The sequence below is a fragment of the Paenibacillus sp. EKM211P genome (assembly GCF_011066175.1).
GTDB lineage: Bacteria > Bacillota > Bacilli > Paenibacillales > Paenibacillaceae > Paenibacillus > Paenibacillus polymyxa.
Genome location: NZ_JAAMNS010000004.1, coordinates 403,701 through 461,371, shown reverse-complemented (window position 1 = coordinate 461,371; position 57,671 = coordinate 403,701). Strand labels below are relative to the sequence as shown.

Genomic DNA, 57,671 nt, shown 5'->3' with positions numbered 1-57,671 from the left:
TCACTTTGTGTAAGGTATCATAAGGTCGCCCTGTAATGTATAACAACTCATCCCCTGGACGCAGCACACCAAATAAAGCCGTAGCGATGGTATGCGTTCCCGAGGCAAAATGCGGACGCACCAACGCTACCTCCGCACCGAACACATCTGCATAGACCTCTTCCAGCACTTCACGCCCCCGGTCATTGTAAGCATATCCCGTTGAACCTGCAAAATGAAAATCGCTCACTTGCTTGCGCTGGAAGGCCTGAATGACCTTCCACTGATTTGCATCCACAATATGATCTATGTGCTGGATACGTTCTTGTATTTTAAGTTCTACTAATTCCTGAATTTGCTGAATTTCCGGACTAAAAACTACCATTTACCTTCTTGACCCTCTCTCTTCCGCAGCCTTAGGCTAATCATGTTATATTGTTATTCAATTCGAACGATGAGCATTATCATCTTATGGACCCAAAAACATCATTAGATGTTAACTTTCTGTGAACTCACTAAGCGCATGACCATACTTTTCGTATTCTCCTCTTTGAATTTCTACCTCATAAATGACATCATTGCCATCATACTCTGTCAGCAGTACATCTCCAATTCGATAAAGCACCGATGTTAAATCCCCACGTTCCGCAGGAATACGAAATCTCAGTGTGTCACCGCTCAGATGCTCCTGAACCAGTTCGCGAATGCGTAGCAAATCCGCTTCATCAAAAGCACTGATTTTCAAATAGCCTTCCCCAGAAGGGAGCATTTCCAATTGCTCAGGGGTGCAAGCATCTTTTTTGTTAAACAATACGGTCTGAGGCTTGTCCGCAGCCCCGAGCTGTTGCAGGATTGACTCTACAACTTTCATTTGTTCGTCACGCATGTCTGAGGAGGCGTCCACGACATGTAAAATGAGATGAGCCTCATTGGCCTCCTCCAAAGTGGCCCGGAAAGAGGCAACCAAATCATGAGGCAGATTTTGAATAAATCCTACTGTATCTGTGAGAATAATTTCTTTGCCACTCGGCAGTTCCATTGTTCTAGAGGTAGGATCAAGCGTCGCAAATAGTTGGTTCTCAATATATACATCGGCAGCTGTCAGTTGCTTCAACAGTGTTGATTTGCCGGCATTTGTATAGCCAACGAGTGCCACCTGGACGATGCCGGCCTTTTGTCTACGCTCCCTGTGTAAATACCGATGACGCGTCACTTCCTCAAGTTGGCGTTTCAGATCACTGATTCGGTCACGAATGTGACGACGGTCCGTCTCTAGCTTGCTTTCACCAGGACCACGTGTTCCGATTCCGCCACCGAGCCGCGAAAGATTTTTACCGTGTCCAGACAGTCGAGGGAGTAAGTATGACAACTGCGCCAGTTCAACCTGGATAATACCTTCCCGTGTCTTTGCACGCTGAGCAAAAATGTCCAGAATTAACTGTGTCCGGTCAATTATTTTGAGATCCAGGCTCTCTTCAAGATTTCGTACTTGAGCTCCCGATAGCTCCTGATCAAAAATAGCTGTATTCGCTCCCAATTCTTCAGCAACTGCACGCAATTCATCTACTTTTCCTTTGCCAATAAACCATTTTGAGTCCTTGGATTCCCTATTCTGTGTGAGGACGCTCAGCACTTCAACTCCCGCTGTTTCAGCCAGCTTCACCAGTTCTTCCAACGAATATTCCGTATTGATGCCAGATCGTTTGACTTCATCCGTAATTAGACTGACCAGAACCGCCTTATCCTGCATTTCGGTTTGTGTATCATGAGTGGAGTTCGCCATATTGTTTGCTCCTTTATTTTCATGTCAACTCTCGAACAGAAACCGACCTGATGTCAGGCCGGCCCTCGTTCGATGTCATACAATTCGATATGATTCAGATTCCTATTATCGCCTATCTTTTGTCCATTTTCAAATCCTCTGGTCGCAACGTCATCAATTCCTGCTTGCCGGGTTGCCCACTCCTGTACTGATTAAGCAGCCTGACGGCTTGGTGCCGAATCGCTTTTTCGATCACATTACGAACATAACGTGCATTACTAAATGCATGGAGACTGTCATTCCGCTCATTTAGCAAATGCTCCTTCATTTTGAGTATAGACTGAGGCATGAGAATATAATCCCGTTCCTTAGCCATCATCTCCGAAATTTGAATGAGTTGATCCACAGTGTAGTCAGGAAAATCCAGTTGGATTGGAAAACGAGAAGGAAGACCAGGATTTGTCCGTAAAAAAAAGTCCATTTCTCCCGAATACCCTGCGAGGATCAAAATAAATTGGTTTTTTTGGTCTTCCATGGCCTTTACCAGGGTATCAATCGCTTCTTTTCCGAAATCCTTTTCCCCTCCACGTGCTAAACTGTAAGCCTCATCAATGAACAACACGCCGCCAAGAGATTTCTTTACCAGGTCCCGCGTTTTTTGTGCGGTGTGGCCGATATACTCACCTACCAGATCAGCTCTCTCCACCTCAATCAGATGGCCCTTGCTCAGTACCCCCATTTTTTGCAACATTTTAGCGATAATGCGGGCTACTGTCGTTTTCCCCGTACCTGGATTTCCTTTAAAAATCATGTGATATACGTGTGCGTTGCTCAACAGACCCGCATCAGTGCGCATGTGGGCGATTTGCAAAAAGGCATATACCTCAAATACCAGTTCTTTGATGTTATCCAAGCCGACGAGATGATCGAGTTCTTTCTGAATTTCCTGATAAAGACTGAGATACTGCGGTAGCGCCTGCGACTTGGTCGAAGCCACTGCTTCCGTCTCGTCCACAGTCACCGAAGCGATCGGCTCCGGGCTACGCAGCACGACATTGATTTGTCTGGAAGGTCTCTCCTCCGACCGCTTGCCCGCGGCGATTCCCCGTCCGTTCATGCATCCATCACCTCAACATTTCTTCAGGCACAGCTTACCCTATTAATGTATTCGGTCCAGCATGTCCTTATTAGCATAAAAGCAACGAGAACGCGTACAAAGCCTTCCCTCAATTCAGGCAATCCAAATTTGAGCACTGATCCACCACCGTTGTAGCGTCCATTTAGCGTAAGCCAATACTTCTCTTGATTGGTGAATTGGCATATTCAGCACTTTGGATTCGGTCAGAGCCAGCTGGGGATGATCAAAATTCAAAAATTGAGCAATCTCCAACGCGCGAGGACCGTGATAGCTATGTGTGATGATTACGGTGGAGTTCCAGCCATATTCCTTCATGATACGCTGGCTGTAGAGCAAATTTTCGTAAGTACTGGTTGCCTGGTTTTCTAACACAATATGCTGTACAGGGACTCCTCTATCTACCAAGTAGCGTTGCATCCCCTCGGCCTCCGTATACGGAAAATCAGGTTGATCCAGTCCTCCACTTACAATTAGTCGCTGCACCATCCCGTTACGATATAACCGCAAGGCTTCTTCTAATCTTTCTTTTAAACCAGGACTGGGCTCAGCTCCCCACATAGAGGCACCTAGTACGATACCAATTTGTGCATGCTGAAGCGGAGTGGTAGAGGCAGCTGTATTCATATTCCATACTCGGATACCTGCCCATACCAATCCGACCAAAATGAAAATCATCAAACCAAGTATGAGACGCTTCGATACCATAAATATTTTCCCATTGCGACTTTGCCCGCTTTTTGGCTCATGGCGTTGGGGCCCAGTGCTTTTAATCCACTGCAAAAATTTCACCGTTCTCTCTTGAAATCGCCGTTATGAAACCATTCTGCCCGGTGTTTCAGCGACATTTTAAAATAGGGGAACATGTGAGCATCGATCTGATGTAGCAGGTCAGCCGCCGTTCGGTTAGCCAATTCTGCTTCTTGCGTAGAAATATGCCCCCGTTGTAGCGCCTCCTCCAGTTCATCCTCATCCACCAGAAAGATTTCACCGTTTTTAAGCACGACCACATCCAAATACAAATCATCAAACCAAGGAACTCCTTGATCGGTTACTCCTTGATTTCGGCAGGTATCAATGTACCATTCGACGATTTGCTCTCGATTGTCAAACATAGCAGTCACCACATAATGCTTACCTTTGGGATAATATTGCAACCAGGAATAACCTTTATCGGCTATGCAAAACGTATGACCACCATAACTTTTCCATAATGGCTCCTTGAGACTCAAAATAGTATACAGGGTCACATATCCTGTAAACGCATCACTTTCTACATACCGGCAAGCAAACTTGCGATTGGTGATTCTTCGCCAGTTGGCCCGGTCTCCGAATTTGCGCTTCATAAATGATGTTCCTCTCCAACATTGGTAAAACCAGCTTACCATATTTAAACTATACACTCAAAAATAACCCCTGTATTACAGCAAAAAAGGTATTTTCAGACTGTCAAAACAGTCCGAAAATACCTTTGATTTAAAGCCAATATCATCTTACATAAAACATATTTGCTAATCCCGGTTGTGACGTCCACGATTGGAGTTGGAATGACCGTTGGATTTGCCTTCCTGATTTCCATCCATTATAGCACCTGTGGTAGATGCATCTGTATTTTCTGGATTGGTCATAGTATTTTCATCAGTTATACCTGAATCCGGTGTAGTCGTCTGACCATTCCCCTGATTTGTATCGTTTCCGTTACCAAAATTGTCGTTACTGTTTCCTGTACCTCCAGTACCATTTCCATTGTTAACTCCAGGAGACGTTGGAGCTTGTTCAGAACCAGTACCGTTATCGGTTCCTCCAGGAAGTGTATTCCCCTGGTCTGTGCCATTCTGACCGTCTATATTCTCGCCATTATCCGGCACGGTTCCATCCTGATTAGGATCGTTTCCTGGTTGCGGATCTATCGGAGTAGTTTCTGCTGGAATTTCTACGCTAATCGTATTGGAAGCTGCGGATTCTTTACCATCCGCTCCATAGGCTACGACATAGTATTGATACGTCTTTCCAGCTACGGGCGACGTATCTTCACCACTCGTGCCTCTCATCGCCTCCATAATCGTCCGGAAACTTCCTTCGGAAGATTCTTTACGATACACACGGTATTGCACATTATCTCCCTCAGCCGCATTCCAAGACAACGATACAATTTGCGTATCCTGACTATACGACCCGCTCAGTCCGCTTGGAGCGGTGGCCTGAACTGGCTCTTCTGGCTTCTCCTCAACGGGTGGTTCATATCCCTTCGGCTCGCTAAATTGCGTCACTGGGTGTCCCTTGAGTGCTTCACCCATAACCCTTCCGAAGAAGGCTGCCGACTGGCCGCTGTAGTTTCTCAACATATGCTTGCTATCTGGCTTGTCATACCCCATCCATACCGCTCCGGTATATTCCGGCGTATAACCGACAAACCAAATGTCCCGGTTACCACTGTTGCCGCTGATTCCACTTTGGGTCGTACCCGTTTTACCAGCTACAGGCCAGTCAATACGTGCTTTGCGACCTGTACCGCTATTGACCACATTTTGCATCATTTTTGTCATTTCATAAGCCGTTTTCTCACTCATAACAGATTTAGATTCCTCATTATGAGTATAAACCACTTGATCATCACTATTGTTAATTTGCTTAATGGAGTAAGCTTTTTGGAATTGTCCTTTATTGGCAAAAGCGCTATAGGCCTGCGCCATTTCGAGGGTATTTGTTCCTTTGCTTAACCCCCCCAATGCGATAGCAAGCGAGTGATCATTTTTGTCCATCGGTATGCCTACGCTCTCGGCGAATTGAACCCCTTTTTCCACACCGATTTGGTTCAACAACCATACAGGTGGTATATTTTCAGACTTCGTAATGGCATCCATCATGCTGATGGTGGAAGAGTAACCATGCAAGTTTTTCGGACTGTATCCGTTAAAGCTCTGCCGTTCGTTACTCAAAGGAGTATCTATCGTAAATTTACCGGATTCAAGAGCTGGCGCATAAGCTACAATCGGCTTAAAGGCCGATCCTGGCTGTCTGCGGCTCTGCGTCGCACGATTAAAGGTCCCCTTTTTGTAATCCCGTCCGGGTGCCATCGCGGCAATACCACCTGTCTGGTTATTGATAATAACCATTGAGGCTTGGACAGGCTGATCGTCGGGACTTTTTTCGAACATATCATCATCCGCCATCGCTTGATCCAGCGCATTTTGAGCCTGAGCATCCATTGTCGTATGAATTTTATAACCGCCAATAATCAGATCATTGCCGCTGACTCCTGGCAAGGCATCCTCTGCCTCATCCATGACATATTCCATAAAATTTTGATACTTTTGTACTTTTTCCGGTTGTTTGTAATCGTAATTTATAGCTTTGGCTTCTTCCATTTCCTGCTTGCCAATCATTCCCTGCTCAAACATCAGCTGGAGAACCACAGCACGCCGGGCCTTTGAGTTTTCCGGGTTACTGATCGGGTTATACTTGGAGGGTCCTTTCGGAATAGCCGCCAGTGTAGCGACTTGCCACAACTTTAATTTATTTAAGTCTGACTCTCCAAAATAACCTTCCGACGCTGCCTTTATTCCAGAATATGAGCGTCCAAACCAAATCCGATTCAGATATAGCGTAATAATTTCATCTTTAGTCAAATTCCGCTCCAGCGCCATTGCGATGGATACCTCTGTCGCTTTACGGAAAAAGGTTTTGTCACGTGTCAAAAACAAGTTTTTGGCCAACTGCTGAGTCAGCGTACTACCGCCTTCCACCGCAGAACGAGCAACGATATCCTTCACTGCCGCCCGACCGATAGACCAAATATCAACTCCCTGATGCTCCATAAAACGCTTATCCTCGGTTGCGATAAAAGCTTTTTTGAGCAACGGTGGAATTTCTTCACTTTTCACAGGATCACTTTTTTGCACAGACAGCTCACCCATGAGCACACCGTTGCGGTCATAAACCTTTGATGTCTCGTTCACAGTAATTTTGTCCTTGTTGGCTTTGTAGATTTTTTCGCCATTAACCATGACAAATAAATAACCACCAAGTGCGCAAAATATGGCTAATGCTGCTGTAATAAACAGCGTCCACCCAACTCGCTTACCTGTTATTTTCTTTTTCTTGCCCTTCGGCTTCTCTTTAGATGTGTTTCTATTGCGATTGCCGGATCTGGACAATGAATCGTTTGGCATTCCCCTGACTCCCTTTCGCGAATAATCATAATGTCGCCGAGCGTAAGCTTAAAGCTAGCTGTCGGCAGCATGAAAGTAAACGGAATGAAAAGAACAACCCTGATCAGGTTGCTCCCGGTCACATTCCTATACAGTTAGACGAGACGGACGCCTGAAAAGTTTCATCACCCGGGCGGCCGTCCAGCCGTAATCAGTTATCGCTAGCGTTATCTTGTTGTACAAGCGATACGTTGCGTTGCGGTGTAAAGGTGGAGATAGCATGCTTGTAGATCAGCTGTTGCTTCCCATCCGAATCGATAACAATTGTAAAATTGTCAAATGCTTTAATCGTTCCTCGCACCTGGAATCCATTGATGAGGTATACCGTTACAGGTATAGAATCCTTGCGCAATTGGTTCAGAAACGTATCTTGGATATTAATAGACTTGTTCATTTTAGCCGTACCCCCAATAATCATTTGGATTGTTTTGAAGTATATTCAAGGTCTGTCCGGAACTTTCCTGCTATAATTTCGTGTATTCGGGCTGCATGAGCAGAAAAATTTTCGAAATCAGTGACATCTACCCACTGGATATCCTTCATATGGCGAAACCACGAGAGCTGTCGCTTCGCAAAATGACGCGTATCCCGTTTTAGCCAAGTCACCGCCTCCTCCAAAGACACCTCTCCCCGCAGGTAGGAGGATATCTCTTTATAGCCTAGACCTTGCATGGAGATGGCATCGCTTCGCACTCCCCGTTCCATTAAGGAGGTTACCTCAGCAACAAGCCCTTGATCGAGCATCCCGTCAATTCGGTCTTCAATACGTTTATATAGCATTTGCCTATCCATTGTCAAACCTACGATGCAGAGTTGGTAGGGAGATTCCTTTTTTTGACTGGCAAGTTGAGAGCTAAGTGTTGTTCCGCTAACATGGTAAATTTCCAGCGCTCTCACGACTCGACGACGATCATTTGGGTGCAGACGAAGTGCACTTTCGGGATCAACTGCCTGTAGTCGCGCATGAAGCGCGTCGGCTCCATACTGATCGGCATAGTCAAGCTGTTCCTGACGAAAAGCTTCATCTGCCCCTACCTCAGAAAACTGGTATTCATAGCAAACCGATTCTACATACAAACCTGTCCCGCCTACGATGAAAGGTAGCTTTCCTCTAGATTGAATATCAGGTATGAGACGACGACAGTCTTCCTGAAATTGGGCTACTGAATATGGGTATTCAGGCTCATGAATATCGATTAAATGGTGCTTGATTCCTTTCATTTCCTGTTCGGAAATTTTGGCAGTTCCAATGTCCATATGACGGTATACCTGCATGGAATCCCCGGAAATAATTTCCGCGTCAAATTGTCGAGCCATTTCGATGCTTAGTTTCGTCTTGCCAACCGCAGTCGGGCCAACAAGAACAAGTAGTTTAGGCTTAGATGCCACTGTCAATATCAATCACTCCGTACACTGTTTTCGTTGTGCCCCGTTGCTCCACACGGAAGCCGAGGCGGGCAAACTCTCCGCTACCCCTTTTTTCTTTCAATACAATTGTTTTTCTTGCAACCCTTTTCGCATGAGCAATACTTTCTTCATTCAATGCATCTGGATTGGCCAATCCTCTCAATGGACCGATTGCACTGGAATCAAGCAACGGATCACGGAACATCGGGTCAAAATAAATAATATCTACACTGCGGTTCGGCAAGCTACGCAAATAGTCCAGATGATGACCAAAACGAACGTCAATGTCGGAAAAGGCTCTATCTACTGCAGCATTACCGGAACGGTAATGTCTCATCCCATCCTTGATTAATGCATAGACAGGGAAGGAACTCTCCACAGCTGTGACTTGTCCAGAACTTCCCGTTCCAATGGAAAATAAAAGTGAATCCGTACCAAGCCCTGCCGTGCAATCCAGCACGGTATCACCCGGGGCAAGTCGGGCAGCCGTCAACATCGGGTCAGCCTCGCCCTTTAATACCCTTTTGGCTCGAATGAATCCCATGCTTGGATGAAAAACCATCGGTGGTTGTTCCGGACTAATCAGCCTCACCCCGCCCTGCACCAGCACCAGAGCCTGACGGACTCTGTGAGCAGCGATTAGCTTAGCTACGGATATGCCACGACGTGGGGCGTACAGCACCCCAAGCTCGGCTGCAAGCAGCTTCGCGCGCTCCACAACCTCGTCCGAGGGAGAATCTCCTGTCGTGACCAGTAATTCAGCTTGTTTCTCACGAAGCATCATCTGCTTTTCTTCTTCACGTTTTTCCCAATCCTGCAACATATTTATACTCCCTTACATTACTCTTTTAAACAGCTTCTCCAAATCATATGTGGAAAAGGAAACAACGATGGGGCGCCCATGGGGGCAGGTATAGGGTTGTTTGCAGGCTGCCAAACGCTCTAACAGCACGACAGCCTGTCGGTCAGTCAGCTTCTGATTTGCTTTAATCGAAGCCCGGCAGGAGCACATGATTGAGGCTGCTTCCCGCAGTTTAGCTAGATCAATGGCTTTTTCCTCCAGCACCCATCCAGCCATTTCCTCAATAACATCCGCTTCTTCTCCTTTGGGGAGCCAGTACGGATATGAGCTGACACGGAAGGTTTGCCCGCCAAAATGCTCCAAATACACCCCCGCCTGTTCAAACCAATGCAACCTTGTTTTCAATTTTTCCGTTTCGGAAGGCGTAAATTCCAATGTAATTGGCAGTAACAACTCCTGTGATACTGATTCAGGATTTCCAAATTTTTCGTAATAAAATTCGTAATTGACCCGTTCATGGGCGGCATGCTGATCAATTAAATACAAGCCCTGGTCGTTCTGTGCAATCAGATAGGTTCCATGGTGCTGACCGATTAAATTCAGCTCAGGAAAAGTAGGCACCTCAGGAGCTGCCCCCGACAACGCTGCCAATTGCTCTGTCTTCAGACGTTCCTGGTGCGTCTTCTGATCCGTGAATTTAGTAGTGTTGTCTGCATGGGGGGAAACAGAAGAACGGTAAGCGGCAGAAGCAGCCGTTTCCTGTATCCCTTCGCTGTACGAGGAAGAGACATCTGTTTCGGCATGATCTCCTGTGGATATCCATGTAGTCGTCCCATCAGAAAGCAACACGCCTCCTCTATCATCACTCCCGTTGTTTTCTTCCACAAAATCTGCATTCAGTTCGTCATCACTGATACTTTGACGAGCGAGAGTGTTTGCCTGTCCATTGACTAAATGGCTCCTCTCCCTACTCGGATGTTGCTCACGCTCCTGGCTAATCTTCTTCTTCTCTTCATTACTGGTCATGTGATTGGATTGTGTCGATTCCTGGACCTGCGGCGAAGCCATAGAAAGAGGTAGCGTTCGATTATGACCATTATCCGAAGAAGCATCTACTTCTGCACTATTTCCTTTCGAGAAATGAAACTGCTCCTGCACAAATGAGCCGCTATCCTTGCCGCCAATTTCGCGTTTGACTGCCTTTGGAATCAGCACCTGCTGCCCTAAAACAGCTTTTACCGAATCTTCAACCAGCTGAAACAGTTCAGCTTCTTTACTGAACCTCACCTCCAGCTTGGCTGGATGGACATTAACATCCACCAAAGAAGGATGCATGTCCAGTTGGATCACAGCCAGCGGATAACGATTAATCGGCAACAAAGTATGATACGCCTTGAGCAGTGCCTGATTGAGCCCATAGCTCCGCACAAATCGGCCATTCACTACTGTCGAGATTGCATTTCGATTCGATCTGGTCCACTCTGGGCGACTGACATAGCCGCTAATTCGGTAATCAAGGCTCTCTCCTTCCACCATCAACATTGATTTCGCCGCAGAAGTTCCGTAAATAGCAGCAATCACTTGGAGCAAATCACCATTGCCCAGCGTTTGCAACAATGTATTACCATTATGCCGCAATGTAAAGGCCACTTCTGGGTGCGAAAGCGCCATTCGATACAATACATCCGAAATGTGTCCCAATTCCGTCTGGATCGTTTTCATATATTTTAGCCGTGCAGGTGTATTATAAAACAGATCGCGTACGGTAAAATCCGTCCCCTGCCTTCCAGCAGCATCCTCGTGAAGCATCAGTTTACCGCCCTCAATCACCAATTTACGGGCACGGCCGTCATCTCCTGCTGCTGTGAGTAGCTCTACTTTTGAGACAGCCGCTATACTTGGCAATGCCTCTCCCCGGAAGCCGAGACTTGTGATCTGGAACAAGTCTCGGCCATGTCCGATTTTGCTTGTCGCATGTCGATAAAATGCCGTTTCCACGTCCTCAGGCTCTATCCCACTGCCATTATCCGTCACCCGAATACTTTGCAGGCCGCCCTCTTCTACCCATACATCCACTCGTGTACCGCCCGCATCAATCGCATTTTCCACCAGCTCCTTCACGACGGAGGCTGGACGTTCCACGACCTCACCGGCAGCAATCTGATTCGCAATATGCTCATCTAGCACTCGAATTTTAGACATCCTTTTAACCTCCTCCTGACTTCAAAGTGTGATGAAAAATAAGCAAAAAAATAATTTAGTATATTTTAATTACAGACCATTGGCCTTATTCTTTAATTCATTTAACAGTTGCATCGCCTGTAAGGGTGTCATATTCATGACATCAGCATTTTTCACCTTCCGCAAAATTTGGCGCACGATCGGATTAGCTTCTACCGTCTCTGAGTGTGGCTTGGAGGGAGCAAGGTCCTGCTCTCCGAAAATGGACAGCTGTACCACGTCAGAAGCTGCATGCTCCAACTCACCTGAATCTTCCACAATCTGTAGAGCATCTTCTTTTACCAGGGTAGCTTGCTGTGATCCAGACTGGACTGGTGGTGCAGTTTCTCCGTTTGCTCGCAATGTCTGGTCCGCATATTTTGCGGACATTGGAGAAATCTCTTCTGTCCCCGGCACTGTACGAAGATCAGTCCCTTCCTTCGCTCCTCTTGCTGTCTCGGTGCCTGCCGTTACTTGAGCTGCCGCCTGTTCAAAACCATACAGCAGACCATTTGCTCGCTCAATAATGTTATTAGGCAAACCTGCAAGTCGGGCACAATAAATACCATAGCTACTACTAGCCGCACCCGGTATGAGCTTGCGTAGGAAATTCACCTTATCGCCGCTTTCCTGCACGGCCATGGAATAATTTCGCAGCGAAGTCAGACCTTGCTCCAAATGGGCCAGCTCATGGAAGTGCGTAGATACCAGCGCCTTACAGCCAATCGTATCATGCACAAATTCGATGACCGCTTGTGCAATTGCCATCCCTTCGCTGGTGGACGTTCCTCGTCCCAGTTCATCAATTATAATCAGACTTCGTGGAGTTGCCTTGTCCGTCATGACTTGAATATCTGCCATTTCGACCATAAACGTACTCTGTCCGCCAATGAGATCATCCGCTGCGCCGATCCGTGTGAAAATGCGATCCAGCATCGGCACTTTAGCACGTGCAGCCGGGACAAAGCAGCCAATTTGAGCCATAATCGCAATGAGTGCAACCTGACGCATATACGTACTTTTCCCAGCCATATTCGGACCGGTGATGAGTAGAATATGCGCATCGGCTTCTTCCAACACTGTGTTGTTGGCGATAAAGCCGCCATCTTTCATGACGGCCTCCACAACGGGGTGCCGTCCCTGTTCCACCACAAAGTCATATCCTGTTGTCAGCTCAGGTTTTACAAACCCTCGTTCCGCGCTAACCGTCGCCAGCGACTGATACACGTCAATTTCAGCAACTTGCTCTGCCAGCTTTTGCAGGCGAGGAATTTCAGCGTTCAGTTTACTGCGAAGCTCTGAGAAAAGCGTGTACTCCAGATCCACCATTTTATCCTCAGCTTCCAGAATTAGCGATTCCTTTTCCTTCAATTCTGGTGTGATATACCGCTCAGCATTCGCCAACGTCTGTTTGCGTTCATATCGACCTTCCGGTAATGAAGCCAAATTGGATTTGGTCACCTCAATGTAGTAACCAAATACTTTGTTGTATCCGATTTTGAGTGACCGAATGCCGGTTGCTACTCGTTCTTTGGCCTCCAGCTCAGCAATCCAACGCTTACCGTTCACACTCGCCTCACGCAGTTCGTCTAGACGCTGATGGTAGCCTTCCTTTATAAGCCCTCCATCTCTTACAGAAATCGGGGGTTCATCTGCCACTGCTTCCTCAATCAACGTACACAGGTCTGCACAGCTGTCCAATGTTTGTGCAATCCGTCTCAGCGTATTCGACGGAGATTCAGCGCACAACTCGCGTAAAGACGGAATTTGGGCCAGAGACAGCTTGAGGGCGATCAAATCTCGTGCATTAGCACTACCAAAAGCGATCCGTCCTACCAAACGCTCCAGGTCGTAAATCTCTTTAAGCTGAGCACGTACATCCTCGCGGAAAATAAACTGGTGGTATAGCTTGTCTACCGCTTCTAACCGTTCCTCAATTAAATTGCTACTCAACAGCGGCTTGTCGATCCAACGACGCAACAAACGTGCGCCCATGGATGTCTCTGTGCGATCCAGCAACCACAGCAACGAGCCTTTCTTGGAGCGTTCACGCACCGTCTCCACCAGTTCCAGATTCCGGCGGGTAAATGGATCCAGAATCATAAAATGATTAGGCTCATAGACCGAGATTTGGGTCAGTTGACCTAACGATCTTTTTTGCGTTTCATTTAAATAGGAAATCAGGCGCGATACGCACCGTCTGCGTTCCTCCGTAAGCCTTGCCCACGTGGCTTCACCAAATTGATCCCGTACCAGATCATCCTTGGATTTGTCCCAAGCCGTATACACAACCCGCCTTCCAACAGGAGACATACGGGAGGTCACAAAATCAAGCAAATGACCATCTCCCAACATTTCGGACGGCTCATAAATGTTAATTTCATCTAATAGCCATTCTTTCGAATCAGGTACGGAAGTCACATAGAGTTCACCTGTCGACAAGTCGCATGCCGCCAGCGCCAGCATCCCGTCCGTCTCTGTGACACATACCATGTAGTTGTTGGATTTATCACCCAGCACCTTGCCCTCCATGACCGTACCCGGGGTCACAACACGGACAATATCCCGCCGTACCATTCCCTTGGTAGCTGAGGCTTCCTCCATTTGTTCACAGATGGCCACCTTATAACCCTTCTCAATGAGGCGTTGTATGTAATTTTCTGCTGAATGATAAGGCACGCCGCACATCGGAATTTTCTCCGCGACGCCACCCTCACGACCAGTCAGTGTAATTTCCAGCTCCTTGGATGCAAGAATCGCATCATCAAAAAACATCTCGTAAAAATCCCCTAGGCGGAAAAACAAAAACGCATCTTTAGCCTGCTCTTTTATAGATAAATATTGCTCGATCATCGGTGTATATTTAGACATACCGTTACCTAACCCCCACACTTTGTTCCGTTTAAACTCATAATTACCTTTCATTATATCAAAAATGACAGTCGATAACATGAAACCCTCTCGGGTGTTGATACTTGATTTTACGAAAGCTTCCAGTACGGGCGCAAATCCCGTGTTTCATCCCATTGTTTTCCCTTACGAAGGCTATCCAGCAGTGGCGCTATATAAGCTTCATATTGAGAAAAGATATCTAGTGAAATCATATCTAAAATAAGTGGCTCCATATACTCTCTAAGTACAACCTGATTCCCTTCATAAAAAGCTCTGTGAGCCTCTTCTTCTCCCAAAGGCCTACGCTGCAAACGTGAGTATTGGGAAGCAATCAGAAACGCCATCCCAATCACACCTTTTGCCAGCTGTGGCGAGATTAGAAAACTGGGCAGTGTTCGATATTCAAAGCCTCCATAAGACTGACGGCGAAAATCGCCCAAATTGCCATAATGCGGTCTGCGCCGAGCCGAGCGCTTGTCTTCCAGCAGCGCCAGAGGCAATGCCAAATAGTTATCTAGTGCCCTGAGCAGGGCACCATTTAGCGGAACCCCGCTGAAATGCAGATGTCCGCCCAAGGGAAAACCCGGTTGCGGCATTCCGCCTGCCTGCCAGATGAGCGTATGGTCATCTATCTGCCGAGCTGCTATCGCAAAAGCTTGGCGCAGATGCCTCAGCAGACGAGCCGGATCTTCGCTCGGGGCAGGACGAAGCTCAGCGACCGGATACAGCGTTCGCCCTCGGCGGGTAACGGCATCGCAGCCAGCTATGCCTAGTCGGCCCAAATATCTAGAAGCCGGAACAACCCTCCCCTCTGGCATACGAACCAGCACAAATTCGGGGTCCATTCCGATTAATAGTCGCGCGCTCCCCCGTTCTGCTGAAAGTTCTTCTCCCGGAGCATCCTCTTCACGAGCAGCAACTTCGTATAGCGTGGCCAAACGTCTATCGTTCAGCCAGGGCTGTGCCAAGACTTGGCGAATCTGACAATTACGCTCTCCCAGCGGCGTCAGCACTACCTCACCACTGTCCAAACCGAGTGTATACAACGCACGTACAGCCAGCCGCTCCATCCGGACATAGAGCGGGGATTGAGAATCTAGTTCAGACAAATCATATGTGCTAACTTTGGTAGAACCTTCGAGGGCACGTCTACGGATTTCCAGTCCCCGCAGTTGATGGATTTGCACCGCGTAGCCGATCGTAAAATCTGCTGCACTCTCATTCAGCCAACGAACCGATATACCTGAACGCTCCAGTCTGCGCATTTTTTCATCATCCGTCATCTCTCTGAAGCGTTTGAGCGCCTGTCCCGGTTGCCGCATCATACTCCCCCTTCGTTCTACGTACGGACTTCAACGATCCAAAACGACAAAAAAGGAGGGCCTTTGCCCCCTGCGCAATATCAGCCGGCGCAAAGAGTAAAGTGGCCCTCTTTTTGGTCACTCCTGTCAGAGCTCGTCGTCAATGAGGTCGGGGTCGAGCTCCTCATAGTCCCCCTCTTCCGCTCCAAAATCAAAGTCCTTGTCAAAATCGTCACTGCTGCCATACGGGAATACTTCTACAACAATCTTCGTTTCCGCCACCAGCTCCACCGCAAATTCCCGCTCGACCCGGATCATTACGCTGCCACCTCCAGAAGACACACTGGCCTCAACGCAACTTGGCTCCTGTGTAGCTTCGGCGGATACTTCCACTGTAGACGCCCGGTGCTTCGGATCAAGATACGAGAGCGGCACATTTTCTACGTACGACACCGTTTCCTTTGCCACATCGGTCTGCGAGTTTTTATCGTATGAGTACCAAATATTGATATCATACGTCCCGATGACCTCAATGCCGTCTCCAGCCGCCACAGCTTCATACTGGTGGTTGATAATCCATGCCCCCAAAATACTGGTCGGATTATTCGGCGGAGTTACGGTATGGGTTACGGTAGAGAATCTGCGACCTTTACCACAGATCGCTTTGGTAATAATCTCTCTACGATTTTTATGACTTAATGCCATTCTTGAACCTCCTCCATACAATCAATCATTCCATACATATGTATGCAGGTTGTGGGCGAATGTTGAGTGAATAGGCGAAAAGGAAAAAATATTATTTGTATAAGCATATGCCGCCATGGCTTGAACTCATGCACGCCAATGTGTTACATGCTGCTCAACGATCTGTAAAAATTCGCTGAGAGCTGGCGATTTCCACTTTTTCGTGTGATAAGCGACCTGAGTAGCCACCTGCTGTTCACTGTCATCCCAGGCTAGACGCGCCATTTTCCCTTCTCGCAACTCATTTTGTACCGTAACTAGCGGAAGCAGCGCAATACCCAGCCCAGCCATGACGCATTGCTTGATGGCTTCAATGCTCCAAAATTCCAGACTAGGGTCTGCAAAAATACCGTGTTTGTTCAAATACTGCTCAAAAAGGATTCGGTACGTACATCCAGCCTCCGTATGCAAAATGGTTTCGTCCTTCAAGTCGGCAGGCTCTACCTGTGTACAGGCAACCAGTGAATGCTTCAGAGGCGCAACCAGCGCCATCGGCTCATGAATAAGCGTGGTGATATTCAGTTCTCTATCCTCCGTCTCAGGTTGAAGCAAAAAAGCCAAATCCAGTTCACCGGAACGGATCAAATCACGTAATTCCCAGCATTCGCCGGGCTTAAGTACAATTTTGACCTTTGGGTACCGCTCTCTGTACTCACGGATCAAACTCGGCAAACGAAAAGCAGCCAGAGACTCTGGTGCTCCTATTTTTAGCGTCCCTGTTAATTCTGTTTCTGAACGAAGCGCATCCTTAGCCATAGCATGCATCTTGGAAATTTCCTGCGCATAGGGCAGCAGGCGTCGCCCGGCATCGGTCAGCATGATTTTCTTGCCAATGCGATCAAACAGCGGCGTACCCAATTCCGTCTCCAGTGTTTGAATTTGAGCAGTAATACTTGACTGCGCATAATCCAGTATACGCGCTGCTCGCGTAAAACTGCCTGCCTCCACCACATTTAAAAAAGTAAACAAATGCCGCGATTCCATAATTCGCTCCTTCAATCGATTTTTCCGATACAAGCAATCGTAATATTCCGTTTTTCCGATAGATTGATTATCTGATAAGCTGGAGAAAATAACAAGAGAAAGAAGGCTTTTCTGCATGACGAATGAAAATAAACTTCAATCCACTATTGGTCTTCCACAGGCCATTGCGCTCTATATCGGAGCTGTGCTGGGTTCGGGGGTATTGATTGTGCCTGGCCTTGCCGCCCAAATGGCGGGCCCAGCATCGTTGCTGGCATGGGGATTCATGACCCTGCTTATTCTCCCAATGGCGCTTTCCATGGGGCTTCTATCTGCGAAATTTCCAAATGCGGGAGGGGTATCGCATTTTGTGACGTTGGCCTTTTCCCCACGTGCCGGTGCTTATATCGGGTGGTTTTTTCTCATGTCGGTTCCAATTGGGGCGCCTGTTGCCGCACTTACCGGAGCCGGCTATATGACCACAGCTATGGGCTGGGGAGAGGAAAGTCGCATACTGTTGGCCGCTGCTATGCTGGCGGTGGGCCTGACTATCAACTGGATCGGTATGAAGGTTGCCGGACGTATTCAGATTGCCGTCGTTATAGCCATCGTTGCCGTCCTGATATTCGCTATTGCCGCAGCACTCCCTCAGATGAAAACTGTTCACTTTACGCCGTTTGTTCCACATGGCTGGCTTTCTGTCGGCCAAGCAGCTGCGATTCTGTTCTGGTGCTTTATCGGCTGGGAGGCCGTGTCTCATATGTCAGAGGAATTTACCAATCCCGAGCGGTCTGCCGTTAGAGGTGTGACCATTGCAGCTGTCATTGTTGGTTTGCTTTATTTCCTTACTGCGCTTGCTACAGTGGGCACACAAAGTTACCTTGCAGGGGATTCGGATGCTTCGCTCGTTTGGGTAATTAGTCGGGCTATCGGTCCATGGGGCGCGATCATTGCGGGCTTGACGGGTATCTTTATTTGTACTGCTACTATTATTGCTTACGTGGGTGCCGCTTCACGAGTCGCTTATGCTTTATCTCGACAAGGACAGGCCTTTCGCTGGATGGGCGTGTTATCCCAACGCTTCCATACCCCCATCGGGGGCATTGCTTTTCTTAGCGTCTGCTTCGTGATCATTATGGTGTTGTACAGTAGCGGTGCTGTTTCACTCACCAACCTGATCCAATTGCCGAACGCTACCTTCATTCTGACCTATCTAGGGGGTTGTGCAGCAGGAATCAAGCTCCTACGTGGGAGTCGTTGGGGAGTTTCCATTAGTTGGATTTCCTTCATCTCCACGGCAGTTGTTTTCCCCTTTGTCGGGTGGGCCATGCTTTACCCTTGCCTGATCACCGTTGTCTTGTGGATCACAGATCGAATTCGGCATAAACGGACTTTCACTCATCCGAATTCTGCCGTTACTGAACAAGAAAAGGCTACTGTCCGTCATGGATAGTAGCCGCTCAGGTCCTTACTCTAATTTTTCACTGGAGTAGGGGCCTTGTCCTTTTTAGCGATTTTCAAATACTGATGAAGCTCATGTGTAAGCTGCAATAATGCCGAACGGATCTCGAATTCCTCCCGTGTGGCAGGAAGCTCCATCGCTTTAAATTCTTCACGAACCTGCTCTAACAGCTTCTCAGTCTGCCCCGTATAATGTCCAGCCAAAACGTCGTTGCTAAGCTGGTCGAACAGCTCGGCCAAAAGCTTGGCCTGCGGCATATGCTGATACATTTGTGCGATCAACTGCATCATGTTTTGAATCGAATCCAGCTGTTCTTTGCGCATATAAAAATACACATTCCAGCCCTCTTGGGGACGAAGCATTTGATTTTCCAATGAACGACCTGCCTCAGTGACCCCTTTGGTGATCACGCTGTCCGCTTCAATAACTTCCTTGCCATCCCATATGTATGCCGGACTACGCAGCGTGTTGGCCATATTTCTGAAAATAACAGAAAATGTCCGATCTACCTCCTGCCGGATTTGTTGCATTGTATTATCAGAACGCGGCATATAAGCTAAATTGACAACCATCGCAGAACCCAGTCCAATCACCAGCAGAGCCAGCTGGGTCAGCAGCACCTCCATATCAATCACACCGCCGCTGAATACTCGGAAAACTACGACTGAACCCGTGACAATGCCTTCCTTAAAGCCTACCCGTACAATGACCGGAAACGCCGTTAAAATATATAATGCAAGTACCCAATCATGGAATCCGAATACCACAAACAAAACACAAGCAAAAAGAAGTCCCACGACGGATGCAAAAAATCTAGCCGAAATGGTACGGAGACTTCTCTTGCGTGTGACATCCACCCCCAAAATTGCTAAAAGCCCTGCCGAGGTGGCTCCGTGAATGCCTACTCCCTCCGCAATAAGTACGGCCATTAATGCGGCAATAGCCGTTTTAATCGTACGAAAGCCCATGAAAAAATTCTGTCCCCTCTAGATGAAATCTGTTTTCTCATTTTCATAAATATTAAGTATTTCATTTTCATGGTACTTTATTTTCACGTTTTACACAAATATTCAGAAATTTAATAATTACCGATGAGGGCGGCCCGAAAGCAGGCGGTGCTCCACATACACGACTGCCTGATACATCAGTGTAGCTACGACAGCAATGATCAACAAACTGGACATGACCAGCGTGAAATTGAATACCTGAAAACCATAAATAATCAAATAGCCTAAGCCGTTTTTAGCCACCAAAAATTCACCCACAATCACGCCAACCCACGCCATGCCGACATTCACTTTTAGCGTAGAGACAATTGCGGGAAAGGATGCGGGCAAAATTACCTTTTGAAACGTATCACGGCGTGAACCTCCAAACGTGCGAACCACTTTGATCAAATTCGAATCGACTTCCTGAAAGCTGTTGTACACCACTAGTGTCGTAATGATAACCGTAATGGAGAGGGTCGTCATCAGAATCGCGGTAAAACCTGCCCCAAACATGACGATAAAAATCGGGCCCAGCGCTACCTTGGGCATACTGTTAAACACGACCATATACGGGTCAAGCACCCTCGACAAAAACGGCGACCACCAAATAAGTACCGCCAGCAGTGTACCGAGCAGTGTGCCAAGCAAAAAACCTGCCATTGTTTCTCCAACAGTGACACCTACATGCCCCCATAATTCACCGCTGACCGCATCCTTGCCAATCTGTGTGAGAATTTTGCTAGGGTAGCTAAACAACAGTACATCAATCCACTTCAAACGACCTGCAATTTCCCACAATACAAATAAAAGCAGCAAAATAGCTGTCTGCACACCTGTTACTAACCACTTTTGCAAACGCCTGTTACGCAAATACGTCTGATGCAGTCCTTGAATCCATCGTTGCTCAAGCTGATCAGCTTCGTTCTTCATACGTTAACTCACTCCTTTGCTCCCGAAGCCTCCAGTTCCCCCCATATTTCATGAAAAAGCTCATTAAAGCCCGGCTGCTCGCGTGCATAAAAAGGCTGGGCTTCCCGGATGGAATCCGGAATTTCAAAGGTACGCCGAATATGACCAGGATTTCGCCCCATCACTATAACCCGGTCGCTGACTGCAATCGCCTCGGCCAAATCGTGCGTGACTAAAATCGCCGTTTTCTCTCGCTCCCGCAAGGTTTGCACAACAAGGTCCTCCAGCTGTAGCTTGGTTTGATAATCCAGCGCGGAGAACGGTTCATCCAGCAGCAGCAGTCCCGGATTAGTCGCCAGCGTCCGTACCAGCGCCACACGCTGGCGCATTCCTCCAGACAACTGGGATGGATGCAAATGCTCCTTTCCTCCCAGACCCATGCCTTCCAGCAATAACCGTGTACGCTCACGCGCAGCTTCATCTACTCTGTTGCTTAGTTCCAGACCTAACAATGCGTTATCCATGATCGTCCGCCACGGGAAGAGATAATCCTGCTGCAACATGTAACCGACCTCAGGGCTCGGGCCACTTACCGGCTGACCTTGCAGCATAACTTGACCTGCCGCTGGACGCAGCAGCCCGGCGATCATAGACAGAATCGTCGTTTTGCCACAGCCGCTTGGACCGACTAAACTGACAAACTCCCCTGTATTTACGGAAAAATCGATATTCTCAACCGCAAGTGAAGCTTCCCGATCTGTTACATACACATGGGTCACTTGCTCCATTCTCACCATCGGGATCGTCACATCCGCAGTGAGACCACTCTGTTCCTCCATCATGGTGAACCTCCAGCATCGACAGCTGTATCCGTAGCAGTTGCGCTCTTTTTCACATCTGTCTCAGTATTCCCGATAGAGTTGGAGGAGATCGCCTGTTTTGCAAAGCTTGAGTTGACCAGCTTATCTAGTGCAACAGGGCTTTTCAGCTCACCTGCCGAGGCCATGACATCCTGTAAATTCTTCCATTCCTTTTCCTCAATCATCGGGTTCATAGCATAGGTACTCTGTTCCTTGTAGCGCTTGATGCTACTCGTCAAAACAGCTAATTCTGTATCTTTAAAATAAGGCGTAATTGCTTCGGCGATCTGTTCAGGTGAATGCGCAGCAATCCACTGTTGTGCCCGATATATGGCATTTGTAAATTTCTGAGCGGCCTCGCTATTGGTGCTTAGATAGCTTTGCTTCGCCATATATACCGTATATGGCAACTCGCCACTCTCTACGCCGATGGAGGCAACCACCCTCCCCCGACCTTCCTTTTCAAAAATAGATGCCTGTGGCTCAAACAGCTGTACGTAATCCCCTGTACCTGAGCCAAAAGCAGAGGCGACATTGGCAAAATCAATATTTTGAATCAGCTTCAGATCCTTATGAGGATCAATGCCGTGTTTGCGAAGCGTAAATTCAAGTGACATTTGTGGCATTCCGCCCTTGCGTTGTCCCAGAAAATTTTGTTGTTTCAGCTTTTCCCAGTCAAAGCTATCCTGCGTTTGCCGAGCAAACAAAAAGGTTCCGTCCTTCTGTGTCAGCTGGGCGAAATTAATGATAGGGTCCTCTGCTCCTTGCTGATACACATAAATAGATGTTTCTGCGCCGATCAGCGCGATATCCGCCTGATTGGACAACAACGCCGTCATCGCCTTGTCTCCCCCAGGGATCGTAGCCAGCTGAACATCCAGTCCCTCCTGAGCAAACATCCCCTGGCTCAAGGCTACATACTGCGGCGCATAAAAGACCGTACGGGCTACCTCGCCAAGTCTGATCTCAATCGTTTGCTCCCCTTTGGGGGCACACCCACTGAGCAACAGTAATCCGAGTAGTGCCGCAGCCACCACTGCTTTGAAACGAGTGCCGTTTTTCATCCTTGTTCCCTCCCCACCTTTTTGCATCGTTGACTTCATATATTGTTATGCGGCTGTCGATATAATGGTTAATCGCACACAAAAACCCCGCATTTGCCTAAGAACGCGGGGTTTTTGTGTGTGATTATATAACAACTTCTAAATCACAGCTTGTATATGGATGTATATTTCTCTTCCAGATAGTCGGCGAGATAATCGGGATTCAGATCCTCACCTGTAATGGCTACAATCAACTCAGACGGCGTCCGACTCTTGCCGTAACGGTAAATCCGTTCTGTCAACCATTGCTTAATCGGCTCCAGCTCACCAGCAGCAATCAGCTCATCTAGGTTCGGCAGCTCTTTGCGCAGAGTCGCCAAAATTTGCGCTGCATACATATTGCCAAGCGAGTACGAAGCAAAATAGCCAAAGTCACCACCGGACCAGTGAACGTCTTGAAGTACGCCCAGCCCATCGCTCGAGGGAAGAAGTCCCAGGTATTCTTTATATTTTGCATTCCACACCTCAGGGAGACGCTTTACATCCAGCTTTTCATTAAACAGCATTTTCTCAATTTCATAGCGGACAATAATATGTAAATTATATGTCAGCTCATCCGCTTCAATACGAATCAATGAATTTTCCACGCGGTTGACTGCCCGGTAAAATTGCTCAGCCGTGACCTTCGCCAAACGATCAGGAAAATGCTTTTGCAGATCATCGTAATACCGATCCCAGAAAGCACGACTGCGTCCGATTTTATTTTCCCACAAGCGGGACTGGGATTCATGTATCCCCATAGAGGTTCCTCCGGACAGTAGTGATCCTGCTAGCTCAGGAGCAATATTTTGTTCGTACAGTGCATGGCCTCCTTCATGCAGCGAGCTGAAAATAGCACTGGTTACATCATCTTGCAAATAATGTGTTGTTATACGCACATCACCTGGATTTAAGCCTGTCGCAAAGGGATGCACACTCTCATCCAAACGACCTGCGTCAAAGTCATAACCCATCTGACCTAAAATGAACAGACTGAACTTTTCCTGCTGCTTTACATCAAATACACCGTCTAAAAAGCTTTTATCCGGCTGATTGGGTGAAGCCTGAATTTTAGACAATAGGGGTACAAGGCGCTTTTTGAGACGATCAAAGACCGCATCCAGCTTTTCAACCGTCATCCCTGGCTCATATTGATCCAAAAGTGTGTCGTACTCTGTATCCTTAACCCCCCAGTAACCGATAAACTCGCGCTTCATGTCTACGATTTTAGACAAGTACGGTTCGAATCCGGCAAAGTCGCTATGTTCCTTTGCTTCCTCCCACTTGCTTTCCGCCTGAGCCGCTAAAATGCTATACTCCCGGTAGCGGTCTGCCGGAACCGAACGATTCAGGTCATAATTTTTGCGACATTCCTCTACCAGTCTGCGATCATTGTCTTCCAGTTGCTCCAGCTTGTCTTTTGCGGCAAAAAATTGTAGCAACTGCCCCATTTCATCCGAGATCATCAGCTTGAACATTTCCGTGGACAGCATGCCCAACGTCTCCGACCGGATGTCAACGCCCTTGCGTGGAGCGCCTGTCCGTAAATCCCAGTGCAGCAAGCCGACTGCTTCGCCGTAACCACTGATTTTGTGTGCAATTTCCTTTAAAGCCGTCCATTGATCCAACGTTTGTTGCTCCATAATTAGAGACACCTCTTTAACTTAAAATGGTTAAAATTTTTAGATACCTATACTTGATGATAATTATATTAAAAAGTATAATCAACACACAACATGTACGACCAGCTCCTAATACCTGGATCAAACGTTGGGCGGTACATATTAAACTTTATTAGAATCTGGAGGGAACAATCGTGGATCACATCCAAGAAATTTTAGAGTACAATCGTGTTTTCGTAGAAAACAAAGAATACGAGGCCTATAGAACAGGCAAGTTCCCTAATAAAAAAATGGTTATCATAACCTGTATGGATACGCGGCTAACGGAGTTGCTCCCCAAAGCCATGAACCTGCGTAACGGTGATGTCAAAATCATCAAAAATGCGGGTGCAATTATTTCACAGCCTTTTGGAAGCGTAATGCGCAGTGTGCTAGTCGCTCTATACGAGCTGGGAGCAGACGAAGTGCTCGTTGTAGGTCATTATGAATGCGGTATGGCTGCATTAAACGCTGATCACATGGTTAATGAAATGCTTGATCGCGGAATTTCGCAGGAAGTGCTGAGTACATTGGAGAATTCAGGTATTAAGCTGAATAAATGGTTAAAAGGTTTTGACAACATTGAAGAAGGGGTACAGACTACAGTGAAGCTTATTAAAAACCATCCCCTTCTCCCTCCGAATACGCCCGTTCATGGCATGGTAATACATCCAGATACAGGAGCGTTAACACTTGTTGTTGATGGGAATAACCAGTAAACACTATATCTAGTTACCGGGGTAGTTCAGGCGCGTACATACGTGCTTAAACTACCCTGTTTCTATGAAAAAAAGCACATATACATACAGAATGCCCCCAGCTAATTTTGGCTAACCTGTGAACGACCAGTGTGAAAGTTGTCAAACCATACAGTTTCAGTGTACACTTTTTATGAAGCCGCAGATGATCTGCCGCAGAGCTGTTACAACCGTCACTAAGATGGATGAAGGAGATAAGATATATGAATTTACTATCGTATGGTCTGTTGGGGCTACTCGCCAGAGAGGAATCCTCCGGCTATGATCTGATGCTGCGTATACAGCCTTTTTGGCAGGCCAAGCACAGTCAGATCTATCCGCTACTGGCCCGTATGGAGAGCAAGGAACTGCTAGCCTCCCGATGGATTCAGCAATCCGACAAGCCTGATAAAAAAATGTATACCATTACCGACAAGGGAATCCATATGCTTCAGCAATGGTCTCAGGAAACGTTAGCTGCTCCGGTTACACGGGACGAATTAAGCCTTCGATTATTCTGTCTCTGGTTGACGGACAAAACGAGCGCCAATCGTATGCTGGAAGAACGTAAACGTTATTTTATTCAGAAAATCCAGCATCTAGAGGATATACTGAACGACATTCCCGCAGAAAATTTACACTTTGGCAGTAAGAATTTCGGTGACTATATTTTAGTGCAAAAAGGGCTTTTAAATGCTAGAGCAGGCCTGGAATGGTGCCAAATGGTGCTGCGCATGCTGCTTGCCGGTGATGTCAGAGCGGACACGAATCCGTTTTTACTTAAACCCTAAAGCTGAACGTTTTTATCAATCCGTGTATGGGATTTATGTACGTTATCGTTTAATTTTTTAAAATTTAAAATTCTTTGAAACCCTTTTCCATGCTATATCGTATTACGGGTAAGCGGTTGTTTGACCTATAACACAAATTACTAAGGGGGATTATATTTACATGAAAAAGACATTCACTTTGAAAAATATGATGATGCTGATGATGGCTTTCACCCTACTCATTGCTATGATCGCACCATCTACAGCTGATGCAAGGCGTGGTGGCGGATTTAAATCCGGACCAAAATCATACCAATCTACACCAAGCAAAGCGAATGACAGCAGCGGCATCAATAAGTCTGATAGTGGAACTAAATCTAGTGCTACTACGGGCAACACAAGCAGAACCGGTGGGTTCCTTGGTGGCGGTGGCGGGTTCCTCAAAGGTATGATGCTGGGCGGCTTGGCTGGTATGCTCTTTGGCGGATTGTTCGGCAACATGGGTGCATTGGGTAGCTTGCTTGGTCTGGTCGTTAACGTTCTAGCTATTTATGTTCTGATTATGGTTGGTGTAGGTATCTACCGAGCTATCAAAAATCGCCGTAGACCAGATGATTCTCGTGGAGGACGTTACTAAGTTATGATTTTAAGCATGGATGAGATTGTCAATGCCATTTGCCTGCATATGGCTGAACGCAAGGGCGTACAACCAACCGATGTGGTTGTGGAGCTAAGCTGGGATGAAGATACAGGCTATACAGCCGAAGTTCATGTCCAGGGACGCAGTCAATATCTAGTGGAAGCTAATATGATAGAAGCGATTCTGAGATATCTTCATTCCGAATACAATATTCGTGCCTATCGCGAGCAGGTCAGATTGGATCTGGATGAAGAAATTACTGCTATTGTCCAAACTTAATTAAATTGCATAGGACAATCGTACAAACTTATTTCCAAACAGAAGAACCGCTCTTTGCCTGATGGCAAGGGCGGCTCTTTTTTTCTCTTTTTTGTCTAATGGATCATCATGGTTGTACGCGGCACCCTTTCAAGCAAACCACTACCATACATTTCTCGAAATGGATGCTCTTCCATATGGATATAACCGATATAACAGCCACATTCTTTCATCCGGCACGGACGCTGGGCGCTCAGCCCCTCCAGACCGTCTCTGTACAGGTGCCCAATCACACGTCGATCCTGATAGCAGTGTTTTACTCGCCCGTCACCTTGGACGTAGAATACATCTGCTCCCGCGCGACATGCTCGCCCCTGGCTACTATAATCCTTTAAATTCCATTGGAAATAGGGATCTATCGCAGTTAATTCGGCAACCTCGGCATCCGTATAATAATGGGGTCGGTCCTTGTAGGCGTTGACCCACATATACACTTCTTTTGGAAGTTGCGCCCGCAAAGAACGAATAGCCGGGAACGCCTGTCTCAATCCAACTGTACCGACACTATAGGAAATGCCAAGTTCATATAGCTTCATAGCCTGCGATATAAAAGCTTGCTCTTTGGTTTCTCCAGGATGATATGTAGCCCACAGCGCAGCCGTCTCTGGATTTAGTTCTTTTGTCCAATCCAGCTTAGCCGAAAGGTTCGTCTGTACGGCCACTTTTTCCACATGCGCCATGTGAGAAAACTCAATCATAGCCTTACGATACCAGGAATGAATCAAGGCTTCTCCGTACGGATTAAAAAAAATGGAGAGCTGGTGCCCTAAAGCCCCCTGCTCCCGTACCCAATCAGCAAAACGCTCCAACTGCGCCCGATCCTTGTTCAACGTTTCCCGACTATCGACGTTTTTACTGAATGGGCAGTAAGGGCAAGCATAGTTGCATGAGGTCAACGAACCACGATAATATAAGGTCGCTCTCATGCGCCTACATATCCTTCCATACGCTCACGTACTGATGTGGAAATCATCCAGTCCCCAATCGCATCGGAATAGGCCATTCCTTCCTCCGTAAGTCGAAGCGTGCCCTCCTCGACCACAGCCATACCCGATTCTAGCAGCAGTGACATTCCTGTAAAATCGTCTTCCAGGGATACACCGAAGCGCTCTGCATAGGCGCATAGTTCCAAACCTTCCCGATGAAGAAGTGCCTTCAGAATAAAGCGCCGCTTACGCTCATCCGCATTTAAAATAAAGCCGTAGTCAGCCAGATCATGACGCTCCGCCGCCACATAATCCGCGATAATACTACGTGTGGCTGCTGTACTGACACCATACCGGCTGGCATAGTGTACATCGCGTGTATAAGAGCGTGCTCCGCACCCCAATCCAGCCATGCCCTCCTCCTGGCAACTGTAGGGCAAAAGCTCTTTGCTGGATGTACCCTCATTTTTAGCAAAACGGCGCATGGAATATTGTACATATCCTGCCTGTTTGAGCCGTTCACGCGCTACTTCATACAAGCTAAGGCGAATATCATGATCCAGCCCGGTATAGCCAGGCTTTAAAATCGTATTTTCACGAATGTATAACGGGTAAAGAAAAATCTCTCCTGGCGAATAAGACAGAGCTTCCTCCAGAGAATACAGCCAGGTTTCCACCGTTTGACCAGGCAGGCCATAGATCAGATCCACGTTGAGCAAAGGAAAATTGTATTCTACCAGCCGTTCAAGCGCCTCTCTAACAAGCTTTGGCTTCTGAGGTCGGTATATGGCGGCACTTTCTGATTCCACAAAGCTCTGGATTCCCATGCTGACACGATCTGTACCGCGGCGCTTGAGCACTTCCAGCCTATCCTCAGTTACAGTGTCTGGAGAGGTTTCAACTGAAATAGAAGCTCGCTTGGGGTCCAATCCCATAATATTTTCCGCAATGTCAAATAAACGCTCCACCAAAGGAGCCTCCAATAAGGTCGGTGTACCACCGCCAATCGCAAAACGCGAAAAAGGCCGACCCCCCATAATTGGAGCCCATTGCCGAGCTTGTCTTTCTAGCGCATCCACATACTCCTTATGCACATCCTGACGCTTGTCCGGCAAAGTGAACAGGTTACAAAATCCACAGCGAGCTGCGCAAAACGGTATATGCATATACAAAAAATAGCTTTCTAACTCTTCTTTCTCCCACAATTTCTGCAATGGGAGCGGTGTATCGAACGAACGATAGGCCGTTTTATGCGGGTAAGAATACAGATAGGAGCGATAGGGAGCTTCTCGGATCGCACGTGCCCATTCTACAGGAGTATCCGGCCACTGAAATCTAGACGTTACTAAATTAGTGTCCATTCCCGGAGAAGTCTGGGTTGCTGGGCCCATTGGATGCAGGTGATTCAGATTCATGGCTTTCATTTCTGCTCCTTCCTCGCGCTGGATTGGATTGTTGATCATTTACCAGTGCAAACTACGTTTCTTTTTGTCCTACAGTATAAATTCGCGGTAAGGCACATTCCACACTACCTCATGCGCCAGGCGATGCCCTTCGTAGCCGTCTTCCCCATAAGCTGTACCATGATCGGAAAAAGCCATGCAAAACGTCTTGCCACGCTTCCGCAAAGCATCAAACAAGCGTCCAAGTTCACCATCCACATACCGCAAAGCTGCTCGTTGAGACTCTACTGAATCTTTTGAAGAACCCTTTACAAAATAATGATTAGGCCCATGGATGGCTGATACATTCATAAACAAAAACAAACGCTGTGCAGGGTCTGCCTTTTCCAACAGCTTCAAGGCATGATTCACCTGATGCTCTGTTGAACGAGGGTTGGTAACGCCAAAGTTCATGCGCCAGTAGCTCTCTTGAAAATATCCGGGCAGCACCTTGGCCAGCTTGTTCTTCTTCGTAAAAAATATAACGCCGCCGATACAGATGGTCCGATAGCCCTCGTTCTCCAGCCCGGACACAATGTCCGGAGCATCGAACAGCCAGGTATGTGGATGCGTACGCAGTCCCGTATCTTTTGTGTGAAACAGCCTGACATGTGAAGCCTTATCCGTATTGGCCGGGGTCGGTAAAAATCCGCCAAAAAAAGCATGGTGTGCAGCATATGTAAAGCTCCCTGGTGTATGGCGCTTTTCCCACGACCCGGAGCCGCATAAATTCGGACAGTTTTCTTCCTCCAGCTTGGCTACATCATAACGCAGGGTATCCAGCGTAATCATGACAATATCATGAGAGCCAACAATTTGATTCATATCAGTCATTATCTGTCTTTCCTTTCCAAAACTACGCTCCTATTAGCAAGGTGCAACATTTCCCATTCATATGGATTCCAACCCTGATGTTCAACCCGGTACAGTAAATCACCGAACGGATTAACATCCAATACGTAGGGACGACCACCGTGAGCCGGAACAAGCACATCCAGTCCAGCAACCATGGACGCCGGAAAGACCCTCATGGCGGCTTTTGCAGTATGCTGAACCGATTCCACCGTACTTTGTGGTAGTTCGGCTTCCTCCAGCAAGAGTCGCTCATTACGCAAATGTAGATTTGTAATAGGGCTGTGGCTCAAACGTAAAACCGCATGACAAGCCTCTGATTCACACACGAGTTGACGCACATCATAAACACGTCCGTTCAAGGTCGCTTTGGGAATCCAGCGTTCCACATGTACCCCTTCCGAACATAGCCAGTTAAGGATGGCATGAATATCCTGCTTGTCTGTATAACGACGCAATCGTCCGGCATTATAGTACACTCGCTGTCCGTGTATGATCTCTGTTCCAATCGTAGTCACCGCCAGCTCTGCATGCGTTTTGGGATGTACCTGATAAGCCATGACACCAGAAGCGCCTGACCCGCAAAATATTTTCACAAATACGCGGTGAAACCCACTCTCTTTCATAGCTGCATGCAGATCAACAGCATCACGAAAAGCACCGCCTGAAGCTGTAAGCACAGGCGGGACTCTGATGTCTGCCTGGTCTAATACGGCGCTACAACGCCGTTTGTCAAACATGACGGCTACTTCCGCAGGATCGTTCATCCAGCGCGACGAAGGCCAGAGCCGATCTACTTCATGCCGCAGCCAAGCCAGCAGTCGGCAATAGCCCCGGAACCATTGTGCCGGGTGCCAAATGCGACCACGCTGTTCCTGCAAACGGCGCGCTTCTGCCGCTAGTATACCTGTGCCATGTGCCCATTCCGGCCATGGCAACAGAGAATCATCTCCCTCGGCATCCGGGGCGCCCAGAGCAATCAACTCCCGCTCTACCTCATAGTTTTCGCCCGGTGCATCCAGACGTAGCAGCGGGCCTCTGTCCACCCGACCTTTCAATAATTGATCAATGCTCTCTTGCAATTGGACACTGCCATTCACGCTATCTTGCGCAGCTTGTGCAGCTATCCTGACCATCAGTTCGCTCAGACTTTGCTTCTCTCGAATGGCCCCCAACACATCTGTATAGGAGACCTCCAGAGCTGACGGAAGCATTAATCTGCTTCGTGCTTCCTGCAGCCCCGTAGTTCGACGATTCCCCGAATTACCGAACAAGATAAACGGCTCGTTGACATTACTATCCCACATCTTCATCATAGAGCCGCCTCACTTTTATTCTTTTTAATTTTAAAGTCAATCCGTTTTAGAAATCCATTGGAGCAAATTACTCTGTCAGTGATGGATAGCGCCAATCATCTTCTTCATCTGCTTCTTGTTGATCTTCTACGTTCACAGATAAACCTGAGTTTTTCCAGCGCCCCATCATTTCACTAGACATATAATGATAGCTCAAATCCAGATGTTTCAGTCCTTTTATACTTTCACTACCCAGCAACGCTTCTGCTCCTTGATCAGACAAAGTACCTTGTGAGAGATCCAGCACTTCCAGTTGTCCAATCACAGGGGCATTAGCAGCAGCAATGGCAATTTCATCCTGTATCTCACTGTCTTTGAGTCCCAAGTATGTAAGTTTTGGAAAAGGATTGCTGTCCAAAAACGGTAAAATATCTTCCAGTTTACCGTCAAAACCATAATCCTCGACACCCAAATACAGCTCCAGCTTGCGCAGTTCAGGCAGTTCGGCATTACGGATTTGCTGAAGGACGCTCACAGGTAGACCGCCACAAATAATAACCAATTCTTGAAGATGATTATGGCGAAGGGGTTCCAAGCTCAGATCCTGGCTTCCTTTAATATGTAAGGATTCAAGCTTTGGAAACGCTTCTAACAGCGGGGACAGATTCGTTTGGTTAATCCATGATACCTCACACTCATCATATTCCATATCACCAATAAACAGCTTGCGCACCTTAGGAAATTGATCTTTTAGCCTCACTAACACGGGTATAAAATCATCTGGTGAATTTTCATAGGCGCCGCCCCAATCTCCAATGATCAGATCCGTAACTTGGGCACTCTCCGGCTTGGCTGCCAGTTCCTCAATAGATTTAGCCATCGTTTGGCCATTCTCATAAGCTTCATAATCTACAACCAATTTCACTTCCATCTCACAATTCCTCCGATCGCTTGTCTGAGATCTCGTAAACTATCTATTTCCAATTTAGTCTATCCTATTCTACCAATGTTCGTCAAAAAAAGTCCCAGATCGACATTAACCCTATGTAAAATGTGCAAATGAAATAAAAACAAGACAGCCCAATTGCGGGCTGCCTTGGAATGTATCCATAATAAATTTCTACTATTATAAAGAACGCAAGTTTAGAACCAAGTTATTGGGTAATTGTAATCGGTGAGTTATCGGACAGCAATGCCAGATTATTCACGATCACATTCTCTTCCTTGCTCAAGCCACTGGTAATGAGTGTTTGTGAGCCTGTCGTTTGAACAGTTTTCACTTCCTTGCGTTTCGCATGGTCGCCGCTTACTACATATACATATTCTTTACCTTGATCCTTTTGAACTGCCGCAGTAGGAACAACAATGCCTTCTTGCGCATTGGCAGCGACAAAGCTGATATCAGCCAACATGCCGGATTTCAGTTTCATGTCTGGATTGGCTACTGAGATTTTTACAGGATAACCTTTTCCGCTTGCATCCAACGGGCTTACATTTTTTACTGTACCTGTTGTTACAATGTTGGAAGCTGCAACACGAACCTGTACCTTGTCACCTGCTTTTACATTGTTGATCTGTTCCGCAGGGACATAAATCAATGTATTGACCGTACTCAGGTTAGCAATGACTAGCGCAGGAGACTGAGCGGATACCATTTCGCCCACTTCTGCATTTTTCGTACCCACAATACCGTTGATCGGTGATGTAACAACGGTGTCATCCAATGCATCCTGAGCAATGTTTACATTCAGTTGTGCCTGCTTAAGAGATTGTTGGCTAGACTGGATGCCAGCCGTATTTTGAGATACTTTAAGCTGATTCTGCGCATTGCTGTAGCCGCTGTTAGCATTACTGTAGCTATTTTTTGCTGTATCATAGCTGTTACGGGCTGTAGTTAGAGCCTTTTGAGCAGCTATCAATTGGTCTTTTGCATTAGCCTGCGCATTTTGTGCATTATTATAAGCCGCTTCCGCATTCACAACTGCGGTTTTTGCTTGTTCTAATTGTGCTTGGGTGCTCGCACCAGCATCAAACAGACTTTGTGTACGTGTTACATTCTTTTGTGCATCTGCCAAAGCTTGCTGTGTTTGTTTCACCGTATTGGCTGCCGAGGAAACACCATGTGTCGCTTGTTCTACGGCTGTAGTTGCTTGATTAATAGCCCCCTGAGCCTGATTGATTGCGCTTTGGGATTGAATCACACCGCTCTTGGACTGCACTAAGCCCGAAGTTGCTTGAACCATCGTTGATTCATGGGATGCTTGAGCAGTACTTACGCCAGCTGCTGCGGCTGCTGCTGCGGCGCGAGCTTTTGCAACATTGTTACGCATATCCTTATCATCAAGCTTGAAGAGGACTTGGCCCTTTTTAACCTCAGAACCAATATCCACAGGCAGCTCAACCACTTTACCGCCTACTTTAGGCACAATATTGACGGTTTCCGAAGGTGTTACCGTACCTGTATAAATATTTCCCTGTCCGATAATCCCCTGCTGTGCTTGACTAATTTTAACTGGAACGACCATGTCCTGAGCCGCTCCGCTATTACTGGAGCAGCCTGCCAGCACTGCGCCGCCGAGGACTAAAGCCGCTAATGTACTTTCTACTCTCAATATTTTCATGATAATTCCCTTTCTTTCTGTCCGTGGAAATAATGTAAGCCATCCAGTCGATATTTTTGTATTTCTCTTTATTAAGCTTCCGGCTGTGTCTTTGCTTTCTTCCTCTGAATAAACAAAAAGATGAGTGGAATCGTGCAAAACAGCGGTATAGATGAAATGAGGAACGTATCCCCAATTCCTCTCGATGTAGCATCCAGTGTGATTAAACTACTTATGGATGACATCCATGAGCTACCCAATGTCGCCTGTAGCGTATGAGCTGAGTCCTGTGTAATGGACTCCGAAATTTGCTGGGCATGAGCAGCTGAACGGCTTTGCATAATGGCGGTCAGTACCGCAATCGCCATAGATGCAGCCACAGTACGTACAAGATTGGACGCTGTAGACGCATTGGCTACCTTGCTCGGATGAACAGCATTCATGCCGACCGTGGACAATGGCATCATGCAAATACCAATTCCCAGACCTCGTAATGCCATTACGGTTTCCAACCAGGCATGCGAAGTATCTGGCGTAAGCTGATGAAGATGATAGGTCATAAAGCTGGTTAGTGTCAGGCCTACAAGTCCCAAAGGCACAATGCCGAACTTATCAAACAGCTTCCCGGCGATAGGCATCATGGCCGCCATGGCAATGGCCTGTGGAATGAGGATAATACCAGTATCAATCGGTGACACGCGCTGAATATTTTGCAAAAACAACGGTGTAAGGAACGTTCCTCCATACATCCCCATCATGACCAGACTGGAGGCGATAACACTAATCGTATATTTTGAATTTTTGAATAATGAAATTTCAATTACAGCATTATCCTTGCCGCTTTCTACATAGATGAGAAAGACAAGTGCCCAGAAAGAAATAAACAGCAGAGATACAATCCCAAAAGAAGTCCAGCCATCACGCTGGCCGTTTGTCAGTGCGTACAAGAGTGTTCCTGCACAGGTTGCCGCTAGTAAAAATCCTGGCAGATCAAACGGTTTCGGCGTAACCTTAGGCGGCTCCTTGATGAGAAGGATGACCATTAAAATGGCAAATAAAGCAACCGGCAGACTGACAATAAACAAGAAACGCCAGTTAAACCATTCAATTAAGTAGCCACTCAGCGTAGGCCCTACAGCTGGTGCGGCCATTGCGGCGATCCCCCATATACCAAGGGACATCCCGATTTGTTCACGCGGCATGATTTTGTAAATAATCGTCATACTCAGCGGCATAATGACACCGCCGCCCAGACCAGCCAGTACACGCGCTGCAATCAGGGAAGAATCACTCCATGCAAAAATACATATTCCTGTTCCCAGTGAGAACACGCTGAGCGCAAGAATCAAAAACTTTTTGTACCCGATACGCTGCTCCATATATCCGGTAATCGGGACGATTACGCCGGATGCAAGCGTGTAACCTGTAATAACCCACTGAATACGTGTCGTCGTTGACCCTAAATCCGTCGTCAATCGTGGAATGGCGACGTTGATCAGACTGTTGTTCAGAATGGCGACAAAGGCGCCTAAAACGATAGCAAAAAAGGCAAGCCAGCGTTCTTTGGAAGAATCTGTCGAAGGAGCAGCAGCAGTTTCATTGGCAGCCACATGGACCCCTCCTTTTTAAGATGTATGAATTTTTACTTCCACGTTCGTCCCAGGGATAAGCTTCATGTCCTTCGGCTTGTTCACAGCAATTTCTACAGGTACACGTTGAGTCACCTTATTAAAGTTACCACTTGTGTTCACAGCAGGAACGAGCGAAAACACTGCATTGGAAGCTTCGCCCACTTTACGAACCTTACCCTGAATGACCTGATCGCCTGCTGCATCAAGCGTAATGTCAACAAGCTGTCCTGGTTTAATACGGTTAATATCGGTTTCTTCAATATTCGTGGATACATACAGGTTGTTCATATCAACCATAGTCGCTACAGCACTACCCGGTGTTCCAATTTCATGCTCTTTCGAATAAATCTTAATAACAGTTCCGTTAATCGGCGCACGCAGTACAGACTTGCTGATCATGCTTGCATCCAGTCCTGATACATCTTGCTCGGCAATCGGTTCATTGCGTTGCAGCACATCTCCTTCTTCAACATCAATTTGGCTAATCTCACCGGAGATTTGCGGCATTACCTTATACTGATCGGCTTGAATGCGCGCATCGTCACTTTTAACAAAGTGTGTTGCCTGATACCAATAATAGTAGCCAATAGCTCCACCACTCAGAATGAGCAGCACGATGAGAATCGGCAATACAGTTTTCTTACTCACTTGTTCCACCCCTGTTGTCCAAAAAATTTTTATTATTCAACGCTAATATTTTAAAATTGAAATATTAGGCCATTAAACCAAATGTAAAGCATAAATAAACACATGGCAGCGAGCCATGCACAAGACAGGACTTGTTTATGTACGTAAGACAAGCTGATCCATAGTCCACAAACCGTCTTCATTATATTTAAATATTTTCATATAACTATTGTACATTGAAATATTATAGATATATTTATCTATTCAGGCAATATAAATTTTCAGTTTTTTCAGAATTTTTTTTCACAAAAAAGAACCTTGTTTCCAAGGCTCTTTCATGAAAAGGGATAGTTTACATTTAAAGGTTCACACAATAATCCTAAGAGAAAAGCGTAGGTCCAACTGACCGATCCCTACAGTTTTTCGCCTCCCGCTCTTCCTTCTTGTCCTTATTCGCTCTGTTCTGCTGAGAAGCTTGCTGCCCCATACATCCCCTGCAACGACAGCGTTCTGCCGTACCATGCATATCCTCTCTGGAGTCTTTTAGTAGTCGTACGTAATCCAAAGATTGCTGTAAAGAAGCCAAACCAGGAAGAAAACGAACCTTCTTCCCTTCTAGCAGACAGTATACTTCGATAAGCTGAGGAAGAGCTCCAAATGCATAATAACAAAATACATTTGTTAAATGATGAAATGTACTAATAACGTTAGGGTTGTAGTCCACCATATACTTTTGAATCAGCAATGAATCCGCTTGTTCTGATTGTTGCCAGGCTGCCTGAATAATCAGCGAAATATCGACCTCCAACTCAGGTACCGCTGTACAAAATTGTTCATACAACATCACAGGCACCAATAAGTCATTATTTAAGGCACATATTTTTGACAACTCGCCTGACACTTTATTTTTGACATCCCAGTAATGGAACAAAGATTCAAAACTGTTCGACTGCTTAGGCCACCACTTCTCCAGCACATACTGAACAGGGACTTCTCGCCGTACCTCTACTTCCATTCCAAAGTATTCGTTCAGCGCATGCCCTATCGCATATTGAACCCTTTGCCGCCAATTCCAACCCTCACGCCCTCGTTTTCTCTGTGATTGATGGATTGACTGCGGAGTTCTCCACATCTCTTCAAGCTGATAGTCGTGCAGAAGAGGAAAGCCGCTTAAGCTATCGCTATTGCGCATACCTATCCCTCACTCTCTTCTCAGGACACTCCAATGCCAGCCTGCGCAAATTGTCTTCCGTAAGCTCGACAATTCTCTTTCTCATCATCGAGTGGATTGAATTCAATCTTCAAACTCTCCTGAATGACTGATGCGCCGCGTTCTTTGACTTTTTCCTCTACCAAGTCCACTGCGCCACAGAATTGTGTATAAGATGTATCTCCACTGCCAAATACAGCAGTCTTTTTACCAGACAGATCAAGCTCGTCTAGTTCCTCGTAAAAATCTAAAAATTCATCAGGAAGCTCACCATCTCCCCATGTATATACACCCAACAGAAATCCGTCATATGCGAGCAATTCTTGCGCGCTGCAATCATACGAAGCCTTCAACTCTGCCTCATGCCCTGCCTGACGAACACCCTCGGCGATCAATTCCGCGATTTCCTCTGTATTACCGGTCATGCTAGCATAAGCAATCATGATTTTACCCAAGTTCATCCCTCACCTTTATTTGAAATATGGGATGCTTTCACTCCCTATTAATCAAATAATATTTGATAATGATTCTCATTGTCAAATAAAAATTTTAAGCATGAAGTGTATTTTGGTAAACATATACGCAAAAAAGTCGCATTATATGCGACTGTTCACTATTAAAAACTATGGATTGTTGTAAAAATATTATGTACGTACAACCAAATCTCCTTTTCATAAATAGAATGAAAATCGAATAGTTGTACGTACAAGTGGGATTGATTTCATTTTAATATGGAAGCGCTCTAATTACAAGTATATCCGAAAAAAATATTTTCGTTCCATTTCACTACTTACTTATTCATGGAACCATTCGATTGTTGCTAAGGTTTGTTGTACAATAGACTCCATGTGGGGATTTTGCGCAGCTTGCTGTCTAAATCCCGAATTGACTGCTGAAGGATGGATTGTACATGTATGTAGCACAAGAGTGGAAAGACTATGAAGTAATGGATACAGGCGGTGGTGAAAAGCTGGAACGTTGGGGTAATATTGTCCTGCGTCGTCCCGATCCGCAAATCATATGGCCTTTGACCCAGGAAACAGCCGAATGGCGTAATGTTCATGGGCATTATCACCGCAGCTCTTCCGGGGGCGGCCAATGGGATATGAAAAAGCCTATCCCCGAGCGTTGGACGATTAGCTATGGACCGCTTAAATTCCACATTAAACCGACCAGCTTTAAGCATACTGGTCTTTTCCCAGAGCAAGCCGCCAACTGGAGCTGGATGATGGATAAAATTAAAGGCGCAGGTAGACCTATTTCCGTATTGAATCTGTTTGCATACACGGGAGGAGCCACTACTGCCGCAGCGTATGCCGGAGCCAGTGTAGTTCACGTGGATGCAGCCAAAGGTATGGTGCAGTGGGCAAAGGAAAACGTTCAATTGTCCGGTCTGGCTGACCGACCGGTACGCTTCATTACAGACGACGTGTTCAAGTTTGTGCAACGGGAACAACGTCGGGGCAACCGTTATGATGCCATTATTATGGACCCTCCTTCTTATGGACGTGGACCTAACGGAGAAACCTGGAAGCTGGAAGAAAGCTTGTATCCGTTTCTCGAATCCTGCATGAGCATCATTTCGGACCAACCCTTGTTCATGCTGATCAACTCCTACACGACAGGTATTTCACCTACTGTATTGCGTAACATGCTGAGCATGACGATGCAACAAAAGTATGGCGGACAAATTAGCGCCGGTGAAATCGGATTGCCGATCACACGCTCTGGATTGAATTTGCCTTGTGGTATTCTCGGACGCTGGGAGGCTTAATTCCTCTTATGAATCAAAATGAACTTACTCGGCAAGAGCATGCACAGCCGAATATTCCCGTCCTATATGAGGACAATCATGTCCTGGCGGTTGTAAAGCCTGTCAATGTTCCGACACAGGAGGATGCCAGCGGCGATCCCGATCTGCTGTCTTTACTCAAGGAAGATCTGAAAATCAGACACAATAAGCCTGGTAACGTCTTTTTGGGTTTAGTGCACAGGCTGGATCGACCTGTAGGTGGAGCCATGATTTTTGCTAAAACGTCCAAAGCGGCTTCTCGTTTGTCAGAATCGGTTCGAAGCCGTCATTTTCACAAGCTGTATACAGCCGTTCTGAATGGCGTTCCTGAGGCCCTCCAAGGCCGTCTAACCCATTACCTGCTTAAGGACAGCCGTACCAACACGGTCAAAACGGTTCGACCCGGCACGGCTGGTGCCAAGGAAGCCATTTTGGAATACCAGGTTGCCGGACAAGCTGCTGGACTCAGTCTTGTGAAAATTAAGCTGCACACCGGACGCTCGCACCAAATTCGTGTACAGATGCAGGCAATCGGCTGTCCCCTCTATGGGGACCAAAAATATGGCGGTAATCTGAGCCGCCCCGGTCAACAACTGGCCCTCTGGTCCTTGCTCGCTGGAGCACCGCATCCGGTCAGCAAGGAAGCAATGAGCTTCCACTCACTGCCTCCTGTCCAATTTCCTTGGAGTAAGTGGCCCTTGTCGCTTTATGATACAATGATTGCTTCGGATAATTGAGTAGACTTACCACAAAGAACCCGCACTGCATGTAAACAAACATGCAATGCGGGTTCTCTTTTTGCACAAAAATCAAATGAAAATGTATCCATGCTTATGATGAGGAAGCCATGGTCTTCCCCTTCTCGCTGTTCACCAGCTGTTGACGGGCACGAGCGTTTTGTGCATTCGTATTTTTGATAAAAAACGCCAATACCAAAGCTGTCACGCTCAATAGTGTTGCAATGATAAATGCCGAGTTAATACCGTAGATCGTAGCTTGATTGCTAGCAGCCAGCATTCCCGCTTTGTCCGTAACGTTCAGTCCCTCGGATGCAACCATCGTGGTCAAACGATTGCTGGTTTGAGTAGACATCACCGTCACTAGAATTGCTGTCCCAATCGAGCCCGAAATCATACGCAGCGTATTGCCCATCGCCGTACCATGGGCATTTAATCGTTGCGGAAGCTGATTCAGTCCGGCCGTTTGGATCGGCATCATCAGCAATGACATCCCGAACATTCGTACCGTATAATTGATTAACAGTGTCATATAGGTGGTTGATTCGGTTAAACGTGTAAATTCCCAAGTCGTTACAGTCATAATCAACAATCCAATTACAGACAGCCAGCGCGCTCCAATTCGGTCAAAAATAGCCCCCGTCACAGGAGACATGACCCCCATCAGAATCGCTCCTGGTAACATTAGCATACCAGACTGGAGTGGTGTAAATCCGCGAATATTTTGCAAATAAATTGGAAGCAATATCATACCGGCGTACAGAGCCATCGTCACAATAACATTAATGATTGTCGTCAAGCTGTACACATCGTATTTAAAGATACGAAACTCCAGCATAGGCTCATCTACCTTCAGTTGTCGGACAATAAATAAAATAAGCGCAATCGTCCCGACGATGAGTGTAGACACCACTGGAATACTCCCCCAACCCGATGTTCCAGCATCACTAAAGCCGTATAACAGCCCACCGAAACCGAGTGTAGACAAAATAACACTGAGAATGTCCAGCTTAGGCTTGGACTGCTCGGTTACATTTTTCAGAAAAATAAATCCGATTACAATCGAAATCACAGAAATCGGCAAGATGATCCAGAACAATACTCGCCAGTCATAGTGCTGGACTATATAACCAGATAAGGTTGGTCCAATGGCTGGAGCAAACCCCATCGCAAGTCCCAGCGTTCCCATTGCACGGCCACGACGCTCTATTGGGTAGATGTTCAAGATAACGACCATCATTAATGGCATCATAATCCCTGCACCCGCAGCCTGAATAAGCCGACCGATCAGCAATATACTAAAACTCGGCGCTATTGCACATAACAGCGTGCCGATTGAAAAAATAGTCATTGCACTAATAAACAATTTACGAGTAGAGAAACGGGCAATCAGGAATGCGGTCACCGGGATCAATACCCCGTTCACGAGCATAAAGCCTGTGCTAAGCCACTGAGCTATATTGGCATCTACATTCAGATCACTCATCATTTTCGGTAAAGCCACACTTATCAATGTCTGGTTTAAAATTGCAACAATTGCGCCAATCAACAGAGCGGCCACAATGGGTGCTCTGCGGACATTACCTGGTAGTGTCATTTGAGGACTGCTCAAGTTGATTCATTCCCTTCGGTGTTAATTTCATGATCATTTGTTTATGAACATCCAAGAGCAACTCTAGCTGCTCCTCCGGGATATCCAGAATTGGCAAGACGCGCTCGATCCACATGGCGTCTACCTTTTGCATTATATCTTTTCCTTCTGTCGTAAGCGTCAGTACTAAAGATCTGCGATCATGCTCATGCCGTCCGCGAGCGATATATCCCGCCTTGGTCAAGCGGTCAACCACCCCGCTCATAGAGCTGCTTCCCACATGAGCTATCTCTGCCAGCTCGGATAACCCAATATTGGGGCGTTTATTCAGAATGGCCAAAGCCATGTGCTGAATGGCCGTTAGATCCAAATGCTGCTCCTCGTTCCAGAAAGCATAAAATATCGTCTTGTTAACCTCCCTTACCGATTGAATAATCCGATACACCTCTAGTCTGTCTTCCTCTCTGTCGCTCACTAGAACCATCCTTCTTCCCCATACATATTCATTACCCATATACATAAACTAGTAACTATTTGTATACGAATTGTTATTTATTTATAACTATTATTTTATCATCTCTTATGTAAATGTCAACATTCCCCCAAACACTACCTATACTTGGGATACAAAAAAGCGCGGAAATGACACCAGGATCGGCATCTATCCGCGCATTTCTATTCCCTTAGAAAGCTAATCTGCTGTGTACAGCTACATTCCATGTATCCACTAATTAGCTATTCTGCTCGCTCTATTTGTTCCTTTATTCCCTCATCTTCACTGGCTGATACAGCCGCTTTCGTCTTCGTTGTAATTTTCCCCAACAAATAAACCAGCAAATTCTGATTGTGCTGAGATATTCGGTTAAGCGCAGAACCCAGAAAATCGTCGCGAATTTGCAATCCGCGCTCCACTTCTTCTCTGCCTTGATCTGAAATAACAATCCATACAATTCTACGGTCCTTTACGTCTCTGAACCGGGTGACCAGTCGATTCCGCTCCATCCGGTCCAATAGCATCGTAACTGCCGCAGGTGTGGTGGCGAGATATGGGATTAGTTGAGACGGCTTCATGCGTCCGTATTCGTTCAGAACCTCCAGCACCGTGAGTTGAGCCTCCGTTAGTGATGGAGCTAGTTGCTGCTCCATATGAACCTTGTAATCCTTAGCCATTCTGGACCAGATTTTTGCAAATTCGGTCGTTTGCATTTTGCCTCACTCCTTTGAATAACAGGGTCAGTAAAAGCATCAAAGTTACCATATGGGCCACCGTCCGGATTGTATTTCATCACATTAAATTTTCGCCATTTCCCCTCAGTTTCCTGCCGTTTTTGGAGCATCAAATGAAAAGGGGAAGGAAGTCTCACTTCGGATTTGGAGACAGGTCAAGGTTCGACAGCATGACGGCAAAAAGGTCCTCATTCGTGCTGGAATGGCACGTGAGGACCCCTCTTTTTCGAGCTAAAAAACGCTTGACTTTACAATTATTCTACTGTCTGCGAACTCTGAGGCTCACTACGCGGCAGCACATTTACAATTTCGTCCTTCTTCTCCACCGGAGCCAGCAGTTTGCCTGTATCCTTGCGATCGGTTAAAGGAGCTTTTTCCGAAAGGAAGGACATCGTCTGTCCTTCTGATGTGATGACAAATAATTGAACAGCTTCACGACAGTAGAAGGCAGCCACAATTCGAGTTCCGTTCGAACGCACCCGCTTGCCTTCCTTGAATTCGAAGGTGCTGATTCCTTTACCGCCTCTTCCCTGAGAAGGATAATCCAGCAGAAGCGTACGCTTACCATAACCGGATTCGGTTAGTACCAGCACCTCTCCTTCGTCTTCTTCTACCCATAGTGCTGCGACAATTTCATCGCCTTCCGCCAGTTGTATACCTTTGACCCCCGCTGAAACGCGGCCCATGGCATTAACCTCTTGCTCCTTGAAGCGTATGCTCATCCCCGCACGGGTAATCAACATAATATCTTTGCTATTGTCGCTTAATGTTACTGATAATATCTCATCGTCGCCAGCCACCTTGCAGGCTGCTACAGCACTGGAACGCTTTGTGGCATATTCTGTAAGTTCCGTTCGTTTGACTTGCCCTTTCTTTGTTACAAACACCAGGCTTTTGCCGATTTCCTCTATATTTTTGATCGGAATAACACTTACGATTCGATCTTCCTTCGATAGCGAAATGACATTAACGATTGGAGTGCCCGGCTCTTTCCACTTATACTCCGGTATCTGATGCACAGGCAGCAAAAAGTATTGTCCACGCTGGGTGAAGACGAGCAGCACATCGAGTGTATTCACGTCAAGGAACTGAGTAATGTAGTCCCCTTCTTTAACTCCGGAATTTGAACGATCCCCGCCAGAACGAGTGAACGACAGCATACTCGTACGTTTCACATAGCCATCTTTCGAGAGAGTTAGCAATACATCCTCTGCCGCAACCATGACCTCCAGATTTACCTTAATCTCTTCTACTTCACCCTGTATTTCCGAACGACGGTCAATGCCGTACTTTTCACGAATTTCCAGCAGCTCCTTGCGGATCAGACTGATCAGCTTGCGGTCACTTTCCAGAATAGAACGGTATTGAGTAATTTTCTTCTGAATGTCAGCAAGTTCTTTTTCAAGGGTGGTAATTTCAAGATTCGTAAGACGGTACAATTGCAGAGTCAAAATGGAATCCGCCTGCCGTTCACTAAAGCCAAACATCCATTGCAAATTATTTTGTGCATCCTGACGATTTTTGGAAGCTTTAATAGCCGCAATGACTTCATCCAGAATGTTCAGCGCCTTGACCAAACCTTCCAGTACATGTGCGCGGTCCTCCGCCTTTTCCAGCTCAAACTTAATGCGATTTGTGACAACTTCACGCTGGTGAGCAATATACGCTTCTAAAATGGATTTTAGTCCAAGCTGGTGCGGCGCTTTGTTTACGATGGCTACCATATTGAAGTTATAAGCCACTTGGAGATCGGTTTTTTTCAGCAGATATGCCAAAATACCTTCGGCATCCGCTTCCTTCTTCAGCTCGACAACAATACGCAGGCCATTTCGTCCACTCTCGTCACGAACTTCGGCAATCCCTTCTACCTTTTTCTCCAGACGGATGTTCTCCATAGCGGTTACGAGCCTGGATTTAACAACCTGGTATGGAATCTCTGTAATAACCAGTTGCTGCTTGCCTCCACGCAAAGACTGAATTTCCGTTTTGGAACGGATATAAATGCGTCCTTTGCCTGTTCTGTATGCATCCTTGATGCCTTCGCCACCCATAATGAGTCCGCCAGTCGGAAAATCTGGGCCTTTTATAAAGGTCATAATCTCTTCCAGTTCGATCTGCGGCTTTTCCATCACTGCGATGGTGGCGTCAATCACCTCACGCAAGCTATGAGTTGGAATTTCCGTTGCAAACCCCGCTGAAATCCCGCTAGATCCGTTTACCAACAGATTAGGATAACGGGAGGGCAGCACGACGGGTTCCTTTGCCGAGTTATCAAAGTTATCCTTGAACAAAACCGTACGTTTTTCGATATCACGTAGCATTTCCATTGCAATCGGAGACAAACGTGCCTCCGTGTAACGCATAGCTGCCGCAGGATCGTCGTCCTGAGAACCCCAGTTGCCGTGGCCATCCACCAGTACGTGGCTCATTTTCCAAGGCTGCGCCATCCGTACCATCCCATCGTAAATAGATGAATCACCGTGAGGATGGTAATTACCCATAACGTCCCCAACGGTTTTGGCGGATTTGCGATACGCTTTTTCCGGGGTATTACCCGAATCGTACATCGCGTACAGAATCCGGCGTTGTACGGGCTTTAATCCATCCCGTACATCAGGTATCGCCCGATCCTGAATTATATATTTGGAATATCGGCCAAAGCGGTCACCGACCATTTCCTCCAGATAAGCTGGCAAAAATTGCTCCGATAAGCTCATGTCTACACCTCATTTAATAGCACTACTCTACGTATTCCGTGAAATCCACGTTTTCCACGATCCAGCGCTTACGCGGATCCACCTTATCACCCATCAATGTGGACACACGGCGTTCAGCTTTGGCAGCATCCTCAATCTGAACGCGCAACAGGGTGCGTGACTCGGGATTCATTGTCGTTTCCCATAACTGATCAGGGTTCATCTCCCCGAGTCCTTTATAACGTTGAAGCTCGAAATTCCGTCCAAACTCTTTTAAGTAATTATCAAGCTGCTCGTCAGTCCAGGCATAACGAACTGTTTCGAGCTTACCCGACTTGCGGGTTATTTTATACAATGGCGGCTGAGCAATAAATATGCGTCCTGCATCAATGAGTTCTTTCATATACCGATAAAAGAACGTCAACAACAGTACTTGAATGTGCGCGCCATCCGTATCTGCATCGGTCATAATGATGATTTTGGAATAATTGCTGTCTTCCAGCGTGAACTCTGTTCCTACCCCCGCGCCAATCGCTGCCGTAATAGCACGGTACTCATCATTTTTCATAATATCCGCCAACTTTGATTTTTCCGGATTCATCGGCTTGCCCTTTAGTGGCAAAATCGCCTGAATTTTGGAATCCCGTCCCTGTTTGGCCGATCCTCCAGCCGAATCGCCTTCCACGATAAATAACTCATTACGTGTAAAATCTTTAGACTGCGCAGGCGACAGTTTGCCATTCAAATTAGAACTTTCACTACGTTTCTTGCCAGAGCGCATTTCGTCCCGAGCCTTACGTGCAGCTTCACGCGCTTTGGATGCTTGAACTGCCTTTCTGATCAAGGTTTGCGCTATCTGTGGATTTTCCTCCAAAAAGCGCTGCATTTGTTCAGACACGATGGCATCCACTGTACTCCGCGCCGAAGCACTACCCAGCTGATCTTTTGTCTGACCGACAAATTCAACCTCGGCCATCTTGACACTGATTACAGCCATCATACCTTCACGTAGATCGTTGCCCTCCAGGTTTTTATCCTTTTCCTTCAACATCGCTGTTTTGCGTGCATAGTCGTTCATGATACGAGTGTAAGCGGTTTTGAAGCCTGTTTCATGCGTACCCCCGCCACGTGTCGGAATGGAGTTAACGAACGAAGCAATCGTCTCTGTGTAGCCGGCATTGTATTGGATGGCAATCTCCACTTCAATGTCTTCTTTCTCGGCATTAAAATGAATGACATCATGCAGTACATCCTTGCCCTCATTCAAAAAAGAAACAAACTGACTTGCTCCACCCTCATAAAAATATTCATCTGACTTTCCGCTGCGTTCGTCTTTAAGCTGAATACGAAGGCCGGAATTCAGAAAAGCAATTTCCTGAAGACGCTCAGCCAGCGTATCATAGTTAAAATGAATTCCTGACTGAAAAACGCGAATATCCGGTTTAAATGTAATTTTTGAACCCGTCTTGTTAGTATTGCCCAGCACTTCAAGGCCTGTGGTCGGTTCACCGACATGCTCCACGCCCTTCTTGTCCTGCCAATATTCAAACCGCTGACGGTGAATCTTGCCGTCCCGGTAGATTTCCACTTCAAGCCATTCCGAAAGAGCGTTCGTTACAGACGCACCTACCCCATGCAGACCCCCGGACTTTTTATATCCCGAACCGCCAAACTTACCTCCGGCGTGCAAAATGGTGAATACAACTTGAGGCGTAGGGATTCCCATTTTGTGCATTCCCGTAGGAATACCGCGCCCGTTGTCTGATACTGTTACAGAACCGTCCTTATGCATTGTGATATCAATGCGAGAGCAAAACTTGGCGAGATGTTCATCCACCGCGTTGTCTACAATTTCCCATACCAAATGATGCAGTCCCGAAGAACTGGTGCTCCCGATGTACATGCCCGGCCGTTTGCGAACTGCCACAAGCCCTTCGAGCACTTGAATGTCGTCCGCGCCATATTCTGAAGCTCCGTTCTGTGTACTGGAAGCTCCCGCAGACAAGTCGATTTTGTCGACCATTCATGCTCCCCCTTTGTCTAATCATAACCGTGTTTTGCCTTATTCTTGATGGTTTTCACCAAAAATGCAAACAGATGTTTTCTTTTACCTTGTCCATTTTAATTCAATATATCCCGTTTCGTAAAGACGGCGAATGAAACAATCAACGCCGCAGCCCCCCAAATGCCCAGTACAACTAAAGAAAATGGCAGGGTCATTCCCTCAATCGGGGCAGGGCTTCCAGATAAATAATCGGTTAATCCGAGGTTAACCATAAATAAATATTTGGCGCTCTGCCAAGATGAAGCCATGTTGGTCAGTATAGTGCCCGAAATGAGCGCGGCCATCATGACCACGATACTTGCAGCTGTACTACGTACCAGAACAGATACCATAAAGGCTAACGAAGCAACCACCAGACTGACAAACCAGATCAATCCGGCTTGCAGCATCAGGTAATGCCATTGTGGAATTGCATGTACAGCAGACAAATCCACCGTCGATCCAACAATTTGAAAGCCGGTAAATACCGGAACATTAAAACCACGAAAACCAAAAAACAAGCCTGATATGAGATAACTAATGACAAATACGGCCAAAATGATGAGCGAAACGAACATATACAGTGTCAGCAGCTTGCTCAGCAGTATTTTCCACCGCCTGACCGGCCGAGTCAGCAACATTTTTATCGTGCCTGTCGTCCGTTCTCCTGAAACCAAGTCCGAAGCAATGGCCATGATCAACAACGGAACGAACAGATTTATGGAGTTATCCATAAACTCTCTGGTAAAAGTGACGCCACTCGGCTCATTAGGATTCACGTCATTTTCCAGATAATATTGCATCTGCTGCACAAAGACCCGACGATAGGTCTTCCATTCTTCGGGAACCCTATCGCTGCCCAGCGAGTTTTGGTTATCGGTAATGGCTTGACGCAGTTCCAGCCGCCAATCATTGCCGAATTTCTTGCGATTGTTTTCTGCCACTTTCATCTGAGCGTACGTAAAAATCGGCACAAGCACAAGCAAAACAAGTAAAATGACATAAAATCGTTTCTTCTTGATAATTTTAAGGGTTTCATTTTGTACGAGCGGTAAAATATTATTCAAGTATCTCACCTTCCGTCATTTTCAGGAATAGTTGCTCCAGTGTAGGATTAATTTTGGTTACACCTTTAACGGAAATACCGGAAGCTGTCATGTGTGCGACCAGCTTCGCAATATGCTCTTCATCCATTTCTGTAAAAATAGCATCGACTCCGCTGCCTGCAACAATGCTGTCATCAATTAATTCATCGACGTTCGTAATTATGTGCACATACGGAGAATTTTGCAATAGGGCAAGGCCTTGATCGCGAGGCTCCAGCTGCCATACAGCCATATGTGAGTGTGTCTCAACCAGTTCCTGTACCCCACCAACAGCCAGCACCTTTCCCCGACTAATAATTGCCACACGATCACATAGCAACTGGATCTCGCTGAGCAAATGACTGGAAACAAATACAGCCATGCCTTCTGCCGCTAACAAACGGATAAAAGCTCTCATCTCTTTGATTCCCTTGGGGTCTAGCCCGTTCGTCGGCTCATCCAAAATGAGTAGCTTAGGTCTGCCAAGCAAGGCTTGAGCTATACCAAGACGTTGGCGCATCCCCAGTGAATATGTACTTACCTTATCATGGATGCGACGATCGAGCCGAACCAACTCAACCACCTCGCGGATGCGCTGTTCATCAACACCAGGCTGCATGCGGGCAAAATGTTCTAAATTCTCCCATCCTGTCAGGTAGCTGTACACCTCTGGATTTTCCACAATAGAACCAATATGCCGTAAAGCCTGCTCAGGGTCACGATTTACATTATGACCGCATACGGTTATCGTCCCTTCCGTAGGCTTAATTAAATCGACCAGCATACGAATAGTCGTCGTTTTTCCTGCTCCATTTGGGCCGAGAAATCCGAAAATTTCACCTGCGCGAACGTCGAACGTTACATCATGAATGATCATTTTGCGTTTAATTCGTTTTTTAACATGCTGAACAGAGAGCACGATTTCATTATTGCTGCTGTCTCTCTCTGCGCTACCAACCTGATTGGAGGAATGAAGACTGGACACTGCATTCGTGGATGTCGAATCTTGGGTCACGCCAGCCTCGGTCTTGTCAGCAGATTGGATGCTCATTACTTGTTCCCTCCCTTTTTCGCTTCTGCAGGTTGGCTACTTGTAGACTGTTGATTAGGATTTACATGATCGTTACCCTTCGTTGCGGTAACAGCAAATCCTTGTGCGATACGTTCAGCGATTGCCTGATAGCCTTGTCCGTTGGGATGAAAATGATCGGATGATAAATAGACGGGCAAATTTTGCTCGAATAAATCGAAAGTTGGAACCAGCGTCATGTTACTGTTTTGGTTGGTAATTGCCATGGCAGCCATATTCCATTCTGTTACCACAAGATTACCGGGAATTTTCATTTCCCGCAGATCACTGAATGGATTATACAATCCTACATAGACAATTTTAGCATTCGGATTAATTTTCCCTACCTTTGTTAGCACCTTTTGCAGACGTTTGGCTGCATCAGGCAGAGCTTTGCGCAAACCGCTGAGTGTAGGTGGCTCTTTGCCGGTTTGGGCCGCCTGTGCGCCCTGAAATAAATCATTTCCGCCAATCGAAACTATAATCACATTAGCCTTCTTCAGTACATAAGACACACCAGGCTCATCCAACTTGGTTAATAGTCCTTGAGTCGTCAGTCCATTAATCCCTAGATTATTTATGAGCCGAGCTTTATGTCCTTCCTGATCATTTAACAAAGTCACCGACCGACGCACAAAACCACTTCCGGAGTCATCCCCCGTTCCTTTGGCTAACGAATCGCCAATGGCAGCTACACGCAACTCTTCCGTCTGAGCAGTAGCCGATGGTGCAGTTTGTGTCTGCGATGAACCGGATTGTACAGGTTGAGTACTTACCAATGGCTCTGGAGCCGTAATACTTCGTACTGCTGCAATAAATCCGTACAATAATAGCAGTGTGGCGGCAATGGAAACGGAACCGACAGACCGCCAAATCCATTTTGATGAATTCACTCGTGTTCCCTCCTGATAGCTTGGTGAAATAAACATAAAGCTTCTCCTGTCATTTTGCAAATAAACCGTTCTGGTTCAAGCGAAAATCAATGATTACAATCCCATATAATTTTCCATGAACATACTAAAAAAGGATGGCAAATTCCCATCCTTTTATTATACTTTTTGTGCGAATAGCCCTTCCTCTCATCAGCGGGATTAGACGGAAGGAACTATTTGCTATCAGGGATGAAACTTCTAATCCATTGTCCAAAACTACCCGGATTTCGGCTTTGAATCAGTACCGTTCCTTCACCGCGAAAACGACATACAAGAGCTTCCCCACTCGTTACGCTGGACAACCAGCCTTTAGATGCCTTTTCAATTCTATAATCCATATAATCCGGCCATGCCACTAGATGAGCATTATCAATAATACGCTCCTCTCCTGGCGCGATATAAATGGGGTGAATGGCTCCATACGAGGATAGGAATACTGTGCCTCGGCCACTGATTTCTACAATAAAAAAACCTTCACCGGAGAATAAACCTTTCATCAGGTTTTGCATTTTGGTACTAACCTCAATCCCTTCCGTACAGGCCAAAAAACCGTCCTTTTGGACCAACAGCCTGTACGTGCCATCCAGTTCCACTGCTTGTACATCACCTATGCTTGCGGGGGCTAGCAGTACTTCAGCGGGTCCCCGGGCTGCTCTCAGCTCTTGAAAAAAGAATTTTTCTCCGCTCAGCATTCTGCCTAAACCACGTAACAGCCCACCGTCTACCGTCCCCTTTATATCTACACTGGAAGACATGGAAACCATCGCTCCCATTTCTGCTTTAATGGTTTCTCCGGGGTTCAACTGCACCTTAAGCATAGCAAAAGCACCTTCATGCACGATTTCGTAGCTCATTTGTTCACCTAGCTTTCCAAAAGTAGTCTGTTATCCATTCAGCTTACTGTCATCATACTATAAGCACGTCCCTTATGTCTTTTCTGGTATAGAGCAATGATTTATGCCTGAAGTGACATGAGCGACATAAAAAGACCCGCTGAACGTTGTCAGCGGGTCTTTACATTACGTACGTCACTATCTTTTTATAAACAGAAATGACGTTTAGAACGTTTTCTCTATCAACTTAGTTACGTGTGAACTCTTGTACCCAATATCCATTGTAGTAAGCCACACCGATTTGTGTATATTCTGCCTTCAAGATATTTTCACGATGTCCCTGGCTATTCATCCAGGCCTTCATCACTTCTTGTGGTGTTTTTTGTCCCATTGCAATATTCTCACCCGCATACGTATAAGTTACACCGAATTTTTTCATCATATCAAAGGGTGAACCGTAAGTCGGAGATGTATGGGAAAAGTAATTGTTCGTGCTCATGTCCTTCGCCTTCGCTAAGGCTACTTCTGTAAGCTTCGCATTAGATGTGAGGGGCTTCAGACCTTTTTGACTGCGCTCATTGTTTACAAGCTTTACAACCTCAGCTGCAAATTGAGACTTGCTGAGTTGTGCATTAGAATCTGTAGACTGACCTGCACCTGAATTGGTGTTTTGTGTTTGGGTCTGTTGCTTGTTAACAGACTTTGAAGCCTTTTGGTTACCCTGATTCGTCGTTTGCTTGCCAGAAGAAGGATTTGCTGTTTTTGTTTTAGCCTTGTCCTTTTCAGAATAATCCTTAATGACCGTCTTTGTTATTGTCGTCGTCCCGTTGGACATATTGACTGTGTATCCGTTATTTTGAAACCACTGTTGTAATTGAGCAGATAAATCGTCAGCTGGTGAAGCTGATGCCGGAACGATGAATCCTGCGGATAAAATGGCGCTTAGGCTTCCCATCACCAGTGTTTTTTTCAACATATTCTTCATTTCGTCATCTCCTTGTTGTATAAGTGCCTTGGTGTGAACGTCTCAGGTTACAACTTTGTAATCTTTACTCTAGCAGTATATCATGTTTTATAGCATCATCAATGGTATAAAAGTTGGAAAAAAAATAGTCCTGCTCGGCAATGGCGAACAGGACGAAGTTAAAAATAGTGAGGCTTTAAGTATTAGATTGTTTGTTGCAAGCTGATTATCTAAGCTTTTTGCTGAAACGGTAGCCTTGCTTCTCAAAGCCGATTCGGTTGTAGAAAGCACGGGCCTCTACTTGTTTGATGCGGTTATTCGCTCCAGTAATGAATAAATGATAGCATCCTTGCGCACGCCCCCACTCCTCACCACAAGCAACCAACCGCTTGCCAATGCCTTCGCCGCGATACTCCCCGCTCACGACCAGCATGGTGATTTGTACAGCAGGATCAGGATAGGCCAGGCTTTGAGCCGTATGCATGCCGATTACTCCGACTACACGACCATCCATTTCTGCAACCATCATATTCGCTTGACTGTCCTCCTGCGCTGTTCCCATAACTTCTTTCATAACACCACAAGTCATCGGGTATCCGACTTCTCTGAGTAGTCCAGTTACGGCTTCACAATCGCCAAGCTCTACGGAACGAATTGTCAGTACTGGAATCATCACACTGTTAGACATGATTTACCTCCACTTTCAGCATATTGGCAGCTTCTTTGGCTGTCTTCCGTGCTGTTTCCACATCTTCTGCAGCGCTAAGCGCTACAGCCATCCGGCGTCCCGGCTTGGTTTCAGGCTTCCCGAACACTCGCACCTGTGTCCGGGGTAGCAATAGTGCATCATGCAGACCGCTTATTGCGAAATCGCGCGTAGCCACTTCTGCCTTTAAGGTAGCTGAAGCTCCTGGTGTAAGCAGCGTGACGGATGGCACCGGGAATCCGAGAATTGCCCGTACATGAAGCGCAAATTCAGACAAATCCTGCGTAATCATGGTCACCATACCTGTATCATGCGGACGCGGGGATACTTCACTGAATATGACGCTATCAGCCGTTAAAAACAGCTCTACGCCAAACAATCCGTAACCACCCAGTTCATCCGTAATCGTACGGGCAATGTCCTGCGCCTCCGAAAGCTGCTTGTCCGTCATGCCATGAGGCTGCCAGGATTCGACATAATCCCCATCTTTTTGAATGTGGCCAATCGGTGGGCAAAAAGTCGTGCCTGATTCCGATCTGACGGTCAATAAGGTGATTTCGCTCTCAAACGGGACAAAAGCTTCAACAATGACACGTGTCGTTTTGGCACGTGCGCCTTCCAGCGCCGTATTCCAGCAGGATTCTGCGTCTTCGAGTGTCCGGCATACAGACTGCCCTTTACCCGACGAACTCATTAAGGGTTTGACCACGCATGGCGTGCCCAGCTCTTGAACCGCCGACCGTAACTGCTCAAAATGATCTGCAAAACGGTAGGCAGCAGTCGGAAGCTGTAATTTCTCGGCAGCCAACCTGCGGATACCCTCACGGTCCATCGTAAGACGAGCGGCCCGTGCCGTTGGTACTACGTGAAATCCCTCTTGCTCTAATTCTTCCAAAGCACCCGTAGCAATAGCTTCGATTTCAGGTACAATTATGTCGGGCTGTTCCTTGCGAATTAGTGCCTTCAACGCCTCAGCATCCTGCATATCCAGACAGTGAGAGCGATGGGCCACCTGCATTGCTGGAGCCAGCTCATAGCGATCTACAGCAATACATTCCACGCCAAGCCGCTGAGCTTCAATAATGACTTCTTTTCCCAATTCGCCGCTACCCAGCAGTAGCATCTTCTTAGCCTTGGCAGAAAAAGGAGCACCCCACATCTTGAACTCTTCCCCCTCTGACGATATTGCTCTGATCTCTTTTCATCTTTATTTTCAGGGTTTAGCTCCAAGAATGCAATAGTGCTCGGCATTTTAATTTACAAAAAACGCGATTTTTTGATCTTTTTTTTACAAAAATCTGAACTGTGCTTCCACCAGCCCCCGATATATTCCATGTTTTTTCATCAATTGTTCATGATTACCACTTTCTTGGATCTCCCCATGGTCCAGTACAACGATATGATCAGCATTCCGGATGGTGGACAAACGGTGAGCGACCATAAAAGAAGTTCTGCCTTCCAATAGAACCTGAAGGGCCTCCTGAATTTTCAACTCCGTTTCTGTATCAATGCTGGCTGTGGCCTCATCCAGAATAAGAATTCGCGGATTAGCCAGTAAGGCACGGGCAAAGGATAAGAGCTGGCGCTGACCCATGGACAGCATCCCCCCACGCTCCTCTACCTCTGTTTCATAGCCATCTGGCAAATGAACAATAAATTCATGAGCATTGACCGCCTTCGCAGCCGCTTCAATCTCCTCATCCGTTGCATCCAAACGGCCAAATCGGATATTATCACGTATCGTTCCCGAAAAAATAAATGTATCCTGAAGCACGATGCTAATCTGGCTGCGTAAGCTCTCCACTGTGACATCTCGCACATCATAACCGTCAATAGTGAGTCTCCCTGACGTAATGTCATAAAAACGGCTGAGCAAATTAATAATTGTACTTTTACCTGATCCAGTATGACCTACAAGCGCTATAGATTGACCTGCCTTGACAGAGAGATTAATACCTTTAAGCGCCTGCCGCCCCTTTTCATATTCAAAAATGACTTTATCAAATTGAATATCACCCCGAATAGGCGGCAAAGCTTTTGCTCCGGGTTTGTTTGCAATATTCGGCTGTTCATCCATGAATTCAAAAATTCTTTCTGACGAAGCCATCGCAACCAGTAGCTGATTATACATTTGACCTAGCCGATTAATCGGCTCCCAAAAGTTCCCTACATAGTTGGCAAATGCAACCAGCAAACCCACCGTCAGCTGATCTGTCTGAATTAAATGCGCTCCAAACCAGAACAGCACAAGCGTACCTAATCCTCCGGTAATATCAATAAGTGGGCCAAAGACCTGATTCATGGCAGAAGCCTTATCCCACGATTTTTTACTGGAGCTGTTCATATCGTCGAAATAAGCCATGTTTTCCTGCTCCTGCGTATACGCTTGTGTCACACGAATTCCCTGAATAGATTCATTCAAATGAGAATTGATACGCGAGTTCTTCATGCGTACTTCTTGCCAGGCGCGACGGATGCGTACTCGCAGCTTGGTCGAAATCAAAAACATGATCGGAACAGTCACAATCACTGCCAAACCGAGCTTCCAGTTAAGAAGCAGCAAAATGACAATAATTCCGAAAAGCTGTACGCAGTCAATCAGGACGTTCACTGCACCATTCGTAAATAAATCCTGTAGCGAGTTAATGTCATTCGTTACACGTACTAATACAGAACCTGCTGGTCTTTTATCAAAAAAGTTGAAGGAAAGCTTCTGAATATGCTTGAACAAATCTTCACGCAAATCGTAAATAACCCGCTGACCAATAATATTGGTGAATTTAATACGGTACGTGCTGGCTGCCCATTGGATTAAATATAACAAGAGCACGGCACCCGTGATGAGCAACAATAACTTTACGCTAGGTAGTGCAGGCGATGCAGGAGCAATGGCCTTGTCAATGGCCAGACTGATCAAATATGGAACCGTCAGCTTAGTAATCGTGCCTAGAATCATCATGATCAGAAGAATCGGCAGAATCTGACGGGCATAAGGTTTCATGTATGCTAGCAAACGTTTGAATTCCGCCCAGTTAAACGGTTTATCAATAACCTCATCATCTTGATAGACAAAGCGCTCATTGGTCGGCTTCTTTAACGGTTTGGCTTTTTCTACTGGAATATTCATGGTCTCACCTGTCCTTCGGATACACCGCCTGGAGCCTCCGCTATGTAATCGGCGTATTGAATATGATACACATCTTGGTATGGACCTGGAGTAGCAATGAGCTGTTCATGTGTTCCACGTTGGACGATTCGTCCTTCCTCAAGCACCACAATTTCATTGGCATGACGAAGCGAGGAGATTCGGTGAGCTATAATAAACGTTGTGCGTCCACGCATAACCTCTTGAAAACCGGACTGAATTTCATGCTCCGTCTCCATGTCGACCGCACTGGTAGCATCATCCAGAACCAGAATTTTTGGATTTTTGAGTAGTGCGCGTGCGATGGCAATCCGTTGTTTCTGCCCTCCGGACAGTCCCAATCCACGTTCACCGACGACAGTGTCGTAGCCAAGCGGTAATTCAGTGATGAATTCATGCGCCTGAGCCAGCTTGGAAACGCGTATGATGTCATCCATACTGACATGACTTAATCCATATGCAATATTGTTGCGTATGGAGGACGAGAACAGAAACGTCTCCTGAAACACGGAAGAAATTTGAGCACGTAAATCACGAATTTTCAAATGACGTATATCCGTACCATCCAGTTTGATGCTGCCTGCATTCACATTATAAGCTCGCATGAGTAGTTGAATTATGGTCGACTTCCCGGACCCTGTTCCTCCTAAAATCCCAATGACCGATCCCGGTGGCGCATCCAGATTGATGTCAACAACAGCAGGTAGCTTATTTCCGTAAGCAAAGGTAACATGTTCAAACGTCACATGTCCCTTCACCTGATCGGCGTTGAGTGTAAGTGCATTAGCTTCATCAGTTACATCTACAGACTGGTTTAGCAACTCCAAAACCCTTTCACCGGAAGCTTTGGACTGCGTATAGTTATTGATATGAAAACCAATGCTCCAGATGGGACCGATAATATACCAAATTAAGCTAAAGAAGGCGACGAGTTGCCCCAAGGTCATTGACTTCTGTATAACCAGATATCCACCCATCCCCAGGAGAAGAACCACACTGACCGAGGCAATCAGTTCCATCGCGGGGAAAAATCGACTCCATAAGGAAGCAGCCTGAATCTGGTTGCTCTTGTACTGCTCATTACGTACGGAGAATTTTTCAACTTCATAGGATTCGCGAGCAAAAGATTTAACGGTTCGCACACCTGTAATATTTTCTTGTACCGCTGTTGTCAGGGCGCTGAGAGCAATTCGCATTTCCTGAAAGGTGGGATGAATCCGTGATTCAAATTTGAATGTGACGAAGAGTAGCAATGGCATGCTGATCATCGTAAAGAGGGTGAGCTGCCAATTAATATACAGCATCATGATAGAGCCGAATACGACCATCAGTAGCACATTGAGGAGCTGGGCAAAACCAAACCCGATAAAGTTGCGGATCGCCTCCAAATCCCCCGTCAGACGGGACATAAGATCCCCCGTTT

The 57,671-nt window shown here is 46.6% G+C and carries 50 protein-coding genes (2 of these 50 cut by a window edge); 7 read left to right on the top strand and 43 right to left on the bottom strand.

The features are described 5' to 3' along the window. From G9G57_RS10410 to G9G57_RS10345, 14 genes are all read right to left on the bottom strand, one after another. Positions 1 to 364: the 5' end (the start) of a methionine gamma-lyase family protein gene (locus tag G9G57_RS10410; RefSeq protein WP_164964909.1), read on the bottom strand. 890 nt of this gene lie to the left of the window's left edge; 364 of the gene's 1,254 nt are visible here — the first part of the coding sequence; the start codon lies at positions 362 to 364; the stop codon falls past the left edge of the window. A 111-nt stretch (positions 365 to 475) separates the two neighbouring features. Further along, complete coding sequence (hflX, locus tag G9G57_RS10405; protein ID WP_164964908.1) at positions 476 to 1,762, bottom strand: GTPase HflX; 1,287 nt, start codon at positions 1,760 to 1,762, stop codon at positions 476 to 478. 112 nt (positions 1,763 to 1,874) lie between these two features. Then, positions 1,875 to 2,858 carry an AAA family ATPase gene (locus G9G57_RS10400; RefSeq protein WP_016822094.1) on the bottom strand — a complete coding sequence of 328 codons (984 nt, stop codon included), beginning with the start codon at positions 2,856 to 2,858 and terminating at the stop codon, positions 1,875 to 1,877. A gap of 114 nt (positions 2,859 to 2,972) precedes the next feature. Continuing rightward, positions 2,973 to 3,668 (bottom strand): YdcF family protein, encoded by a 696-nt coding sequence (locus G9G57_RS10395; protein WP_164964907.1) that lies wholly within the window; start codon positions 3,666 to 3,668, stop codon positions 2,973 to 2,975. Then, positions 3,665 to 4,222, bottom strand: coding sequence for a DUF402 domain-containing protein (locus G9G57_RS10390; RefSeq protein ID WP_013371544.1), 558 nt, complete (start codon positions 4,220 to 4,222; stop codon positions 3,665 to 3,667). The genes G9G57_RS10395 and G9G57_RS10390 overlap by 4 nt, the downstream gene beginning before the upstream one ends. A gap of 165 nt (positions 4,223 to 4,387) precedes the next feature. Further along, complete coding sequence (locus G9G57_RS10385; RefSeq protein ID WP_164964906.1) at positions 4,388 to 7,048, bottom strand: PBP1A family penicillin-binding protein; 2,661 nt, start codon at positions 7,046 to 7,048, stop codon at positions 4,388 to 4,390. Between the two features lie 190 nt (positions 7,049 to 7,238). Then, the gene (gene hfq, locus G9G57_RS10380) at positions 7,239 to 7,481 is read right to left on the bottom strand and encodes an RNA chaperone Hfq (RefSeq protein WP_013371546.1); all 243 of its coding nucleotides are present in this window, start codon (positions 7,479 to 7,481) and stop codon (positions 7,239 to 7,241) included. Positions 7,482 to 7,501: 20 nt separating this feature from the next. Beyond that, entirely contained in the window at positions 7,502 to 8,482 is a 981-nt protein-coding gene (gene miaA, locus G9G57_RS10375; RefSeq protein WP_016822097.1) for a tRNA (adenosine(37)-N6)-dimethylallyltransferase MiaA, read from the bottom strand. Then, positions 8,466 to 9,317, bottom strand: a complete 852-nt coding sequence (locus tag G9G57_RS10370; protein WP_017427612.1) for a class I SAM-dependent methyltransferase — start codon at positions 9,315 to 9,317, stop codon at positions 8,466 to 8,468. Before G9G57_RS10370 ends, miaA begins: the two co-directional genes overlap by 17 nt. Before the next feature lie 12 nt (positions 9,318 to 9,329). Then, entirely contained in the window at positions 9,330 to 11,498 is a 2,169-nt protein-coding gene (gene mutL, locus G9G57_RS10365; RefSeq protein WP_164964905.1) for a DNA mismatch repair endonuclease MutL, read from the bottom strand. 69 nt (positions 11,499 to 11,567) lie between these two features. Next, complete coding sequence (gene mutS, locus G9G57_RS10360) at positions 11,568 to 14,387, bottom strand: DNA mismatch repair protein MutS (RefSeq protein ID WP_164964904.1); 2,820 nt, start codon at positions 14,385 to 14,387, stop codon at positions 11,568 to 11,570. A 110-nt stretch (positions 14,388 to 14,497) separates the two neighbouring features. Beyond that, positions 14,498 to 15,733 carry a putative amidoligase domain-containing protein gene (locus G9G57_RS10355; protein WP_164964903.1) on the bottom strand — a complete coding sequence of 412 codons (1,236 nt, stop codon included), beginning with the start codon at positions 15,731 to 15,733 and terminating at the stop codon, positions 14,498 to 14,500. 123 nt (positions 15,734 to 15,856) lie between these two features. Beyond that, positions 15,857 to 16,414, bottom strand: coding sequence for an outer spore coat protein CotE (locus tag G9G57_RS10350; RefSeq protein ID WP_013371552.1), 558 nt, complete (start codon positions 16,412 to 16,414; stop codon positions 15,857 to 15,859). A gap of 126 nt (positions 16,415 to 16,540) precedes the next feature. Then, positions 16,541 to 17,437, bottom strand: coding sequence for a LysR family transcriptional regulator (locus G9G57_RS10345; protein WP_025365075.1), 897 nt, complete (start codon positions 17,435 to 17,437; stop codon positions 16,541 to 16,543). A 115-nt stretch (positions 17,438 to 17,552) separates the two neighbouring features. Here G9G57_RS10345 and G9G57_RS10340 point away from each other — a divergent pair, with 115 nt between their 5' ends. Beyond that, positions 17,553 to 18,869 carry an amino acid permease gene (locus tag G9G57_RS10340; RefSeq protein ID WP_164964902.1) on the top strand — a complete coding sequence of 439 codons (1,317 nt, stop codon included), beginning with the start codon at positions 17,553 to 17,555 and terminating at the stop codon, positions 18,867 to 18,869. Positions 18,870 to 18,889: 20 nt separating this feature from the next. On the opposite strand, the gene G9G57_RS10335 is transcribed toward G9G57_RS10340, so the two are convergent. The 5 genes from G9G57_RS10335 to G9G57_RS10315 form a co-directional block, all read right to left on the bottom strand. Next, complete coding sequence (locus G9G57_RS10335; protein WP_013371555.1) at positions 18,890 to 19,846, bottom strand: aromatic acid exporter family protein; 957 nt, start codon at positions 19,844 to 19,846, stop codon at positions 18,890 to 18,892. Positions 19,847 to 19,963: 117 nt separating this feature from the next. Beyond that, a complete protein-coding gene (locus tag G9G57_RS10330; RefSeq protein ID WP_016822103.1) occupies positions 19,964 to 20,797 on the bottom strand; it encodes an ABC transporter permease in 834 nt (277 codons plus the stop codon). A gap of 8 nt (positions 20,798 to 20,805) precedes the next feature. After that, positions 20,806 to 21,618 (bottom strand): ABC transporter ATP-binding protein, encoded by an 813-nt coding sequence (locus tag G9G57_RS10325; protein WP_016822104.1) that lies wholly within the window; start codon positions 21,616 to 21,618, stop codon positions 20,806 to 20,808. After that, a complete protein-coding gene (locus tag G9G57_RS10320) occupies positions 21,615 to 22,700 on the bottom strand; it encodes an ABC transporter substrate-binding protein (protein ID WP_107733474.1) in 1,086 nt (361 codons plus the stop codon). Before G9G57_RS10320 ends, G9G57_RS10325 begins: the two co-directional genes overlap by 4 nt. Before the next feature lie 143 nt (positions 22,701 to 22,843). After that, positions 22,844 to 24,361, bottom strand: a complete 1,518-nt coding sequence (locus tag G9G57_RS10315; protein WP_107733473.1) for a carboxypeptidase M32 — start codon at positions 24,359 to 24,361, stop codon at positions 22,844 to 22,846. Positions 24,362 to 24,534: 173 nt separating this feature from the next. Between G9G57_RS10315 and G9G57_RS10310 the strand changes: the two genes are divergently transcribed. The 4 genes from G9G57_RS10310 (at position 24,535) to G9G57_RS10295 (ending at position 26,805) form a co-directional block, all read left to right on the top strand. Continuing rightward, a complete protein-coding gene (locus tag G9G57_RS10310; protein ID WP_016822107.1) occupies positions 24,535 to 25,098 on the top strand; it encodes a beta-class carbonic anhydrase in 564 nt (187 codons plus the stop codon). A gap of 242 nt (positions 25,099 to 25,340) precedes the next feature. Further along, positions 25,341 to 25,907 carry a PadR family transcriptional regulator gene (locus G9G57_RS10305; protein ID WP_016822108.1) on the top strand — a complete coding sequence of 189 codons (567 nt, stop codon included), beginning with the start codon at positions 25,341 to 25,343 and terminating at the stop codon, positions 25,905 to 25,907. 160 nt (positions 25,908 to 26,067) lie between these two features. After that, positions 26,068 to 26,523: a hypothetical protein gene (locus G9G57_RS10300; protein WP_016822109.1), complete on the top strand. Its 456-nt coding sequence runs from the start codon at positions 26,068 to 26,070 to the stop codon at positions 26,521 to 26,523. Positions 26,524 to 26,526: 3 nt separating this feature from the next. Beyond that, a complete protein-coding gene (locus tag G9G57_RS10295) occupies positions 26,527 to 26,805 on the top strand; it encodes a YxcD family protein (protein ID WP_017427605.1) in 279 nt (92 codons plus the stop codon). 95 nt (positions 26,806 to 26,900) lie between these two features. Here the strand turns inward: G9G57_RS10295 and G9G57_RS10290 are convergent, their stop codons facing one another. The 10 genes from G9G57_RS10290 to G9G57_RS10245 all read right to left on the bottom strand — a co-directional run bounded on the left by G9G57_RS10290 (position 26,901) and on the right by G9G57_RS10245 (position 37,888). Continuing rightward, entirely contained in the window at positions 26,901 to 27,770 is an 870-nt protein-coding gene (locus G9G57_RS10290) for an STM4011 family radical SAM protein (protein ID WP_164964901.1), read from the bottom strand. Beyond that, entirely contained in the window at positions 27,767 to 29,194 is a 1,428-nt protein-coding gene (locus G9G57_RS10285) for an STM4012 family radical SAM protein (protein WP_107733470.1), read from the bottom strand. Before G9G57_RS10285 ends, G9G57_RS10290 begins: the two co-directional genes overlap by 4 nt. Before the next feature lie 69 nt (positions 29,195 to 29,263). Beyond that, the gene (locus G9G57_RS10280) at positions 29,264 to 30,046 is read right to left on the bottom strand and encodes an STM4013/SEN3800 family hydrolase (RefSeq protein WP_017427603.1); all 783 of its coding nucleotides are present in this window, start codon (positions 30,044 to 30,046) and stop codon (positions 29,264 to 29,266) included. Next, complete coding sequence (locus tag G9G57_RS10275) at positions 30,046 to 31,380, bottom strand: STM4014 family protein (protein WP_107733469.1); 1,335 nt, start codon at positions 31,378 to 31,380, stop codon at positions 30,046 to 30,048. The genes G9G57_RS10280 and G9G57_RS10275 overlap by 1 nt, the downstream gene beginning before the upstream one ends. A gap of 67 nt (positions 31,381 to 31,447) precedes the next feature. After that, positions 31,448 to 32,290, bottom strand: coding sequence for an STM4015 family protein (locus G9G57_RS10270; protein WP_107733468.1), 843 nt, complete (start codon positions 32,288 to 32,290; stop codon positions 31,448 to 31,450). Between the two features lie 223 nt (positions 32,291 to 32,513). Continuing rightward, the gene (locus G9G57_RS10265) at positions 32,514 to 33,980 is read right to left on the bottom strand and encodes an efflux RND transporter periplasmic adaptor subunit (protein WP_107733467.1); all 1,467 of its coding nucleotides are present in this window, start codon (positions 33,978 to 33,980) and stop codon (positions 32,514 to 32,516) included. A 71-nt stretch (positions 33,981 to 34,051) separates the two neighbouring features. Beyond that, positions 34,052 to 35,569, bottom strand: a complete 1,518-nt coding sequence (locus tag G9G57_RS10260) for a DHA2 family efflux MFS transporter permease subunit (protein WP_016822117.1) — start codon at positions 35,567 to 35,569, stop codon at positions 34,052 to 34,054. A gap of 15 nt (positions 35,570 to 35,584) precedes the next feature. Then, positions 35,585 to 36,238 (bottom strand): HlyD family secretion protein, encoded by a 654-nt coding sequence (locus tag G9G57_RS10255; RefSeq protein ID WP_107733466.1) that lies wholly within the window; start codon positions 36,236 to 36,238, stop codon positions 35,585 to 35,587. Between the two features lie 358 nt (positions 36,239 to 36,596). After that, entirely contained in the window at positions 36,597 to 37,409 is an 813-nt protein-coding gene (locus tag G9G57_RS10250) for a hypothetical protein (RefSeq protein ID WP_107733465.1), read from the bottom strand. Positions 37,410 to 37,429: 20 nt separating this feature from the next. Then, positions 37,430 to 37,888: a flavodoxin gene (locus G9G57_RS10245; protein WP_016822119.1), complete on the bottom strand. Its 459-nt coding sequence runs from the start codon at positions 37,886 to 37,888 to the stop codon at positions 37,430 to 37,432. Between the two features lie 449 nt (positions 37,889 to 38,337). Between G9G57_RS10245 and G9G57_RS10240 the strand changes: the two genes are divergently transcribed. Then, positions 38,338 to 39,201: a class I SAM-dependent methyltransferase gene (locus tag G9G57_RS10240; RefSeq protein ID WP_013371574.1), complete on the top strand. Its 864-nt coding sequence runs from the start codon at positions 38,338 to 38,340 to the stop codon at positions 39,199 to 39,201. An 8-nt stretch (positions 39,202 to 39,209) separates the two neighbouring features. Further along, complete coding sequence (locus tag G9G57_RS10235) at positions 39,210 to 39,956, top strand: RluA family pseudouridine synthase (protein ID WP_017427596.1); 747 nt, start codon at positions 39,210 to 39,212, stop codon at positions 39,954 to 39,956. A gap of 94 nt (positions 39,957 to 40,050) precedes the next feature. Here the strand turns inward: G9G57_RS10235 and G9G57_RS10230 are convergent, their stop codons facing one another. The 14 genes from G9G57_RS10230 to G9G57_RS10165 form a co-directional block, all read right to left on the bottom strand. Continuing rightward, entirely contained in the window at positions 40,051 to 41,553 is a 1,503-nt protein-coding gene (locus G9G57_RS10230; RefSeq protein ID WP_038978030.1) for a DHA2 family efflux MFS transporter permease subunit, read from the bottom strand. Further along, entirely contained in the window at positions 41,537 to 42,022 is a 486-nt protein-coding gene (locus G9G57_RS10225; protein ID WP_017427594.1) for a MarR family winged helix-turn-helix transcriptional regulator, read from the bottom strand. The genes G9G57_RS10230 and G9G57_RS10225 overlap by 17 nt, the downstream gene beginning before the upstream one ends. A gap of 260 nt (positions 42,023 to 42,282) precedes the next feature. Next, positions 42,283 to 42,753 (bottom strand): MarR family winged helix-turn-helix transcriptional regulator, encoded by a 471-nt coding sequence (locus G9G57_RS10220; protein WP_016822123.1) that lies wholly within the window; start codon positions 42,751 to 42,753, stop codon positions 42,283 to 42,285. 275 nt (positions 42,754 to 43,028) lie between these two features. Continuing rightward, the gene (gyrA, locus tag G9G57_RS10215) at positions 43,029 to 45,491 is read right to left on the bottom strand and encodes a DNA gyrase subunit A (RefSeq protein WP_017427593.1); all 2,463 of its coding nucleotides are present in this window, start codon (positions 45,489 to 45,491) and stop codon (positions 43,029 to 43,031) included. 22 nt (positions 45,492 to 45,513) lie between these two features. Beyond that, positions 45,514 to 47,493, bottom strand: a complete 1,980-nt coding sequence (gene parE / locus G9G57_RS10210; RefSeq protein ID WP_017427592.1) for a DNA topoisomerase IV subunit B — start codon at positions 47,491 to 47,493, stop codon at positions 45,514 to 45,516. 98 nt (positions 47,494 to 47,591) lie between these two features. Next, positions 47,592 to 48,581, bottom strand: coding sequence for an ABC transporter permease (locus G9G57_RS10205; protein WP_164964900.1), 990 nt, complete (start codon positions 48,579 to 48,581; stop codon positions 47,592 to 47,594). After that, positions 48,574 to 49,650: an ABC transporter ATP-binding protein gene (locus G9G57_RS10200; protein ID WP_164964899.1), complete on the bottom strand. Its 1,077-nt coding sequence runs from the start codon at positions 49,648 to 49,650 to the stop codon at positions 48,574 to 48,576. Before G9G57_RS10200 ends, G9G57_RS10205 begins: the two co-directional genes overlap by 8 nt. Next, a complete protein-coding gene (locus G9G57_RS10195) occupies positions 49,650 to 50,597 on the bottom strand; it encodes a GDSL-type esterase/lipase family protein (RefSeq protein ID WP_164964898.1) in 948 nt (315 codons plus the stop codon). Before G9G57_RS10195 ends, G9G57_RS10200 begins: the two co-directional genes overlap by 1 nt. 176 nt (positions 50,598 to 50,773) lie before the next feature. Beyond that, positions 50,774 to 51,454 (bottom strand): TIGR00266 family protein, encoded by a 681-nt coding sequence (locus tag G9G57_RS10190; RefSeq protein ID WP_016822128.1) that lies wholly within the window; start codon positions 51,452 to 51,454, stop codon positions 50,774 to 50,776. Between the two features lie 226 nt (positions 51,455 to 51,680). Next, positions 51,681 to 52,418 (bottom strand): CAP domain-containing protein, encoded by a 738-nt coding sequence (locus tag G9G57_RS10185; RefSeq protein ID WP_016822129.1) that lies wholly within the window; start codon positions 52,416 to 52,418, stop codon positions 51,681 to 51,683. 205 nt (positions 52,419 to 52,623) lie between these two features. Further along, positions 52,624 to 53,085: a GNAT family N-acetyltransferase gene (locus tag G9G57_RS10180; protein ID WP_016822130.1), complete on the bottom strand. Its 462-nt coding sequence runs from the start codon at positions 53,083 to 53,085 to the stop codon at positions 52,624 to 52,626. After that, complete coding sequence (gene purT / locus G9G57_RS10175; RefSeq protein WP_019687815.1) at positions 53,078 to 54,262, bottom strand: formate-dependent phosphoribosylglycinamide formyltransferase; 1,185 nt, start codon at positions 54,260 to 54,262, stop codon at positions 53,078 to 53,080. Before purT ends, G9G57_RS10180 begins: the two co-directional genes overlap by 8 nt. Before the next feature lie 129 nt (positions 54,263 to 54,391). Next, entirely contained in the window at positions 54,392 to 56,230 is a 1,839-nt protein-coding gene (locus tag G9G57_RS10170) for an ABC transporter ATP-binding protein (protein WP_164964897.1), read from the bottom strand. After that, a protein-coding gene (locus G9G57_RS10165) for an ABC transporter ATP-binding protein (protein ID WP_164964896.1) crosses the window boundary here: on the bottom strand, positions 56,227 to 57,671 show its 3' portion. Its footprint extends 331 nt past the window's final position; only the last 1,445 of its 1,776 coding nucleotides appear in the window; its start codon lies off the right edge, out of view; it ends in the stop codon at positions 56,227 to 56,229. Before G9G57_RS10165 ends, G9G57_RS10170 begins: the two co-directional genes overlap by 4 nt.

Bases quoted from the DNA above. Each gene is read 5' to 3' on its own strand.
- hflX (WP_164964908.1), bottom strand. From the start codon at position 1,762: ATGGCGAACTCCACTCATGATACACAAACCGAAATGCAGGATAAGGCG.
- G9G57_RS10400 (WP_016822094.1), bottom strand. From the start codon at position 2,858: ATGAACGGACGGGGAATCGCCGCGGGCAAGCGGTCGGAGGAGAGACCT.
- G9G57_RS10390 (WP_013371544.1), bottom strand. From the start codon at position 4,222: ATGAAGCGCAAATTCGGAGACCGGGCCAACTGGCGAAGAATCACCAAT.
- G9G57_RS10385 (WP_164964906.1), bottom strand. From the start codon at position 7,048: ATGCCAAACGATTCATTGTCCAGATCCGGCAATCGCAATAGAAACACA.
- hfq (WP_013371546.1), bottom strand. From the start codon at position 7,481: ATGAACAAGTCTATTAATATCCAAGATACGTTTCTGAACCAATTGCGC.
- G9G57_RS10370 (WP_017427612.1), bottom strand. From the start codon at position 9,317: ATGTTGCAGGATTGGGAAAAACGTGAAGAAGAAAAGCAGATGATGCTT.
- mutL (WP_164964905.1), bottom strand. From the start codon at position 11,498: ATGTCTAAAATTCGAGTGCTAGATGAGCATATTGCGAATCAGATTGCT.
- mutS (WP_164964904.1), bottom strand. From the start codon at position 14,387: ATGTCTAAATATACACCGATGATCGAGCAATATTTATCTATAAAAGAG.
- G9G57_RS10355 (WP_164964903.1), bottom strand. From the start codon at position 15,733: ATGATGCGGCAACCGGGACAGGCGCTCAAACGCTTCAGAGAGATGACG.
- G9G57_RS10350 (WP_013371552.1), bottom strand. From the start codon at position 16,414: ATGGCATTAAGTCATAAAAATCGTAGAGAGATTATTACCAAAGCGATC.
- G9G57_RS10345 (WP_025365075.1), bottom strand. From the start codon at position 17,437: ATGGAATCGCGGCATTTGTTTACTTTTTTAAATGTGGTGGAGGCAGGC.
- G9G57_RS10340 (WP_164964902.1), top strand. From the start codon at position 17,553: ATGACGAATGAAAATAAACTTCAATCCACTATTGGTCTTCCACAGGCC.
- G9G57_RS10335 (WP_013371555.1), bottom strand. From the start codon at position 19,846: ATGGGCTTTCGTACGATTAAAACGGCTATTGCCGCATTAATGGCCGTA.
- G9G57_RS10330 (WP_016822103.1), bottom strand. From the start codon at position 20,797: ATGAAGAACGAAGCTGATCAGCTTGAGCAACGATGGATTCAAGGACTG.
- G9G57_RS10325 (WP_016822104.1), bottom strand. From the start codon at position 21,618: ATGATGGAGGAACAGAGTGGTCTCACTGCGGATGTGACGATCCCGATG.
- G9G57_RS10320 (WP_107733474.1), bottom strand. From the start codon at position 22,700: ATGAAAAACGGCACTCGTTTCAAAGCAGTGGTGGCTGCGGCACTACTC.
- G9G57_RS10315 (WP_107733473.1), bottom strand. From the start codon at position 24,361: ATGGAGCAACAAACGTTGGATCAATGGACGGCTTTAAAGGAAATTGCA.
- G9G57_RS10305 (WP_016822108.1), top strand. From the start codon at position 25,341: ATGAATTTACTATCGTATGGTCTGTTGGGGCTACTCGCCAGAGAGGAA.
- G9G57_RS10300 (WP_016822109.1), top strand. From the start codon at position 26,068: ATGAAAAAGACATTCACTTTGAAAAATATGATGATGCTGATGATGGCT.
- G9G57_RS10295 (WP_017427605.1), top strand. From the start codon at position 26,527: ATGATTTTAAGCATGGATGAGATTGTCAATGCCATTTGCCTGCATATG.
- G9G57_RS10290 (WP_164964901.1), bottom strand. From the start codon at position 27,770: ATGAGAGCGACCTTATATTATCGTGGTTCGTTGACCTCATGCAACTAT.
- G9G57_RS10285 (WP_107733470.1), bottom strand. From the start codon at position 29,194: ATGAAAGCCATGAATCTGAATCACCTGCATCCAATGGGCCCAGCAACC.
- G9G57_RS10280 (WP_017427603.1), bottom strand. From the start codon at position 30,046: ATGACTGATATGAATCAAATTGTTGGCTCTCATGATATTGTCATGATT.
- G9G57_RS10275 (WP_107733469.1), bottom strand. From the start codon at position 31,380: ATGATGAAGATGTGGGATAGTAATGTCAACGAGCCGTTTATCTTGTTC.
- G9G57_RS10270 (WP_107733468.1), bottom strand. From the start codon at position 32,290: ATGGAAGTGAAATTGGTTGTAGATTATGAAGCTTATGAGAATGGCCAA.
- G9G57_RS10265 (WP_107733467.1), bottom strand. From the start codon at position 33,980: ATGAAAATATTGAGAGTAGAAAGTACATTAGCGGCTTTAGTCCTCGGC.
- G9G57_RS10250 (WP_107733465.1), bottom strand. From the start codon at position 37,409: ATGCGCAATAGCGATAGCTTAAGCGGCTTTCCTCTTCTGCACGACTAT.
- G9G57_RS10245 (WP_016822119.1), bottom strand. From the start codon at position 37,888: ATGAACTTGGGTAAAATCATGATTGCTTATGCTAGCATGACCGGTAAT.
- G9G57_RS10240 (WP_013371574.1), top strand. From the start codon at position 38,338: ATGTATGTAGCACAAGAGTGGAAAGACTATGAAGTAATGGATACAGGC.
- G9G57_RS10235 (WP_017427596.1), top strand. From the start codon at position 39,210: ATGAATCAAAATGAACTTACTCGGCAAGAGCATGCACAGCCGAATATT.
- G9G57_RS10230 (WP_038978030.1), bottom strand. From the start codon at position 41,553: ATGACACTACCAGGTAATGTCCGCAGAGCACCCATTGTGGCCGCTCTG.
- G9G57_RS10220 (WP_016822123.1), bottom strand. From the start codon at position 42,753: ATGCAAACGACCGAATTTGCAAAAATCTGGTCCAGAATGGCTAAGGAT.
- gyrA (WP_017427593.1), bottom strand. From the start codon at position 45,491: ATGAGCTTATCGGAGCAATTTTTGCCAGCTTATCTGGAGGAAATGGTC.
- parE (WP_017427592.1), bottom strand. From the start codon at position 47,493: ATGGTCGACAAAATCGACTTGTCTGCGGGAGCTTCCAGTACACAGAAC.
- G9G57_RS10200 (WP_164964899.1), bottom strand. From the start codon at position 49,650: ATGAGCATCCAATCTGCTGACAAGACCGAGGCTGGCGTGACCCAAGAT.
- G9G57_RS10195 (WP_164964898.1), bottom strand. From the start codon at position 50,597: ATGTTTATTTCACCAAGCTATCAGGAGGGAACACGAGTGAATTCATCA.
- G9G57_RS10190 (WP_016822128.1), bottom strand. From the start codon at position 51,454: ATGAGCTACGAAATCGTGCATGAAGGTGCTTTTGCTATGCTTAAGGTG.
- G9G57_RS10185 (WP_016822129.1), bottom strand. From the start codon at position 52,418: ATGAAGAATATGTTGAAAAAAACACTGGTGATGGGAAGCCTAAGCGCC.
- G9G57_RS10180 (WP_016822130.1), bottom strand. From the start codon at position 53,085: ATGTCTAACAGTGTGATGATTCCAGTACTGACAATTCGTTCCGTAGAG.
- purT (WP_019687815.1), bottom strand. From the start codon at position 54,262: ATGTGGGGTGCTCCTTTTTCTGCCAAGGCTAAGAAGATGCTACTGCTG.
- G9G57_RS10170 (WP_164964897.1), bottom strand. From the start codon at position 56,230: ATGAATATTCCAGTAGAAAAAGCCAAACCGTTAAAGAAGCCGACCAAT.